Origin of the sequence: Legionella gratiana (assembly GCF_001467695.1) — a bacterium.
GTDB classification, from domain to species: domain Bacteria; phylum Pseudomonadota; class Gammaproteobacteria; order Legionellales; family Legionellaceae; genus Legionella; species Legionella gratiana.
This window is the reverse complement of the sequence record NZ_LNYE01000005.1, coordinates 1-57,671: the sequence shown is the minus strand read 5'-3', so window position 1 is coordinate 57,671 and position 57,671 is coordinate 1. Positions and strand designations below refer to the sequence as shown.

The window sequence follows — 57,671 nt, the reverse complement described above, 5'->3', positions numbered from 1 at the left end:
GCTATTGTTGGTAAAGAAATTAGAGAGATGATCATCAATGCTCCTTTTACTTCTGAGTTTGAAAATGCCGTGCGCACCGCATATGAACAATTATCTCAGTCTATAGGTCATGATAATTTTAGTGTTGCTGTTCGTTCATCAGCAACGGCTGAAGATTTACCTGATGCATCATTTGCAGGCCAACAAGAAACATTTTTGAACGTTAAAGGAATTGAATCTGTTCTGCTATCGATTAAACATGTTTTTGCGTCACTATTTAATGATAGAGCGATTGCTTATCGTACCCACCATCAGTTTGCACACCATGATGTGGCTTTATCAGCAGGGATTCAACAGATGATTCGTAGTGATTTAGCAGTAAGTGGTGTTATGTTTACTATGGATACTGAATCTGGCTTTGATCAAGTGGTATTCATTACTTCTTCTTATGGTTTGGGAGAGATGATTGTACAAGGGGCGGTCAATCCTGATGAATATTATGTGCATAAACCCGGTATTCAAGCAGGAAGACCTTCTATTATTCGCAGAAATCTAGGTAGTAAATCGTTGAAGATGGTGTATTGTGATGATCCCAGTAAGAAACAACGAGTTAAAACTGTAGAAGTAGAGCCCAAAGAACGTTTGTTATTTTCTTTAACTCCTGCTGAAGTAGAAAGTTTAGCCCGTCAAGCCATGATTATTGAGAAACATTATGGCCGACCAATGGATATCGAATGGGCAAAAGATGGTTTAAATGGTCAATTATATATACTACAAGCCCGTCCCGAAACAGTAAAAAGTCGTGATAACAAGCAAATATTAGAACGTTATACGTTACAAGGGAAAAGTGAAATATTAGCTGAGGGTCGTAGTATAGGCCAAAAAATTGGTCAAGGTAAGGCCCGAATTATTACTGATGTAAGTGAAATGGATAGGGTGCAACCGGGTGATGTCTTAGTTTCAGATATGACAGATCCCGATTGGGAGCCTGTAATGAAGCGTGCTTCAGCGATTGTGACCAATCGTGGTGGGAGGACATGTCATGCAGCGATTATCGCTCGTGAGTTAGGTATTCCTGCAGTAGTAGGGTGTGGTAATGCAACGAAAACCATAGGTGATGGTGATGAAGTGACTGTCAGTTGTGCCGAAGGGGATAATGGTTATGTTTATGCGGGTTTATTACCTTTCGAACAAGTACATCTTGATGTAGAAGCTATGCCTGAATTACCGATGAAAGTCATGCTCAATGTAGGGAACCCTGAACGAGCATTTACTTTTCAATCTATTCCTAATTCAGGGGTAGGTTTGGCTCGTCTTGAGTTTTTAATTTCTAATACGATTGGCATACATCCACGAGCATTGCTGGATTTTAATTCCTTAGAGGACAAAGAATTAAAACAATTTATTATGGAAAAAACAGCAGCTTATGATTCGCCTGTTGAATATTACATTGAGCGCTTGAAAGAAGGTATTGCAACAATTGCTGCGGCTTTTTATCCCAAACCAGTTATTGTGCGTTTGTCTGATTTTAAATCAAATGAATATGCCAATCTTGTAGGCGGTAACTTGTATGAACCTGATGAAGAAAATCCAATGCTGGGTTTTAGGGGAGCATCACGCTATGTTTCTGAATTATTTGCGGATTGCTTTGCTTTGGAATGTCAAGCAGTACGACGTGTTCGTGAAAAAATGGGATTCACCAATGTGGAAGTAATGATCCCCTTTGTAAGGACTGTGTCTGAAGCAAGCAGCGTCATTCAAGTTTTGAAACAACATGGACTTGAGCGTGGCAAACATGATTTGCGTGTCATCATGATGTGTGAATTGCCTTCTAATGCTTTGTTAGCAAAAGAGTTTTTAGAGTATTTTGATGGTTTTTCCATTGGTTCTAACGATTTAACTCAATTGACTTTAGGCTTAGATAGAGATTCGGGTCTCATTGCTTCTCAATTTGATGAGCGTAATGAAGCTGTTAAGGCATTATTGCATATGGCCATTAGCGCATGCAAAAAAGCGAATAAATACATTGGTATTTGCGGCCAAGGCCCCTCAGATCATCAAGATTTTGCACAGTGGCTAATGAAAGAAGGGATAGAAAGTGTTTCGCTTAATCCCGATTCAGTTTTGGAAACGTGTCTATTTTTGGCGAAGCAATAATTATGCCGTGATTTAGGTTGCAAAAAACGAAAACATGTATCGTTTAAATTTGCATCCGTTTATCAAAAATGTGACTTAAGTTATTAGAAAAATAGGCTTCTACGGAAATGAGAATCGTGCTAGTAAGAGAAGGATTTCCGAAGAAGTCCAATGAAGTGGGATATTGATGCGGGCTATAGAACAAATAATGCAGCGTTTAAAATGGTGGTTTTTTTTAGCGGGAATATATCCTTTATATTCATTTGCATCTGCTGAATCAGATCACGCCGATCCGATCGCGTTTGTTTTGCTTGCAGTAACTACTATTTTTTTCTTTGCAATTATTGGTCGTTATACAGCAAGACGTTTAAAACAACCAAGCGTTCTTGGTGAATTGCTCGTGGGGATGTTAATTGGTAATTTATTTTATTACTACGGGTTTCCATTAGCTGTTTTACTGCGAGAAGGATCAGCAACTTTTGATGTTGTTAGAGAAATACTTAAAGGAGTTCCTATAAACCAAGCGGTGACTGCAACGATTACAAATGCAAATTATGCACAAGAAGTTATTACTGCTTTAAGTGGACCTCATGGAGCTGATTTTCTTAAAATTGCTTATATAGTGGATATTTTTTCACGCTATGGGGTTATTTTTCTTTTATTTATGGTTGGTCTTGAAAGCTCTGTTGAAGACATGAAACACACGGGACGTGATTCAGTTTTTGTTGCATTAATAGGTGTTATTGCTCCTATGCTCTTAGGATTTGGTATTGTCTATATGCTGCTGCCAAATGATTCATATCAAGCTAATTTATTTATTGCTGCTACTCTAAGTGCAACCAGTATTGGCATTACTGCTCGGGTACTTGCTGAAATGAAGAAGTTACGAACTCGAGAAGCAAGAACAATTTTAGGTGCGGCAATGTTGGATGATGTATTGGGCTTAATTATATTGGCTGTAGTTAGCTCATTAGTGATTAGTGGTGCTGTAGATCTAACTGTTATTGTACGTATTATTGTAAGTGCACTGTTATTTTTTTCAGGTACTTTGTTCTTAGGTCCCATTGTCTTACGTAAGGCGATTCATTTTTTTCGTTTTCTTGAGCCCTGGGAAGCAAAATTATTTATTTCTTTTATGTTTATTATGACGCTTTCCTGGCTCGCCTCAGTGATTCAGCTTGCAACGATTATTGGCGCATTTACGGCGGGAATAATCCTTCATGATGATTATTTTGATGGCCTTTCCCGGGGTGGACAGGAAAATCGCAGCATTTATCATTTGTTGTCACCATTAGAATCAATTTTAGCACCCATGTTTTTTGTTGTGATTGGTATTCAGGTTAAATTGGAATGTTTTTATCACTGGAATGTAGTGGTTTTGGCAAGTGGTCTGATATTCGCAGCGGTGATTGGCAAATTACTGAGTGGCTTTGGTTCACGTGCCAAGGATGACCGCTTGCTTATTGGCATTGGCATGTTGCCTCGCGGTGAAGTAGGTTTGGTTTTTGCATCAATTGGACGTACTTTAGGTGTTATTTCAGATGATTTATTTTCTGCTATTGTTTTAATGGTTATGGTAACTACTTTTATGGCTCCTCCATTACTAAAAGCACATTATGCAAGGAAGAATAGGAAAAGTATAAATGAATAAAACCTCCATGCCAGTAGAAGCTGATGTAACACGTGCATTACAGGAGGATGTGGGTGATGGCGATATTACTGCAGCTTTGTTACCTGCTGACCTTAAGGTAGAAGCAGAAATTATTTCACGAGAGCCAATGATTGTTTGTGGTCAACCCTGGGTTAATGAGGTATTCAGGCAAATAGACGAGCAAATCCAGATTAAGTGGCGGGTTGCTGAAGCAGATTGGTTAGATGTTCCCACAACTTTATGTACTATTTATGGTTTAGCACGAACTATTCTAACTGCAGAACGTACAACACTCAATTTTTTACAAACTCTTTCAGCTACAGCAACACAAACTCATTTTTATGTGCGACAGTTGCTTGGAACGCAAACTCGATTACTGGATACACGAAAAACTCTTCCAGGATTAAGAGTCGCTCAAAAATACGCTGTAACTTGTGGCGGTGGTTTTAACCATCGTATGGGGCTTTATGATGCATTTTTGATTAAGGAAAATCATATAAAAGCTTGTGGTTCCGTAACTCAGGCTGTTACTTTAGCAAGACAAGCCCATAGAACTAGTTTAATTGAAATTGAAGTGGAGACTTTGGAGGAGTTACGTGAGGCAATTTTGGCTCATCCTGATAGAATTATGCTGGATAACTTTAGTGAGGAAATGCTTGAAAAAGCAGTTGAAATGAATCAGCCTAAGCATTGTACCTTAGAGGTTTCTGGAGGGGTGACTTTGGAAAATATCGCTAAAATAGCTCAATTAGGAGTGGATTTCATCTCTGTAGGCGCTATTACTAAATCAATTCAAGCAATTGACTTAAGTTTACTGATTAGGAATATTTCATGATGCCAATGATCGTTTTTACTGGAGGAGGCACTGCAGGACATGTAGCACCTAATATGGCGTTGATTCGAGAATTTAGCCATAAAAGTTGGGATATAGCCTACATTGGTTCGGCTGATGGTATCGAGAAACAGATGATTCAATCACTTAATATTCCATTTTATAGTGTAAGTAGTGGAAAATTACGGCGTTATATAAGTTTCAAAAATTTACTTGCTCCCTTTAAGATTATATTTGGTATCGTACAAGCATTTTTTTTGCTTTATAAATTAAAACCTGATGCCGTGTTTTCTAAAGGTGGTTTTGTTGCATTCCCAGTTGTAATAGGAGCATGGTTAAATCGAATACCTATCGTGGCTCATGAGTCTGATATGAGTCCAGGTCTTGCAAATCGTCTTTGTTTTCCTTTTGTGAATAAAATTTGTTTAACTTTTGATGCAGGGAAAAAGCATTTTAAAAAACAAAATAAAATCGAAGTAACAGGAACACCCATCCGTGAACAATTATTTGCTGGCAACAGTAATCGTGGATTGGAGTTATGTGGATTTAATGCAGAAAAACCTTGTCTTCTTGTTATTGGAGGAAGTTTAGGCGCTGGCTCAATAAATTGCTGTATTCGTGATGCACTTTTGCAATTGACTGAAAAGTATCAGGTTATTCATTTATGTGGAAAAGGAAAAGTAGATTCTACGTTGAATGGCTTAGTCGGATACAAGCAATTTGAATATGCTAATGAAGAGTTGGCAGATTTATTTGCTGCTGCCTCAGTAGTTATTTCTCGTGCAGGTGCGAACTCCCTTTATGAAATATTAGCATTGGGTAAGCCACATATTTTAATTCCGTTATCTACTGAGGTAAGCCGTGGCGATCAAATCCAAAATGCTAAATATTTTCAAGAATTAGGTATTAGTTTAGTGATCGAAAACAGATCGTTAAACGTAGGTACTTTACTGCAAACACTGTGTGATCTAGAACAGAATAAAATGGAAATTATGAGTAAAATTAATGCGTTAAATATTAAGTCTGCTACAGAGCAAGTTGTGGCGATTATTGAGGAGCAAGTTCATGTTCAATCCGCAAGCGCTGTATGAGTTTGTTTGTCAGCAATGGCAGAAAGAGATTATTCCCAGTTTATGTGACTATATAAAAATTCCTAACAAATCACCGCATTTTGATGCTAAATGGCAAGAACACGGCTTAATGGATCAAGCTGTAGATCATATCGGTAATTGGTGTAAGTTGCATGCACCTAAAGGAATGACTCTGGAAATTATAAAATTAACGGGTAGAACACCTTTAATTTTCATCGAAGTTCCAGGTGAAATTGAGGAGACTGTATTGTTATACGGCCACCTTGATAAACAACCGGAAATGTCTGGATGGGATGAAGATTTGCATCCTTGGAAGCCAGTACTAAAACATGGGCGCTTATATGGTCGTGGTGCGGCTGATGATGGCTACGCAGTATATGCATCATTAACTGCAATTCACGCATTACAAAAGCAAGACTTACCCATTCCTCGCTGTGTTTTAATTATTGAGGCATGCGAAGAGAGTGGCAGTTATGATCTACCTTATTATATTGAATTATTGCAGGAGAGAATCGGTAGTCCTAAGTTAGTGATTTGTCTTGATTCTGGCGCTGGGAATTATGAGCAATTATGGATGACTACTTCCTTACGTGGCAATGTGGTAGGAGAATTATCTGTTGAACTCATTTGTGAAGGAGTTCATTCGGGCGCCGCTAGCGGTATTGTTGCTGATACTTTTCGAGTAGTAAGACAATTAATAAGTCGTATCGAAGATGAAGTTTCTGGTGAGGTTAAACTGCCCGAGTTATACTGTGAAATCCCCGAAGAAAGAATCAAACAGGCTGCACATTGTGCTCAAGCTTTGGGGCGTTCTGTTTATACAGAATTTCCTTGTCATGAAGGAGTGGAACCTGTAACGAAAGACATACAGCAACTCATTTTAAACAGAACTTGGCGTCCTGTTTTGACGGTAACAGGAGCAGATGGATTCCCTGCCATTGCTGATGCAGGGAATGTTTTAAGACCTAAAACAGCACTTAAATTATCCATGCGCTTGCCTCCATTGGTAGACCCTAAAATTGCTACAACAGCATTGAATGATGTATTAACGAAAACACCTCCTTATCATGCCAAAGTAAGTTTTACTGGAAAAGACGGTTCACCCGGTTGGAATGCACCTAAACTGGCTTCCTGGTTAGAGAAGGCAGCCGATGAAGCGTCTATGACTTATTATGGAAAACCTGCAGCCTATATGGGAGAGGGTGGAACTATTCCGTTTATGGGAATGTTGGGCGAAAAATTTCCTGAGGCTCAATTTATGATTACTGGGGTGTTAGGGCCTCATTCTAATGCCCATGGTCCAAATGAATTTCTTCATTTAGATATGGCTAAAAAATTGACGTCATGTGTTGCGTATGTTCTCTATCATGCTGGTTTGTAATGAGTTATCAAGCCATTTAATAGATGCGATGAGAGAAATGATGATTTTTTGCTAATTCGTTTAACGTTATCCCGTAAAGTTTGTTCCCAGCAAAAGCCTGTCTCTTGATCCTATCTCATCAAGAGACAGCTGCTTGCGCAGAGAGTGACGGACTTCTCAATACTGTCGCCTTCCGCAAAAGCGGAAGGTCTAAAAGTAACCAATCTTTGCTCTAAACTTCACCTTGCAGTCATACGCTTACGAGACCCCCTGCTTACGCAGAGGGTGACGATGCTCTCAATACCGTCTCCTTCTGCAAAAGAAATAATTGGATCTTGTTTTATTTACGATAGACAAGATGTGTAGAAGATTCAGCGCAAAAGCGGGGATGCGCAGTATTTATACGGGCTTCAGTTTCTAAATAGTTCGATATAAAAAATCATTTTATTTTTTATATTGAACGGACGTTTGCCCATTGCACGGATCATTCTGTCTATTTTTCTGACTTTTCATCGGATCGTATGGGTGGTGCGCCTTCAATAAAGAATCAGAAAAATAGCCATAAAAATCAGCATATTAAACTCGATAGCTACGATTCAACTGCCGAGTTTAGGTTAAAAAAAACACAAGATATAAGATATTTAATATTTTGTTAATTAATGTGATATATAATTCGCAAAGTTCAAATTTTACTTACTTTGAGATTAATAAGAGCAAGAAAGAGAATATTATGTCAAAAGATTCACCAGAAATACTTAAAGCCAAGACTACCATTATTAAAAATAATATTAAAGAAGACCAATTAGCGGTTGCAACACAGTGGTTAAACACATTTAAACATAATGCTTCAGATGATACCGCTACTAATATCTCCAAATTATTATTGGCTTGCGTTGCTCGTGGTGATTTTAAAACACGCTCTTCATTGCTTAAAGATAAAGAGCTTACTCATCCAAGTGATGTACTCACCTCAATAGATTATTTATCACATGCAAGTAGAGTTATCATCGATTATAAGAATTTATCAACTGAAAATTTAAATGAGTTCTTGGCGTTCTTTCCTGAAGCAGGAAAGAACGGTGTTGTTTCACGATCTGCGACTCATGGAGTTATTCGTAAAGGAGATAAGGTTACTGAATTAAAAGGCTTTCTGCTTGGTGTTATGGGGCAGGTACCAACACTTATTAAAACACCCTATGATTTTGGGGTAAATATTGCCATGGGCGGAGAGGGTGAAAAGAATTTAGTCGGTAAGAATATCAGTAAAAATGGCTTTAGTGGTCATATGTATTTCCATCATTATGCTCCAGATCAATTAATGATGTTAGGTTTAGAGCAAAGTGCTCCTTCATCATCAATTTTAGAAGCCATTTGGGGACATAGTAAAGAAGAAGGGATTCAATCAGATACAGATCAATTTGGTCAAGGACATTCGTTAATGGGGGCTTCAGATACATTTACCGCAGCTGGATCATTATATTTTAGTGATCCAGTCTATCAAGCAAAATTACTGAGCGAAACCGGCACTGTAACTCCTGATAAATATGGTGCTATGCAGGTTACTTTAAATGATGACAATTGGACTCAAATTAAAGAATATTTAGAAACTTTAAAGTCAAATTTTGATAAGAGTGATGAGCTGGTGATGGAGCAATTGATGACACCACCCTCAACCGCCGTCAAAAAAGATTTGGAAATAGAAAGTTATATTGCCTTGGATTTTAAAGCGTATTTAAAAAATATTAGGCCTTTATTGGATGAAGTTGATCCTTCTGTACTTGATATTCTTGTTGAAAGTCAAATGAAATTGCAATCCAAATTACTATTGAATATTGAGGCATTGAGTAAAGGTTATACTGTTGATGCGTATCAAGAGTTTTTAGAAACATTCAAACAAATTTCTGAAGTTGCCAATACCCCTAAAGCCTATATTGAAGCAATTTCACGAGTTGGTGATTTATTTGAGTTGCAACGAAAGATTGATCCTAAATTAAAACAAACACACGAAGATTTAATTATTCAGCAACGTTGTAATGAACTTGTTCTTTCAATAAATAACTTAGAAACAAAAGCTAAACTTATCCGCAGACTTCTTTCTTCTGAATCTCTCCTTAAGGAAAATAATGTTTCAGAATATTTGGAGCTTTTATCGATTCATATGAAAAAACTAGAAGAAATTCTTAAAGTTGTAACGGCAGGAGTTTTATCAGAAGAAGTAAAAGTAAAAAAAGAAGTATCACTTGAAGATAGTTTGATTTTACAAGAGAACTTGGAAAACAGCTGGATTGCGCTTAGCTCTTTAAAATCGACTGATCTTGACGAATATGAAGTAATGACTCAAAAAATGGAATTATTTTTAAGCCAATGTCCGATTGATCTGGAAAAAATGCTCAAAGTAGAGATTATTGAAGATTATTCACTTACTAAAATTGATGAGAAACCACTAGAGATAGAACCTATTAAGGACAGTATTACTGAATTTATAGAAGCAGTACAAAAATATTATCAGGCAAGAAATGAGCAACCTGAAATTGCGATGTATAATTTTTGGAGTTGGAGTAAAAGGGCTAAAAAAATTGCCTCTGACGTTTTAATTGATATTTTACAAAGTATTAAAGAAGAGAAAACAATTACTGAGGAACAGTGCAATAATTTAGCAATCCATAAACGCTGCATCGAAAATGGAAATTTTGGCGTAGCGGTACAAACCCACCTTAAAAAATTAGGATTTGAACGTCTTGAGCAATTAGTAGAACTTAAAACGGAAGATGATCTATTTGAAGTGCCTGAAATTACTGAACAAGGACTTGCTGTAGGTAAGGACATACAGCCGCTTGTTGATACAATGCAACAATTTAAGTTGGAACTAAGTGACCTGAAAGAAGAGGTCGATGAAACGGAACTTCCTCTTAACGATCAAACGATCAAAGTCACTGTTAAATAGAGTATACAAATTCTGAACTTACCTTTATCTCGCAACTGAGATAAGGTAACTAAGGAGCAATGTAATTGGGGAAGATATTTGTATGAAAATATGAATATCTTGCTCTTATAGTCTTAAAAACAAAAATCCTCACTTAATAGTATTTATTTAGTGAAGATTGATATTGTGTCACGACAAAATCCCTTGGCAATTAATCCTATAATAAAGTTTTGTTGATTAGTTTGCTCAGCACTCCTATTTTGCTCTTGGCTAGGGGTAGGGGCTTGTACGTTGTTTGAATTTGAATAATAGGTAATAACTCTAAAGTTTTACTACCTTAATCCTCCTGAATTTAACACTGAAGCTTTCTTTGCGGTAAGCTACTGTCACATAAATCCTCAACCTAGAAAAAGCAGTAGAACCCAACTGCTTTTCTAAGTTTATAAACTCTATCCTATTCGATATGAGCCTTATAAGTTTAGATGCATGTTTTTTTGCTTTAATCATTAATTATTTTTTTTAACTTATTGAAATTAAAAGAATATTAAATAAATATATATCACATATAAAGATAATCAATTGGATTTATATTAATCAATTGGATTAAATAATGACATGTTGTTTTGAATATGCTTAGTCAAATAGCTTCAAATTTTGTTCTGACTAAGAATTAACAAAAATCACTAGAGTAGTGAGGACTTATAATGTTTGAAGAAATAATAAAAATCTTAAGAGATAAAGTAACCGTAAAAAAGAGTATCAAGGACGCAGTAGAGCTAAGTAAACAAATTGGTGTTCAAAAAAACTTGCCGTCTATATTGAATATTTTAAAGAATGCACCTGAAAACAGTATTGATGTGGTTATTTGTAATCAATTAATGAATAAGTTTAATAGAAATTGGGATTTTACTTGCGCTGTCCATAACTTATTAATCATGAAAGAACTAATTAATGAGGCTAGTTTTAATAGTTTTATCGCGATGGCAGGAAAAAATAGGCAGTTTGAAGCGGCACAAAATGCTTTTGAGCAAGCTAAAAAAAGGAAATTAGCTAATGAGATTACTTTCAATAGTTTCATTGTTGCAGCAGGAAAAAATGGACAGTTCGAGGCTGCACAAAATGCTTTTAAGTTATCCAAAGAATTAAAATTAGCCAGTGCAGTTACTTTTGCGAGTTTTATTGATGTAGCAGGAAAAAATGGACAGTTTGAGAAGGCGCAATATGCATTTGAGTTAGCCAAGGATTTGAAATTGATCAATGAAGTTACTTTTGCGAGTTTTATTGATGCAGCAGGAAAAAACGGGCAGTTTGAAAAGGCGCAATATGCGTTTGAGTTAGCCAAAGATTTGAAATTGATTAATGAAGTTACCTTCGCCAGTTTCATTGATGCAGCAGGAAAAAACGAGCAATTTGAAGTAGCGCAAAAAGCCTTTACATTAGCTCAAGATTCTAAATTAGCGAATCAGATTACGTTTAATAGCTTTATTAACGCAGCCGGAAAAAATGGTCATTTTGAAGCAGCGCTAAATGCATTTGAACTGGCTAAAGAAAAAAGATTAGCTGATAAGATCACGTTCGCCAGTTTTATTGATTTAGCAGGAAAGAATGGACAATTTAAAGCAGCGCAGGGTGCCTTTGAGTTAGCTAAAAAGTGGAAATTGACTAACGACGTTACTTTTAATAGTTTCATAAGTATAGCAGGAAAGAATAGACAGTTTAAAATGGCGCAAGACGCTTTTGAATTAGCTAAAAAATGGCGCTTGGCTAATAAAGTTACTTTTGCTAGTTTCATTGATGCGGCAGGAAAAAATGGTCATTTTGAAGCAGCGCAAAACGCTTTTGAGTTGGCCAAACGATGGAGCTTGTGTGATTGCTACACGTTTAATACCTTTATTGATGCCGCAGGAAAAAATAGTCAATTTGAAGCAGCACAAAATGCCTTTAAACAGGCCATAATATTGCATTTGGCTGATGAGTTAACCTTTGCCTGCTTCATTGACTCAGCGGAGAAAAATGGACAGTTCGAGGCGGCACAAAATGCCTTTGAGTTAGCTAAACGATGGAAATTAGCGGATAAGCCTACTATCCCAGGTTTTGTTGATACAGTACTATCATAATAAATAAAAGTATTAATAGATGAAATCATCTCTTTTTAGCCCCAATCATAAATATTCTTTGGAAAGGTAGCAAAACTTTATTATTTTTTTGTAAATAATATTCTTTTGAAATTTCCTGAATATATTCTTTGCTAAATAATCTAGCATCGTTTTCACTCATACGTGTAAATAGTGGCCTTAATCCAGTTCCTTTAATCCAATCAAATATCGCTTGAAAGTTTTCCATTTCTTGGTAGTAAATCGTTTCCCATAAGTGAAGTGGATCAGATGATGATGTGCTTAGCAAATCGTAATATGATGGCAAATGATAAAGAGGCTTGCTTAACTCATTATGTATTAATTGCTTTAAAAAAGGCCTCCACTCATGATGCATTTGTAATAATTTAATAATGATTTGATGAGTAGGTAAATGAAAGTTATTTGGCATTTGCACGGCTAATATACCACCTGAATTCAATAATTCTAATAGTTTTGGGAATAAAAAATTATGATCAGGTAACCATTGCAATGAGGCATTTGCAAAAATACAATCGATTTTCTCTGAGGGCGAAAAGTGTGCAATATCATCTTGTATGAATGTAATATCAGTGTAAGTCGATCGTGCTTGATTCAACATATCAGCAGAGGAATCTAATCCTACTATCTTGGCAGAAGGCCAACGCTGTTTTAATAGAATACTACTATTTCCTGGACCACAACCCAAATCATAGACTATTTTAGGTTGAAATGAAGTGGGAATAGCGTTGAGTAAATCACAAGCTGGACGTGTTCTTAATTCCAAAAATTGACTGTAGATTTTAGCATTCCAAATATCGTTCATTTTTCGTGCTCCTGAATTTGTCGCGATAAATAAAGAAAAAGCTTCGTTTTAAAATTGTGAAAGATAAGAGCAAACTTTCGCGATTATGATGAAATATTCTTTTGCGCCTTTTCTACAGCCAAATAGACACAAATAATAGTTATTATAGCCATCAGGATGAGATAAACGGAAACTGGCCAAGTTTTTCCATTTGTCCAATGGACTATTTCAGTAGCAATCAATGGAGTTAGACCTCCGGATAGAGCTGCAGATAAATGATAAGCAATTGCCATGCCGCTGTAGCGAATGCGTGTTTTAAATAGTTCAGAATAAAATGCGCCTTGAGCTCCATGCATTGCTGCATGAGCAAAACACATACCAAATATCACAGCAAAAAAAATTAAAAAAGGATTTTTAGTTTGTAACAACCAGAAAAATGGAAAAGCAAACAATCCCATCAATAAAGCACCTAAGATATACACTGGTCGACGTCCAATCCGATCCGATAGTTGCCCAAAAAAAGGAATGCATAGTGTTTCCAAAATAGCGCCTGTCATTACTGCATAGAGTAAAAGTGTTTTTGACAATTGCAGCTGAATTGTGCCATAACTTAATATAAAAACCGTTAATACATAAAAAGAAGCACTCTCTATAAAACGTGCGCCTATTGCTAAGAGAAAGTTTTTAAAATGAGAATGAAGCATTTCTAGGGCTGGAACTTTAGGTGGGCGTTTGTGTTTCAGAGCTTTCACAAAAACGTTGCTTTCCATAACTTTCAATCGAAGATAAAGACCTACGAACACTACAACAAAACTCAATAAAAAAGGGATACGCCAACCCCAAGAGAGGAACTGCTCTTGAGGAAGAGAAGAAAAAATAAGAAATACTACAATAGAAAGTACTAAGCCAAATGGCGCCCCAGAATTAGGCCAACTTGAATAAAAGCCTCTTTCTTTTTCCCGACTTACTTCCGCAGCCATAACAACTGCACCAGCCCACTCACCTCCGACAGCAATTCCTTGGATACATCGTAAAAGCACGAGACAAAGTGGAGCAAATATGCCAATTGTATTATAAGTAGGTAATAAGCCAATCAAAAATGTAGATCCCCCCATTAATGACAGTGTAGTAATCAGCATTTTTTTGCGACTAAATCTATCTCCATAATGACCAAAAATAATACCACCTAGAGGCCTTGTAAAAAAACCAACGGCATAAGCGGCGTATGCCGCCATAATTCCTGCTATGGGACTAAATTTAGGGAAAAAAAGCACATTGAAAAATAAGGCGGAAGCAGTCCCAAATAGATAAAAATCATACCATTCAATTGTTGTGCCAATAAAACTTGCAATTGATACTTTTCTAGATGCCTTAGATTTAGGATCTTGTCGTATGATGGACATAAGATAACTTGTATATTAGAGTTCATTGATCCTATATGAATTTTTTTTAAAATGCGAACTATTACTATAAGCATATGATGTTCAATATAATTTATGACAAATTGTGTTTAATTTTCGATATTTTTCTGGATAAGATTTTGGATATATTCTTAAAGAATAACTAAAATTTTTATAATCACCCATGATTGTGAGCAGTAAGAGATAGGGAAATCATATGGACTATGTAAACATTATTTTAAAAACATTAAATAAATTTGCGCAAAATTTCATCGGTCTGATTCCCAATATCATTATTGGTCTTCTTTTTGCGATCATCACCTATTTTATCGCGAAATTAATGGGGCATATCGTAAGCTCATTCTTACCTAGAATGGCGGTGCGTGCAAATTTAGTGATCATTACCCATAAATTGACCGTTATACTGGTTTGGTTTATTGGAATATTAATTATTTCTGCCATCATTATCCCTTCGGTTACAACTGCAAATGTATTAACTACTTTAGGATTAACTTCTGTTGCTATTGGTGTTGCATTTAAGAATGTTTTTGAAAATTTTTTTACTGGTATTTTGCTTTTGTTTCGAGAACCTTTCAGTATTGGTGATTTTATTGAAGTAGATTTTCAACGAGGTTATGTTCATCGTATTTCTGTCCAAAATACTCATCTACGTAAAACGGACGGAACACGCGTTTTTATTCCCAATTCGAAAATGTTTACTAGTACCGTGCAAATTCTGACTGATACAAAACTTAGACGGAAAAAAATAAATTGTAGTGTCGATTCTTGTGTCGATGTGGAAAAAGCACGCGCAACCATTAAACAAGCCGTAGAACAATGTGAGAGTGTATCCAAAGAAAAGTACATCCAAATTTATATTGTGTCCTTTTCATCGAATGGTATTGATTTTGCAATCTATTGGTGGACAAAACCTGAACCCAGCCACATTCGTTATTCTCTTGATGAGGTTCTTACGAGCATCAAAAAAGCTCTTGATAAAGAAAAAATTCCTATGACCTATTCGATGCCAGTGAGTTTTCTTGATTCGTTAACTGTGCTGCAAAAAAATCAAAATTCTCGTCAAAATGAAAATGAAGAGGAAAATTCCACAAGAAAAAATGAAGAGTGAAGGTTCTTAGAAATTATTCGTATATCTTAATTCAGCAAGCACGACGGAGTTAGTTCTTCAAACAATTAACAATTTTATCATCTTTGCTCCAGGCGCCTCCCTTACATTGCATTCCGGAATCAATATTCACATTTTTAAAAATTACAGGACTGCACTGATTGTACTTGCCGCAGAATAAGCGTGCTTCTTTTCCGGAGTTGATACTGTAAATGTTCTGATAGATTATATTTTTGAGAACCACATAGGATTTACTCCCTGTTTCGCTGTATTCCATGTCATACAAAATCGGGTATTTGACGTTTTCCATGGTGATATCACTGTAGGTAATGTTCGTTACTGTTCCTTTTTTAGTATCGGAGCAGTCTTTCTTATCGCATCGTGTTTTTATGCGCAGTCCATTGGATGCATTATGAAAACTGATATCCTGAACCAGGATGTCTGATACGGTGTTTTTGATGCCGCTGCCAATGGAAATTCCGTGTCCATAAAATAAATCGACATGGCGGATTTTTATGTCTTTGGCTGGTTCATTAATGGCATTAATCGCAATACCATCATCGCCGTTTCTGATGATGACGTTGTTTATCCTCATTTTGGTGATTGAGCCCACATTAATGCCATCTGTATTCGGCGAGTCTTCTGGGGTGTCGATACGTAAATCATGAACAGCAATGTTTTTACCGCCTCGAATCATGATGTGAAAACGCGGTGAGTTTTTTAATTGCAAATGGTTGATGGTTAGATTTTCAGCATGATTAACGTGAAGCAAGAAAGGCCTTTCTTTAGATGATTTGTAGTGCCACCAATGTTCCCCATTACCGTCAATTACGCTGCCATCAGGATTATCACCACTTAATGTAAAGTTATTCACCCAGATGAGGTTGATTAAACCGCGCTCATTTTTCCAGCTTTTATCCTTTCGGTCTACAGCAACAAGAGTAACGCCAGGATCAAGATGCAGAGTGATGTTGTGATGTTTCTTAATCGTAATTGGTTTTAAAATGTATTGTCCCGGCTGGACAGTCAAGGACAAATTATTTTGATATTTCTCAAGAGTTTTTTCAAGTTGCTCGCTCAAGTTATTACCTGAACCGAAAAAAACACATTCGGTTTTGTCCGTTTCATGAGCCGGCTTCTTACAACTGACTTCTACAGAATTGGCTGGAGTGGAACAGACTAGAGCGGTCATCAGATTGACCACCAATATTGTGTTTTGCTTCTTCATAGGTACCCCAACCTTGAGTGATTTATACCAGAGTGTACCATTCAGGTTCGGATTTATAGGGGATGACGAGAGTTTTTTCACTTCCTTAACTTAATGATAATGAAGCTTGAATTTCTTTGCTCTTTAATAATGAATGTATTGAACCTCAGAATAGGGTAGTAAAGTTATTCTATTAACCACTGCTTCTGATGGTCCATTCACGAAACCTAATGAGATTTTTGAATGATAAAATGGCTTGTTACATTTTTCATATTATCAATAAATGGACCTAACAGTAGATCATCTGGCTTTTTAAAACCGCTAAATAAAAATTGCTTATCCTGGGTCGTGAAACGAGTAATTTTTTCTATTAGTTGAGATTCATGAGACTGCACATATAAAATTGGTGGTGGTAGGTTTTTTTGAGTGAATAATACATGAACTTTATCTGCTTTATCAGGAAATTTTTTCAAAATACGATTCCAAACCATCGCTCCATCCACGTTCCCTAAAGTGGTTTGCTCTAATAAATCGTAAAAACCATTGGTCTCTTTGAATTCCAAGATAGTTCCTTTGGGAAAATGTGGCATCAGAGCAATAAGAAGCCCCCAAAAACTGGTAGTGCAATAAGGGTTAATGCGACCAAGTACTTGTGTATTTAAGTCTAAAATACTTAGGTTTTTTGGCGTTACAAAATCTGCTTGTATGGCTGGCTGCAAACATGCTTGAGCAAGAATTACTCCTTGTTTAAGGTAGGGTAATGTTCCTGCTGGAGTAAAAATGCCCCACAATTTCTCTTTGTCAAAGGCTGTAATCATTTTTGATAACTGGTGATATGCAATCAGCTCACATGGTACAGCCTTGGTGAAATCACGAGGGAACCCCAAATTATCGTCATAACCTATTCTTAGAGACATTCATTGTCCTTAGATTGAGTGTGTAAACTAATTATAGTACTAGGTTATTGTTCAAGCCATTAGTAGTAAAAAAATGGCTCAGATATAGGCAGTTTCTATTATTTTGCGTTGAAAAAGGAAAAAAAGCGAACAAAAAGACTGTCTTAATAATTTCATAGCAAATAGATTAGCAGCGAATCCACATTGAACATCAGAACAAAAAGCAAATCTCATCAAAATCTATCGCTTAGCCAAGAAACACTTAGGGTCTGCATTGTCAACTAAAGTGATAAGGTCAAGAAGTAATTGATTGGCCTCTTGTTTGCGTTGGAGCAAAGCCCATTTTTTCTCAGCCAGGTGGGGTTCAGTGCGATAATAAACTGAGAAAAACCCATTGCCTACGTTTTCTTGTTTGATACGTAAAAGAGCGTATTTCTGAATAAGTGGATGATCAATGTTTGCTTTATGTTGACAGAAATCGCGAAACGAAAGGGATGTTTTATCTTGATAATGTTCTAGGTACTCGTTTTGTATTGTTTCAAAAAGAGAAGAATATCCTCTATCAAGTTTTGAATCTTCACGCAACATTTGTACTATTCTTGGAAGCATTTCGTTATATTGTGTAGGGCTTGCTTTTTTTAGGGAAACTTTTCCTTCCCGTAAGTCGGGTTCCTCTAGATCCAGAGAGTCCATTAAGAGTTGAATGCATTGCATTGCTGCTTCATAATGAATGGTTGTACCAAAGCTTGCACAGGCCAGTCGGAATGCAAATGGAGTCGGTTTTGCTCCCAAATTATAGAGGCGTAAAGCTAAATCTTCATGGCCTAAACGTATCAAAAATTCAGCCGGTAACATCGATTCGTACTCAAAATTATCTTCATTATTAATAATGAATAATTGTTCCTCATGAGTGATACTGTTCTCAATATAACCAATAAAATCATATAATAATTCAATAAGATTTGGGTCGTCTAAACTCGACACAATTAAACTTTTGAGTGGATTATTGCCACTTTTAGGATGGATTAAATTCAAGTAAGGGGTTTGATCGAGGGTGACAAAATTGACTCTTTTTGCCATCAATTCTCGAAACAAAGTGGCCATTTGAGTGGAGGTGAAATTTAATTCATTAGTAGCAATAATATTAGCTAAAGTTGTTATCGATGGGGTCTCTTGGATTTTTGGGTCAGGATAGCCATAAATTCTCTTTGTTGCTAGAGTAGTCCAATGGGGGGGAGTATGCCCCACTTTTTCAATAGTAGTATGACTATGAATCGTAATTTGTTGACTTAAATATTCAGCATCGTGACTTTGAATGAACAACATTAGAAGAGCATATTTATTTTCTCTATCGAGCTGAGCGTTTAATAGATCCTGTAATTTGCTATCCGTAATGATCAATGGTTTCTTGCTTAATTTTTGAGAATAACCAGGATCGACATTGTGATAAAAAAAATGTGGAATTTTTTCTGCCATTTTATCGCGCATCGTTACGACCCTATTTCAAGAAGTTTTAAAATCGATAGCCTATAGAATAAAAGCTTCGAACCTAATGTTTTATATTGTTTTATTTTATCCATGATGACTTCATATTGATTACATTGTTTCTACAAGTCAAGAATAAAATGAACTTCCTTGTGAAAAAAAGATCGTCTTTCTTAAGAGAATAAAAACGTGAGTACGAGATCGAAAGGCTAGTGCAGCCTCTTGATTCAACCGTGGTAGCCCAGTACTGTGGAAATGGAATGTATTTGAGCGTAGTGATCATAATGACCATTCATTTCTGTTATCGGCTTATAGGCCTCGTCAGGTTGATATTTCGCTAATACAGAACGTAAAATTTGATTAAAGTCATCATTTGCAGCTCGGTTTGTTTCTTCTTTTAAATCGCTTAAAAAATCGCCTAAACAGTCTTTTCCAAATATCTGTTCTATTTTGGATAGTGCCTCAAGCACATCATTTTTTGTCAGTTCGAAATTTGAATCGATTTGAGGACTAAAAATTTCAGAAACTTGTGTCGGTATATCCTTTATAGATAAAGACTGCGCTTGGGCATAATATAGAGATGCTCCTATGTTGTAGCTTACGATATCAAAAGCTGCTTGCTGCAATGCGCCCATCAGTTGGGTTACTTGCCAATTCTCTTCTATTTCTTTACTTAATTCACCAGCTCTTTTGAGTTGCATATAACCAGCGCCTAGTTTTATTAAAGGCTGATAATGAGACAAATTTGTAGCCGCATCGATAATTGCTTGTGTATAATGATTTTCTTTATTAGATCCATAGGATTTAGCTAAAGGGCCTATCATATTTAAATAATACTCACCATCGATATTATTGACTCGAGCATAATAATCTAAACTATTCGCTAAATTGGATGAGCAGCGCAGTTCATTTTGTATAATAAGTTCGGCTTTATTTACGTATAACTTTAATTTAGAAGGACTTTCTTTTTTAAAAAACCTGGTTTTTAAGCTCCTAGAAGTTGGTGTTTCGACTTTGCTACTCATTGTTGTTGTTTTAGCACCGATAATATCAAAATCGTGTGTTCCTCCTGCATATTTAGTGATGCCCCATACATAGATCCTGAGCGCGAACATCGAAAAATAATCACCATGAAGTTTATCATTTTTTAATTCTTTGGCAGAAGAGTAATGATATTTTAAAAATTCATCTTTTTCTTGTTCCGTCATGAGCTTACATCCTTTGGGGCTATCAATTTCTTCAGTCCTAGCAAATAAGGTGATATCTGTGGGTAATGGCATTTATAATTTCCTTCAATAATTATCGTTCTAAGAATAGCTTGATGCTCAATTACACATAATACCTTATATACTTATGGCATAAAAACCCAATCTATCTGGATATTATTAGCAATAGAATTTGAAATATGATTATAATGATCGAACGGATGCTATTTTTTTTATCACAAGGAAGGGCTTCAAATGAAAAAGATATTTCAATGGTTGGCTGGAGTGCTCGATGACATTGTTGGCGTTGGGGAAGAGAAACCTAACAAATGTTATATGAGTGTTTATGAGGCTCAGAAAAAATATGATGCTGGTTTGATCAGCATCCGTGAATACAATGAAGTGTTGAAACGTAAGGATGTGATTTAGAATGTTGAATAAGCACAGCCCTTATTACTGGCTAATAAGGGCTGGTCAAGTAATTATTAATTAACTTTTTAAACCAACCGGAAAAATGATACTGATCGAATTACTTGATTGTCCTTGGACAGCCCCACCTTTTCCATTTGTCAAAGTATAAGCTACAGCAAATCTAGGTTCTATTGGGTTATTGCTTACATAGTTGCATGTGACTTCGCCTGTTGTGCTGTTGTAGTTGGTGGTTTCATTGTAGTAATTTCCAAGTTGGGCAGGAACATTGTGTGCCAGTGAAATGGATTTAAAATAAATTGGATTATTTTGTGACAAAATATTTTCTGTACCGAAACCAGCAATGTAATCTCCAAAATTAGTGATGCTATTTGAAGCACCTTGGGTAACGGGGCAAAAGATGTCCGCAATGAGACTTAGAGGGTTGGCCTTTATCACAGGAGAAAAAATAATAGTAGAAAACATTAACAATGCACATACAGGATTAGATTTTTTCATTGAAACTCCCTTTTTCAGTTATTTGGTGGCTTATTAATTTGACCTAAAGATCCGTTGGTTATTCTTTCAGATTGAAATCATTTGTAAGTAAAGAACGAACAGATAAAGGTACAATATGAATCATGTTTCAGGACATTTCGATTGTCAATATTAGAGCTCTTTCATAACCTGATGAATCAATGGATAAAATCTTGCTTTTCACTTATTTGATTTTCTAGGCAAGGTATTTTGTATCGCCGCCGTACTATTCCCAACCGATTTCATTAGGGCATTAAATTTCTTAAATGAACAGTATTATTTAATTTTTTATAAACTCATTCCATTTTGGAATATCTAATTAGAATTACTCATCCCATCTTAAGGTTATGTTAATTTTTAAAAATTATTATCGCCGTGCACACAGTAACTGTAATTTTCTTATATAAACAATGAATTACATTTAATAAAAGGAAGTTAACATGAAAAATCATTTTAAAAATGGGATGAAAAAATACGGTCGCAGGATGGCTAGTTCTTTTAGCAGTAATAGAAAAGATATTCTTGAAGAAAATAAACTTAATCATGCTGAGCGATTAGCGATTACACCAGTTGCGCTAGTAGTTGATCCTTTAGTCCTAATACCGCTAGGCGTGGGCGCAGCAGCAGTGGGTTTACTTGCTATTACTACAGGTCTTGCAGGTAGAATTCTGATTGGAAAGGGAATAACCTTAATGGCGACCGGAGGCGGATTGTTAATCGGTGGAGTAGCAATAGCTGGAATGGGGGTTATTAGCCCAGTGCTTAGTATTGGGAGTATTCCATACAATAGCTATGAGGCATTTAAAAATCGTGAAAGAGCTCTTCCTGCTATGCATACGGACATAGATGACAATAAATCCTCTTCTGCGACGGTAACAGCGGTTTTAATTCAAAAAGGCACGGATGTCCCTAATATAGCCTCTAATCAGCAAGAACTCTCGCCTCCATTACACACAGGTCCGTTGTTTTCTGAGAATAATAATAGTTCATCTCAGGAGGAAATCCAACCATCAGTGAACAATGTAATTAATTTATAAGCAGATCAATTGTGGTAGAGCGTCGTTTAGTCACAAAATTATTTGAGATCTCGATATTGTCGCCTTTCTTCTCGCTACCACAGTATCCGTTTAACCGTAGTCAGATGTTTCCGGAATAGACCCTTTTCAATTGGCGTCCCGGAGAGGATTTGAACCTCCGACCTGCCCCTTAGGAGGCGCGTGCATAGTTGTCCTAATGAATCCATTTTCATCCATAAAATTACTTAATTCAATAGGTTATTATTATTGATTTGTCCATTTTAATCCAATAGAATTCACCTGAAACCAACATATTGGTTATCCCCATGGTTAACCCGATAATATAGAGCTTATTTTGAAGAACAAATTAACAAAACTCCAAGTTGACAATGCTCCGGCCAAGAACAAAGAATACAATCTTTCTGATGGTGATGGTCTTTTTCTGCGAGTTAGGCCAACAGGTGCTAAGAGCTGGGTATATTTTTTTCGTTTAGGCGATGATCGACGTTTGCACCGTATGACGCTTGGTTCGTTGAATGATTTTTCCTTAAAGGAGGCACGCAAAGAGTTGGCGAATGTCCGTACACTGGTGCGGAAGGGTATTGATCCGCGAACTGCACGTGCAGCTGAAAAAGCAGAAAATACACAAGCTATAACCATGCAAACATTATTTGATGTCTGGATTGCATATGTTAAGGCAACTGAGCAAATGAGCGAGCTTTGGGCAAAGCGCCATGAAGAACGTTGGTCTCTTCATCTTAAAAAAAATCTTGGTAATTTATTAGTAAAAGATGTTAACAGATTTCATCTAACGGTTGTCCTAGAAAAAATGTCCCTTAGCGGTATTAAAGAGGAAACTCGTAAGGCACTTACAACACTGAATTTAATGCTTGATTACGGTTTGAAACACCGGCATGTAATAGAAAATTCGGCCCGCTTACTAAAACCAAAAGATTTTAATGTCTCAGCTAATGCTCCTCGCGATAGAGCTCTTTCATTGGATGAGCTCAATAAGCTATGGAGTGTCCTGGATACTGCAACCTCGCTGCAAAATGAAAGAGTTTCTATCAAAACAACAATAATCACAGCCAGTGCTATTAAATTATTAATTTTAACTGGAGCACGCAGAGCAGAAGTGGCAAAAATGTCTTGGAAAGAGCTAAATTTGAACAATGGTATTTGGTCACTACCCAAAGAGCGCACAAAAAATGGCCGGGCTCATGTGATTTATCTTTCTGAGCTGGCAGTGAAAATCATTAAAAATCTCCAACCTCTTACTGGGCAATCACCTTACGTCTTTAATACTGGCCGCAATGCAGAAGAAAGCCATATTAGAGAGGATACTTTGACACGGTATATAGCTCGATTAAGGCAATCTTCCAAGAATAAGAGCGAAGCTCAACCTAATGAGGATTCTTTTTTGAGTGATATGGAAGCATTTACTGTGCATGACATAAGACGCTCAGCGGCGACAGCCTGGGCTGAGCATTTAAAAACTCCACCACACGTAGTTGAAAAAATGTTGAACCATCAACCGATAAATAAGCTGATAGCTACATATCAACGAGCGCTTTATAGCGATGAACAAAAGAGCGCGTGGTTGGCATGGGGTGTAATGGTAGAGCAGAAAATTGCAACTAATGATAAAAATAATCTTAGTTTAAATAATAATTAGAAAACGAGCTTAGATATGAATATTCCTCCTGAACTACGGCAAGAAAAAATTGAATTAATACAAGAGGTTTTAAAAAAACTCTCTTTTGAACAATTGATGAAAATGCATGGAAATAATTGGATACTTAATAAAGATGAGCTTTCAAAAAAATTAAAAACTCAAACTGATTATGAGTTAGACTGCATTCTCGCTAGAACAGATGAATATAGGCCATATTACAAACAAAAAGCCGAGAAAGAACGATTTTTTAATCAACCTGACTGTAATGCTGATTTTGCTTATTGGAGTAAACAAATTGTTTGGAGTATCGATGAGGGAATCGCTTTAATATTGGGCAAAGATCCAAGAAAAGTTTATTGGGAAAATATTAAAGAATTTGTAGAGCGTTCTTCTCTAGCAAAAAAATTTGAAGAGATAAGAACAACTGCAAAAGGATATATAAAGTTTCAACAATTATCCGACCCTGTAGTTCCTTCTGTATTCCTTACATGGATTCAACGAATGAATTTTACTGATGTTAATGTTCCTTGCGTACTTATCGAATCGGTCGAGTCTTTGGGCATACAGCTTACTGATTGGCAAGATCTTTATAAAAAAATGGAAAGTAGTCGCGATAAATTAAAGGAGCAATACAGCGAGGCTGTAACTCTTATTGAGAGTCAAAGCAAATTCATCCAAAGCTTAAAACATGAAATAGATGAGTTGGGTATCTCACCTAATTCTGAAAAAACCTTATTAAAAATAATTGGTGCTCTAGTAGAGACAATGTTTATGAATAGTACAGGAGGAAAGCAAATTTCACCTTTTAATAGCCAAGCTGCTTTGATTGAATTCTTAGAAGATAATTTTCCTAAAGTAAAAGGCATATCAAAATCAACGCTTGAAGATAAATTTGCAAAAGGTAAAAAGCTATTGGAAAAAAATAAATAACCCCAGCTGGGGTTTTGAAAAATTAGCTGCTACCCCAGTCGGGGTAAGGGCACATTGAGGGCGGATAATCGCCTATTCTATCATGGCTCCTGAATTCATTTGGACAGGAGCAAATTCTAATGTACGAACTACCTCAAACTGGTTTTCTAAGAATCGATCAAATTCTTGGTAGCCCCAAGCACTGTCTTTCTCCATTAATTCCAGTAGGAAAATCTACGTGGTGGGAAGGAGTTAAAACAGGACGGTTCCCAACGCCCGTAAAGCTTGGCCCAAAGATCACTGCCTGGCGAGTTGAAGATATTAAACAACTTATAGAACAGGATTTTCCAGAATATAAACCTAGACGGGGACGATTATGCAAGAAAAAAGAATTGAAATAATCTTTTCCTTGTTTTTGATACGGATTTCAGAAACTAGTCAAAAGTATGGGATGGGGCAGGCTTATATCCAGGGTCAACTAGAAGAGGCATGCCACCAATTAACGCTATTTTGCAAAAGGAACTATAAGGATTTGCGTCATGGATTTTAATCAAATTATTAATCAATTCCAAGCAGAGTTCTCAGCAAAGGGGATTACTCCTCCAGACGAGATCATTGCTGATGGGAAGCTACATCGTTTCCACATTGAAGGAGATAAATTTAGATCTAAAAATGGATGGTATGTACTTTATCTTGATGGTGTGCCATGTGGGGTATTTGGGAGTTGGAAACAAGGAGTGAATTTTAAATGGAGTGCTAAAAATCAAAGCTGCATGACAAAAGTTGAACTCCGTAATCAAATGGAGCGCATAAAAGAAGCTAGTAAAATGCGTAATGCCATGAAAGACAAGGAACAACAGGAAGCGGCTTGTCTAGCTGAGAACCTCTGGGAAGGTTATCCAAAAGCAAGTCCGCATCATCCATACCTGAAAAAGAAACACATATCGCCATACTATGCTCGTCAATTTTACCAAGAAATAGTTTTACCTGTGATTGATTTTGATGGAAAAGTATGGAGTCTGCAGTATATCAACGAACTTGGTGAAAAAAGATTTTTGTTAAACGGGGCAATTAAAGAACATTTTATGCCTGTTCAACACCAACCATATCATAATCAAAAGATACTAATTTGTGAGGGATTTGCTACAGGCGCAACTTTGGCTGAAAAGTATCCTACATATTGTGTGATTGCAGCTTGCAATGCTGGAAATTTAAAACCAGTTGCTCTCCATATTCGTAAAAATATACCTTGTGCAGAAATTACTATCTGCGCAGATGATGACAGGATGAGATCCGATAATCCTGGGGTAATAAAAGCACGTGAGGCAGCAATCGCATCGGGGGCATTATTTTGTAAACCCAAATGGCCCGAAGGTTCACCAGATTCATTGAAAGACTTTAATGACCTGTATTGTTGGCTAGCTGACGCAGAGGTGCAGCATGCCTAACATTGATTTAGAAATTTATGAGGGAACAAAGGGAACTGAGAGAACCATTAGTGATGACGTTCTATTCGAGGGTTCCCCTAAAGATATAGTTGAGGGAACCATAGATACTGATAATTTAGAAAATTTCATAGATATAAAGTTAGAGGTAATTTCACCTAATCATGTTCCGCCAGAAAATCTCAATGAACCTGAAATCAAACGCCCTGGATACATGGTTTATGACGATTGGTTTTCAATTGGCGGCCAATCCAAGCCGCCAGGTTTGTATTGGCATGGATTTACAAATGGTCAAGATCCTAAACCAATCGATACATGGGTGTCTTCACCTATTCATGCAAATGCAATTACGGCGGATGAGCGTAATGAGTCGTTTGGTCTATTATTACGATTTATTCAACCCTTTGGGGGATGGCGTGAATGGTCAATGCCTATGCATCTTCTAAAAGGGAATGGCGATGAAATGCGTGGTGAATTACTAAATTTAGGGGTCAGAATAAATCTTGATGCCAAAAAACATTTAAATACTTGGTTAATGCTTCAAAAACCTCAATGCAGAACAATAGCCGCAACACGTACTGGATGGCACTCCAATGGAAACGCTTTTGTAATGCCTAATAAAACTATTGGTGATGATAATGTGCGCTTTCAATCAGAATATGCAGCACATGATGATTTTATTCAGCAAGGCGATATTCAAAAATGGCGTGAACAAATTGCTACACGTTGCAGCGGGAACCCAATTTTATTGTTATCAGTGTCTACAGCCTTTGCCGCACCGCTGTTATTAAAAGCCAAACAACAATCTGCAGGTGGTGGAGGTATTCATTTAATCGGCAAGTCTAGTAATGGCAAAACTACTGCATTACAAGTAGCTGCGAGTGTATGGGGTGGTCCAGGTTATGTGCGTGCTTGGCGTGCTACTGCTAATGGTTTAGAGGCTACAGCAGCGGCATTAAATGATAGTTTATTAGTTTTAGATGAAATCAGTGAGTGTGATCCTCGTGAAATTGGTTCCATAATTTATGCATTAGCAAATGGACAAGGAAAACAGCGGGCAAAGCGTAATGGTGGATCACGTGATTCATTTAGATGGCGGACAATCGTCTTATCTAGTGGAGAGCGTACTTTATCGGCTCATATGCAAGAAGCTGGGCAGAACATTAAGGCCGGTCAAGAAGCAAGACTGCTGAATATCCCTGCGACTGATCGAGCTTATGGTACGTTTGATACTCTTCATGGATTAAACGATGGACGCGCTTTTGCTGATTCTATGAAGCAATCTACAAGCTTAAATTTTGGGGTTGCTGGTCCAGAATTTATAAAAAAACTTTTGGAAGATAAGGACAATCTATCAGCACTATATGCCAGGTTTTGTAAATTAAGCGGTTTTTGTTCTTCAGATGGTATAGAAAGCCGCGCGGCTTGTTTATTTGCATTAATTGCCCTCGCAGGTGAAAAAGCAACTGAATATGGTTTAACTGGATGGCAAGAGGGTGAAGCATTAGAAGCCGCTATTGAATTATTTAATAAATGGCGTGATTTTCGAGGTCAGGGGCAAACAGAAATGCGCCAGATACTTCAAGGGATACGCCATTTCATTGATAGACATGGAGATAGTCGCTTTTCCGGAATTGATCAAAAAGCGATCGCATACGAAGGAGATAACATTGATCAAAGACCCGTAGTTCGAGACCGTGCTGGTTATTGGAAAGATACTAATGGAGGACGTATTTTCTTGTTTAATTCGTCAGCATTGCAAGAAGCAGCAATAGGATTTGATTTGAAAATTATTTTACAGACATTGAATGATGCTCAGTGGATTATCGAAAAAGATCACGGAAAAAATTCTAAAAAAGTAAAAGTTGAAGGGCGGACCCTTTCATTGTACTGGATTTTAATCAAAGAGGAAGCTTAGCTATGAGCGTTCTTAACTTATTAGCCAGTATGGAGTTTATATCAAGCTCTCCGGTTCCCCCTAAAGCAACACCAGAGGTAACTCTGGAAATGCAGGTGGAACAAGCAAGTTCCCCGGGTTCCCTCGATAATAATCAAGAAGAATATAGTTTTGTTACTGGGGATATTCAATCAACTATGGTTTGCAAATGCGGTTATCGGCGACCATTTTGTTCATGTGGTTTTTATAAATTTTCAGGTTAACTCAAGGAGAAGGATAATGGCTAGAAAGACCAAAGCTCAAGTAATGTTAGAGCAAGATGAAAAGAAAAGAGCCGAAGAAAAAAAGAACGCAGCAACTACAGAGTTGTACTTACATTGCCGTGGCCATGCAACTATGGCACTTAGTAAATTACATGGCAGTGGATTTGATGGGGTAGCTGCACTTGAGCGATTGTCCAGGAGTGTGGATCGTATCCATAACAATGATACTAATGAAATTGAAGCCATGCTTATGACACAAGCTAAAAGTCTTGAATATCTATTCTATGATGCACTAGGTAAGTTACCTAGTTCAAATATGGAACACGCGGAGGTTTTTGCGAGTATTGCCCTAAAGGCTCAATCCGGCTGCAGAAAAACGCTAATGGCATTGGCAGAGCTAAAACATCCCCGTCGGACAACGACTATAATAAAACAACAAAATAATGCTATTACTCAGCAAGTAAACAATAATGTAAAATCTGAAGCATATGAAATTGAAAATAATAAAAAAATTGCAAACGAACTGAATGCTAAGGTCGCTTATGAAGCAAAGAATATGGACATCGGAACAACGATTACAACAGGCACAGCGAATACGCCAGCAGAAGCCGTGGGAGTATTCAACGGGTCCTAGGACCATAGAAGGGAAAGTCATCTCTCAAAAAAATAGCTTTAAGCATGGTGCAAGATCTAAAGAGATCAGAGATATGCAGCATGAATTTGCTGAATGGAAACGAGAGCTAAAAGCTCTAATCAGCTATGTTTAAATGCTTTAATTATTTCTGCCAATTCATCTTCTTCAGCGTAAAAAAAAGCTGTTGGTAATAGTAATACTTCAGCAAGTTTTTTTAAGGTTAGAAAGTCAGGAGTATGTTTTCCAGTTTCATATTGGTTTATTCGTGGGCTGGCGGAAAAGCGATCAATTCCTGCCGCAATACCCAATTCTTTTTGGGAAAGTTGTGATGCAAGTCGGGCTTCTTTTAATCGTTTGGGTAATGGGGAACTAACCATGTCAACTCAGTTTGCTCAAATGTTTAATCGTCAAACTAAGAGAATCTTAATTTTTTGCTTGACAGGATACTAAGGATTTCTTAGTATACGCCTTAAGTGATTGATATATGATCATCCCGTTAATTTGTTATCACCCGACAAGTGAATTTATTTTGCTTGAAAATAATAATAAATTCGGCTCTGTAACTCATCGTTCTTAAATGAGGCTGTAATGAAAGCAAAATTTTTATTGTTAGGGTTATGTTGTTTTTCTTTGTTACCAATATCGGTAAGCTACGCGAAACGTGGCTATTCCTACTCGTATAAAACCCCCAAGTTTGGGTCTTCTTATGGAAGAACCCATACAGTTAGACCTTACATAAAAAGAAATGGAACTTTTGTTCAAAGACACCGCGCAGCAAATCCGCGATCTGGTGTTCATTGTCACAATAATGTTTGCTACTAAACATACAGAATTGAGGCACTCCATGAAGAAGTTTCTATTTTTTGCCATATTCTTAATGTGCAATTTTATTACACCAATTTATGCTGATAGATTGACACTTTTTTCAGAAGAAATCTCTGCACAAAGTCATTGCCCTAAGGATGAGGTAGTTTGGTTAAATTTGCCAACGGGTATATGGCATAAGAAGGGCGCGCGTTGGTATGGATCTACAAAACGAGGTGCCTATGTTTGTAAGCAAGAAGCAGCCTCAGCCGGAGACAGGCAAAGCTTAAATGGTAGCTAGATTAATTTTATTAGCGGATTAGTTATTTAATAACAATTGAGGAATAAATGAAAAAACTGTTAATCATTTTTTCTATGTACACATTTTCAACGTCAATATTGGCTTGTGAATCTGGACACTGGATTAAATCTAAATCTTCTGATGGTAGTGTAATTGTTCTTGAAGATAACTCTGTTTGGGAAGTCGATTCTATCGATACAATTGATTCGGCTTTATGGCTACCTATAGAAAATATTGTTGTCTGTGATGATGAACTTATTAATTCAGATAATGGGGATAAGGTCAGTGCAACACAACTTAGATAATTTTCCTTGGAATTTTTTGGATAACTTATGAACAAAAATTTTTAGTGGGTATTATCTGCATTTTTTATTCCGCATTTGCTATTGCTGAAACGAACTATATTTGTTTACCACTTAAAGCTACTGGTTTTAAATTTAATAAATATTTAAAGTCATGGGAAGCAAGTATTTTCAATATTCGCGACCAGAAAATGTTACTAAAGAAAACAATTAAAGGATGGCAGTGGCTAAGAATTGGAGATAAATCTGGGAAAAATTGTGGCGAGATAAATCAATACGGATATTTGTTTTGTAGCGACACTTTCGGTCAATTGGAATTTAATATGAAATCATTACGATATGTAGAAACGTATATTCGCGATTATGTTAATGGTGATGAGGACGTAGATACTCCTTATATAGAGATAGGCTCCTGCTCTCCAATTTAAATATTATAAAGAGTTTCTGGTTAATGAGTTGTTATAAAAAAAGGCAAATAATGAGAATTAAATCACCGAGCATATATGCAGTACTATTTTTTTTCTATGGATCTGTTCTTTACCCGTAAATGCATCCATATCATGCACAGAGGTGAAGCAAGACCAAAAAACTTTAAAAGAGAACCCTGGGTATTATTATTATCGTCTTGGTCTATGCGAATTTCGATTTATTCATAATCAATCTCAATTTAATGAGGTGGTTGATACCCTAACTAAATCATTAAAATATGGTTATACCCCGTCCTATTTTGCTTTAGGGCTGTTATATGATAATAAATTCAAAAGTGGTTCTTTATGGCTTCATTCAAAAGGAAAAATTAGTGATTTACTAAAATCTATTGAGAATTATAAAAAAGCTGCTGAAAATCAATCTGTCTTAGCTGAAAATAATCTTGGTGAAGTTTATTTACATTCTGCGAATTTAACAGAGAAATATAGATCAAATAATGATTCAAATGATATTCCTGGTGTTTCTAAACTATTACCTAATCTTGACTCTGCTCTATATTGGTTAGACAGAGCTGCAAAACATGGAAACCCTGCGGCCCAAGGAACATTAGCAGATTTATATTATCGCGGTATAGGGATACCTCAAGACTTCGTTATGGCTTATGTTTGGCAAAATTTATCAGTTACCTCTCAATTTCGATACAATAAAAATATGCAGGATAATGCTACAGGCAGGAAACTTGTTAATAGCCAACGATTACTGGCAAAAAAACAATACAATAATCTTACTGAAATGCAAAAAGACTCATCTCAAGCCCTCCTAAAAGAGTATTCAAAGCTTTATTTTAAAGCGTCTTCAGAATTGGATGAGGAGTGTCAGAGCGCCCAAACCTATATTGCTGGGACTTTGGCTTTAAGGTACATCAAGGTAATAAATAAGCTCTTGGAAAAATAAAATAGGAAGGCATGAATGGCTATTTATGCTTTTTGCCCTGTTCTTTTTCCTTGGGGGCATTAGATTTTTTGGCTGTTGAGGGTATAAAAAAATCCTCTAAGCCAGCTCTCGTATTTGAAGATTGTTTATAAAGTGAAGATGAACCACGGCTATTATCATTTAGAATCTGGTATATACCTTTCATTTTATCTTCATTAAACATGATATTAACCCTCGCTTTTTGGCTCAGAAGATATGAAATCAAAATATCTTCCCCTGTTCTTATAAACTATAGTATATACCTGTCTAAAATAATTAGATATTTCTCTTAATTCTCCTGTTAATTCTGTAACTTTATGAAACAATTCTTTAGTTTCCTCTCGGTCAATTACAAAGCTATGAGAAGGGTAGCCAGAAATAAGTAAATCAAGCCTACCTTCTTTTAAATTAAAATTATTTAGTCTTTCACCATATTCCTTTGCAATTCGAAGGGATCTATCTACCTCTGCCAATCTAATCGGATCAATTTGATTAAAAATAGGAGATAATAAACCGGTAGTAAGATCTGTTGCAATTTGAGCCGCCATTTTTGTTGAAAAATTTACATCCTCTGCAAATCTCAATGAATAAAAATTCCGTTTAAACATCATTTCGGTTTCAGATTCTAAAAACTTTACTGCTTGAATTGGTGTTAATCCAGATGTGCGCTCACCAACTTCATCCTGCTTTAATAATTGAACATCTATTGGCCCAAGCTCTGCGTTCCCAGACATAATCAATTCGTCTGCTCCCAAGCATAATAAAGTGCCTGCGCTTTTACACATTCCATCGATTACAATTTTAAAGTTACTTTCATTAGTGTCATACAAGCTCTTTTTTCGGGTCTTGTAAGCTTTTTGAAAACATTTAGCAATCCTATAGGCTGCATTAGGATCTCCCCCAATTGTAGAAAGGAATAACGTAATGTTTTTTCTTAATTTTCTTTCGCGACACTTATCAATGATATCGTCATCTGGGCCTCTAGAGATTTCACCAAGATAAACAACAATATCTGTGTCATGCTCATCAGCGTATGCATTAACTTGCTTTTGTATTTCTTCGTCCATCATTATTTATTCGCATTGAGTGGTTAGTCATCTTTAGACATATTATAGTTGATCATTCAAAAATATAGCGTATTACTTAGGGCTTAATTAATTGGGTTATCCCTGTGGTTGTCCCCGTTGAAAATTTCCTCTTGAATGATTGAGGTTGAAATTCGTAACCCATTGATTCTATTGGCGTCCCGGAGAGGATTTGAACCTCCGACCTGCCCCTTAGGAGGGGGCTGCGCTATCCAGCTGTGCCACCGGGACTTAAAGAAATTGTAAGTCTACCGTTGTCATTGATAAATGACAACTTCCATTTTTATATTTAGAAAATTGATTAAACGATTTAGGATTTAATATGTTCATATTGATTAAAAAATGAATATTTATGGGTGTGTGATAATCTTGCTGTGGTATACTGTGTTGATTTTTCATGTCGAGCATTGAGCACCGTAAATGAACACTTCAGATTTAAAATACCCATTCCATTCAGTCTGGAATTTTTTATGGCAGGTAATTAAGCCTTATCGATGGTGGTATGTACTTATGCTGCAGGCACCAGTGCTCACTGCTTTATATATTTTTGCGAATAATTATTCTTTTAAACTAATTGTTGATGCTTTTTCCAATGAAACAATTAATTCGTATCATCAACTACTATTTCCTATTTTGTTATTTATCATAGCGCAAATTACTTTGGATGTAGTCTGGAGAATTAGCGATTTTGCAGAGTGGAAAGCAGAGCCTTATGCGCGACAAAGATTGTTATCTTCTGCCTATAATTATGTGCAATATCATTCATATAGTTATTTTCAAAATACGCCAAGTGGAACTGTAATCAGCAAATTAAAGGGGCTTTTGGATGGCTACGACAGTGTTTTTGCGAATATTCATCATATTGTAGGGAAGCATTTTTGTGTCGTTGTTGTCTCGGTTTTTGTGCTTTTAGTGGTTAATCTAAGTGTATTTTGCTTTATGCTTGCTTGGTGTGTGTTAGTTATGGCAGTCATGCTACCTATGGCGCTTAAATTAAATCAGCTATCTAATAAAACAGCGGAGAGTAAACACCAAGTGATGGGCGTTCTTTCGGATAATATTACCAATATATTTTCCTTATTTTATTTTGCCAAACGCCGGTTTGAACATCAGCGTGTTACGCAATTGATGGCTGATGATTTTGTACCGCGACAAATAGCGCTTTATCAGTATGATTTTAAATTTAATATGATTGGCTCAGTGCTTTATTGGTTCATGTTAATTACTGTTTTTTTATTTATGATTTACCTTCGTACTCATGGAGAAATTTCAACGGGTGATTTTCTGTTTGTTATGCTTACAGCAATTACTATTTCTTTTGATTTATGGACACTTATGAGTAGTCTTTGTACTTTTTTAAAAGAAATTGGTGATTTCAAATCTTCTTTTAACATTTTATCCATGCCTCATGAATCACTTGATGAATCTCATGCACAAGCTTTTCAAATAAATGAAGGCAAAATTGAATTTCGTCAATTGTCTTTTGCTTATAATGAAGGCAAGTCAGTATTTGCAAATCTTAATTTACACATCAAACCTGGCGAGAAGATTGGTCTAGTAGGTCATTCTGGAGCAGGAAAATCCACCTTGATTTCATTGTTATTGAAAAATTTTAAACCTACTTCAGGCCAAATTTTGATTGACGATAAGCCTATTTCGAGTATTACATCTGACTCATTGCGGCACCAAATTGCGCTTATTCCTCAAGATATTATGCTTTTTCATCGTACTATTGGTGAAAATATAGGATATGCAAAGGATGATGCAACACTTCAGGAAATAAAGGGAGCGGCAGCTATGGCTAATATCGATGATTTTATTGAGTCATTGCCGGAAAAATATGACACTCTTGTTGGTGAACGTGGGGTGAAGCTTTCAGGGGGGCAACGACAACGTATTGCAATTGCGAGAGCATTTTTAAAAAATGCATCAATTGTTATCCTGGATGAGGCAACCTCAAGCCTTGACAGCATTTCGGAACAAGAAATTCAACAGTCAATTAATGAAATGCTGGAGCAAAACAAGGCAACGGTTATTGCTATTGCTCATCGTTTGTCTACTATTCGTCATATGGATAGAATTGTCGTAATGGAAAATGGCCTGATCATCGAAGAGGGTGCTTTTGATGCATTGATCAATAACCAAGAGAGTTATTTTAAAAAACTTTGGGACAGTCAGGTAAATGGGATGGTTTTATAAGATAAAAGGATAAATTAAGCTCGAACATAAAAGGTATTTCTATGCCATTGTATGTCGTTAAACGAACGTTATCCATAAAGCTTGTCCCTAGCGAAAACTCGAACTTTCTACATATCTCTAAAAAACCGTTAGATCTAATTCTCCACGTCCCGTGGCTTTCAGGGATAAGCCACGAGGCGTGGAGATGAGGAGAATAGCAAAAAACGTTTAACTTAGATCCATTACTGTATGCTACACTTGTGCCGTATAGTCTCATCAGCTAACATGAGTTAGTAATCACTAAGGGATTGCTTTTAATGATTAATTTTCGATATTTTTTGTTTTTTGTTTTTTTATTTTGTTCTTTGCAAAGCTATTCGGATATGGCTGAAAAGAAAAATAAAGCTTTTCGTAGTTTTTGGAATCCTACTTTTTTGGGAGAGCGTCTAGATTATTGTACTGCCGATGGTAAAGAATGCGGCAAAGTGGTAGCTGATCGTTATTGCCAAATCCTAGGTTATGATTATGCAAGTCAAAATGAAATCGCTTATAACATTGGTTTAACACACTACATATCAACTAGTAAATTTTGTAAAGGATGGCGCTGTAATGGTTTTATGACGATTGCTTGTGTTATCAACTTATCACATACTCCGCCTAAATCTTATCATTATCGAAAGAAACGTTTTACTGCTCCTCGTTATAATGATTATCGCGTAGATTGGTGCTATGAACAAAAAAAAGGTTGCGGTGCACGTGCAGCAAACTCCTTTTGTAGTCGAATGGGTTTCATACAAGCTAAATCTTTTGTTAAAGAAACTCAGGTTGGTGCTACTAAAACAATCGGGAGTCAAGAGTTATGTTTTGGTAATTTGTGCAACTCATTTAAAACGATAGTGTGTTATCGATAATTTAATTATTAATGATTTCTTACTATATTAATTATAAGAGTGAGGGTATAAAAAGATAAGACTTAGGATAAGTTTATGAGTATTAATGACAAGGTTTATATCATTGATAATAATAAAAGTCGTGGTGAAAAGTTGCGAACTATACTTGAGTTTATCGGTGAATCAACTGAAGTCAGTATGTATGGTCAATGGCAAATTTTTGCTGATTCGAATCCTGATGTGATTCTTCTTGGTGCAAGCAAATTAGTTGAAGAAACGCTACATGAGCTTGATGCATTAGTAAGTAAATTTCTCAAGGTACCAATTATAGTTATTGGTCAAAAGTTAAACAATTCTCAATGTATCTTACGTAATGTTGTTTCTTGTCAACCTTTTCCATTTAGTTATGTGCAAATAATGGAAGCACTACATCAATGTAAAATTTCTCAAGAAGTAGCAAAGTCTATCACTATCGGTAATTATAGAAATCCTTTATTCCGAAGTTTAGTAGGAAATAGTTTGAGTATCCGCACTGTACGTAGATTAATTGAGCAAGTAGCTGATACTGAGGCGAGTGTTTTAGTTTTAGGAGAGTCGGGAACAGGAAAAGAGGTAGTTGCTCGTAACATACATGCATTTTCATCAAGAGCAAACAAGCCTTTTATACCAATTAATTGTGGCGCTATTCCTGGAGAACTCCTTGAAAGTGAATTATTCGGTCATGAAAAAGGTGCTTTTACGGGGGCGATTACTTCTCGGCAGGGCAGATTTGAGTTAGCAAATGGCGGTACTTTATTTCTTGATGAAATAGGGGATATGCCTTTACCTATGCAAGTCAAATTGTTACGTGTATTGCAAGAACATTGTTTTGAACGAGTAGGCTCCAATAAAAGTATTGATGTGAATGTTAGAATTATAGCCGCGACTCATCGGAATTTAGAAAAAGCAATCAAAGAAGGAAAATTTAGAGAGGATTTATTTTATAGGCTGAATGTGTTTCCCATTGAAATGCCACCATTAAGAGAAAGGGCAGAGGATATTCCACTTTTATTTAACGAATTGATCGCACGTATCGAAAGTGAAAAGAGGCCAATTGTTCATCTAATGCCGGATGCAATGGCTGCTTTATCAGAATACAGTTGGCCGGGTAATATTAGAGAGCTGGCTAATTTAGTGGAACGATTAACGATTTTGTATCCCAAGGGTATTTTGAGTAAAGAAGATCTACCGCAAAAGATACGTGGTGAATATAAGCCTGCATATTTTGAGTCTGAACGAGAAGCTTTATTGCAAGTAATAAGTCAGGGAACGGCTACAAGTACAGAAGGCATAGATTTAAAAGAACATTTAGTGAAAACTGAGTTAGCTCTTATTAGTCAAGCATTAAATGAATCGGATTGGGTTGTCGCTCATGCAGCGAATTACTTGAACATGCGACGCACTACTTTAGTAGAGAAAATGAGAAAATATGGCCTTACTCGTCCTGACGGAGTATAACGTTCAAGAGTATAGTATCGTCCAGGGGGTATGCGTTCCTCTTGGTGAAAGGCTGTATTTGGCGTGAACGCTTATGGAGTATATCCAGAGTCAGATATAGTCGTCATCGCGAACCAAGAGAAGTAATCCAGTTCAAAACTTCAATGCAGTATTGTGCTGGATTCCTTCTCAATAGCTTGCAAACGAAATATACAGACCCCAGTTAATGCTTTCTCTTAGATGTCAGGAGTCGCTCTATTAATTTATACGATAAGATAACAAAAAAATAGAATTATTATTTTTTGCTATCATCAGTTGTTGGCGCATCAGAAGTTTGTTCATGTGAATCAGGTATTTCTTCTTGAACTGGGCTATTTTCAGTTTCCACTTCTTCTTTTATTGGTTGAGCTTCTTGAGTAGGTTTACTTTCAGTCTTCACTTCTTCTTGTACAGGTTGAGCCTCTTGAACAGGTTTACTTTCGGCTTTTACTTCCTCTTTAGCAGGCGGTGTTTCTGGAGCAGCTTGTGCCTGTTCACTCTCTTGCTGTGCTCTATTTTCTTTATAGGATTGGACTATCTCTCCTACACTTTTTTTGATGTCCGTATATAGTTTGCTTGTCATTGAAGCTAATTCCTTGAGATCAGGTAATTTTGATTTAAAGTCACTCATAACTCACTCCACTCTGTAATATAAGTTAATTATATACCATTATCCCAATTTCAACAGTTTACCTATTAAGAATGTTAATTTCCTGAATTTTAAAAGTTTTCTAATGGCTCATTAACCCCAAGGATGCATCAGTCGCAATATGGGTTTAAGTAGTTTATTTGCCAGAAGGGTCTTAGGAGGAACAGTAAGTTTAAATGCTTTATAATTCGAGATTTTCTCGAGGAGATAATCATCACTTGTGCATAATTTATCGATGAGTTTTAGATCAAAAGCATCTTTTGCTAACCAATGTTCCCCAGTAGATACTTTATCAATATCTAGTTGATCGCGATTAGCAGCGACGTAATTTCTAAATGCGGCATGTATCTTTTCCAAGTCATCCTGAGCTTTTTCCCTACCTTTTTCGGTGTTTTCCCCGAAAAGGGTTAATGTTCGTTTGTATTCTCCAGCAGTTAATAATTCTACATCGATATCATGTTTTTTAAGCCAGCGATGAAAATTAGGTATTTGTGCTACAACACCTATAGAGCCAATGATTGCAAAAGGGGCAGCAATAACTTGATTAGCGACACAGGCCATGAGGTAACCACCGCTTGCTGCCATTTTATCAATACTTACAGTTAGGGGAATATTTTTATCGCGAATACGTTGTAATTGTGAGGCAGCTAATCCATAACTATTGACTATTCCACCTGGACTATCTAAGCGAACTAGAACTTCGTCTCGGGAGGTTGCAGTACAAAGTATTGCAGTAATTTCTTCTCGAAGTTGTTCTACTTGCGAGGCTTTTATATCTCCATGAAAATCAATGACATACAAAGTTGGTTGTTCTTCATTTTTATATTTTTTCTTTTTTGGTATTTTTTTACCAAGAACTTCTTTATTCATCATGGAACTGATGTGATCAAGATGCTCATTTAATGAGGTAATTTCTAATTTATGTTTGGGTTTGCGGCTTATAGAAAAAAAACCAGCGAACACTGCCAAAATTGCAATAACAATGGTTATAGATTTTAAAAGGAACATACCATATTGACTTAGAAATTCCATTATTAACCCTTCAAATGAATAAAGTCGAATTATGTCGATCAATGAGGTAGTCTGCAAGATCATAATTGAATTTTTCTAGGTTTATGGATTAAAAACTATTAAATGTCTGATAATGAATACAATGAACTCCTATGATTAAAAATAAATGTTGATTTTATGCTAATATCATTATTGTTTCTAAATTTTTAGGGAGAATGAAAATGAGTAAAAAAGGATCTATTTTATATGCAGTGCTTCTTTTAAGTAGTGCTATGGCTTTTGCTGTTGAAAACGATGATATGAGCCAATCTAATAATGCAAATTCAAGCACTAATTCTTCAACATCTACGACGCCTTCTACGAATGGAAGTACGATGCCCTCTACGGATGGAAGTACGATGCCCTCTACGAATGGAAGCACGACGCCCTCTACGGATGGAAACACGACACCTTCTACGAATGGAAGCACGACGCCCTCTACGAATGGAAGCACGATGCCCTCTACGGATGGAAGCACGATGCCCTCTACGGATGGAAACACGACACCTTCTACGAATGGAAGCACTCCTGCGACTACGCCTTCAAATAATGGTCAAGGAACTCAATCCAATGGAAACGACTCCTCCACCAATGTGAACACTACAAACGTTGATGTAAATGCAAATGTGACAGAAGTTAATAACAAAGTTAACATTCAAGGTGTAACAGCTGCACCTACTTTTGTTGATGTAGAATCTCGTAATAATGTGTACTATTTATCAGACACCGTAACTCCTGTAGGAGGTTTTTATTTCTTAAAGATTGATTCGAGTGAGCGTGTTTGTAGCCTCCAAAAAGTTACAAAAGTAAAAGTTCTCTCAACCCCAATCATCACTACAGTCATGATAGGACAAAAGAAAGAGATTTTATACTGTTATGATAGAAGCTACTTTAATTTCTGATATTCGAACGAGTTCTAATCAAGTAAGTTTGTTGAGTTACCAAAGCAAAGCTCTCCTTAGAATCGGATGTGCAGATTTCCAGCATCCGGTTTTCGAGAGCGCGGAACAATTCAATCCTGTTGTAATAGCTTTGTCCTGTGCAAAGCTTGGTAGGAGTATCTAAGATTATCTGAGTTAATGAAACCTTAATGTTATTTGTTTAAAATACGACCTAATTGTTTTAATTTAATGTTATGGTTGTCATTAAGGATGCAACGTGAATAAAACTCTAACTTTATCTCTTTTTATTATTTTTGAATTATTCTGTTTCCAAGCAAGCGCGCAAAAAATAATTAAGCTTAGTCCCAATGAAACTAAGTTACTTGCCAATAACACTCTTTGGACACTAAATGCTACGTGTGTTGTACAAAGCACACACCAAAATAACAGTAAAATTAAAATTAATGTAATAAAAAATAGTGGGGTTATCAATGGAAAAAAACTATCTACTGGTCAAGGAACTTTAATTCAGGTTAAACCCAACAGCTCAGTATCTGTGAGAGCGGAATCAGGTACACAAATCAACCTTATCAATTTAGGAACAGTTGAGTTACAAGCTGTTTGTTCGAGTTAAACAGATAAATCATTGTAGATGAACTGGTTTTAATCACCATCGTTTTTATCTAATTTTTTAAAATAATCTTAAATAAGAGGAAATAGGGTGATTTAAAGTGTGATTAAATCATATCTAGAGGAAATTGATTTTTAGCACCTTGATTCATTGTGTTTTTTATGTTACGGTCGTTGAATGCACAAATACCGCTCGCTTATCATGTTGTTACTTATGAGTGCTGTTCTTATTGCACCACTCAAATTGCCAACATGTCCAAAACAAAGTATAGGTTCACCTGCACTTCTTTCTTTTGCCGTAACACCTTGTTCCACACAACAAGTTGTGAGCAGTAGCTGTTTTTCTGCTTCTTATTGGGTTCAAGACGAATTTTATTTGACATCACAATTGATATTACAATGTCTTATCGGTTTGTTAAGTTTTTTACTTATTTTTTCAAAATACAGTTCTCCATTAGATGAAATTTATCGTCCTCCCATTTGATTCTATTTTATTTTTAAATTCAAAAAAATAATTTTTAAGGAATCAAAATGAAAAAACTAATTTTGTCTCTATTGATGACATTTATGTCCTATTCTGTTTTTGCATCGGGTATTGGTACTAATCCTGCGGATACGATGCTGTTTATTCAAAATCATAGTCCGATTTTTTATTTGGCTATTTTCTTTGGCCTGGGTGTTTTATTAGCATTTACGCCTTGTGTTTTACCTATGGTACCAATTTTATCCAGTATCATCACGGGTCAAGGTGCTAATAGTGGATCTCAAGCATTTAAATTATCTTTAGGTTATGTTCTTGGTATGGCTGTTACTTATGCGATTGCGGGGATGTTGGCAGCATGGTTGGGTTCAACGGTACAAACGCTCATGCAACAACCAATGATTATCGGGAGTTTCAGCTTTTTATTTATATTGATGGCTTTATGGTTGTTAGGTGTGTTTGAGTTTCGATTTCCAACGTTTATGCAGTTTACTTCTAACCGCTCACGGCAACGGGGTATTTTTTCAGCAACTTTAATGGGTGTTTTATCTACCTTAGTCGTATCACCCTGTGTCACAGCACCTTTAATTGGCATTCTAACCTATATTGCCCAGAGCAATCATGTTCTCCAAGGTGGTTTATTGTTATTTGTTTTGGCGTTGGGAATGGGATTACCTTTGTTGATTGTAGGGGCTGGATACGGTCGTTTTTTACCTGGATCAGGACCTTGGATGGTGCGTATCAAACAAGTCTTTGCCATCATGATGTTTGCTATGGCAGTTTGGTTATTAAGCCGTGTTGTACCGAAATTTTGGATTGATTTGCTGTGGATTGTTGTCTTGCTTATGAATGCTTGGGTTTTTGGGGCTTTTCGTCAGGAGCAGAGCTTAGCTGGACGATTGATGCAAGGGATAGCTTTATTATCTATAATGGGGGCAGGGGCTTTAACTTATCAAACGGTTACATCTATCTCTGCTTCTGAAATTCAATCTGTTTCACATCCTCCATTTATTAAAGTGCATACTCTTCAAGAAGTTAACGCAAAATTAGCTGAAGCCAAGGCAAATAATGAGCGTGTTTTTATTGAGTTTTTTGCTGGATGGTGCAGTGACTGCCAGGCTATGGATAAGCATGTTTTTAATCAAGCTACAGTCATTAGTGCGATGCAAGGTTCTGTAAATCTTCGTGTGGATATAAGTGAAAAGACAGAAGAAGTAGCTAAGATTCGTCAAGCGTTCCATATTTATGGTATCCCAACTATGCTTTTTTATGATAAGCAAGGTCAACAGCTTACTGATTTAAGTTCCGTTGGACAGATATCCAAAGAAAAAACCTTACAATTATTAGCACAATTTCGGAAATAAATAAGTGGCCCCCAGGTTTTTGTTGCAGATAAATGGGGGCATAATTTTCTTTGTATTAGTTAGATAAGCCAGAGGTATGATCCATTCTCAATAGTACACTTATTTTGTACGATAATTTGAAGAGTAGCCTGTATTGCTTTATTAATACGGGCTACGCAAGGGCAATCAGTGTCGGCGAACGAGTGGAATACGCGACTAAAAGAAATTACTGTTGCTGAGTAAGCGTGTATTTTGTTCAAAGGGATCAGGATCTTCACCATTTATTTTGACTGCATACATACCTACTGCTAGAAGTGGCAATGACTCAGAATAGGGAGTCAATAATGAATGGGCCTTTTTGATGGAGTAAGAGTAGTGTGCCTCATTAGAAGTCTCAACCTCTAGTGTAATGTCATTTCCATTATTTTTCATTAGAACGGTTCTAATTCCAGAAGATATCAGTTTATTTTTGAAGTTATCATTTTTCAATATAACGGTTGCAAAGCAATGATAAACATTATTTAAATTGGATGAACGAGGTTTATTTAGAGTATTTTTAATGTATTTTTCTTCGAACTTTCCTGTGCAATACTCATCGTTATTGGCTTTTTGTTCGTATTCTATGATGATATTTTGAACATCTCTTTTTAGCATATCTTTGCAATAAGAAAGGTGTCTTGCGCAGTAATCGGCAAAATAAGGATCGATTTTTACTGTATCAGCATCTATTCTTTTTATCGCTCCTAATTTTTTAGTGGGAGTAATGATTATTTCACTAATATCAAATGTATTATCCATGTGAACGATTTTTTTTAGATTAGCTTTGGTGACTAAGCTTTGTATTTCTTCGACGTCATTATTATTTTCTATTTCCTTGCCAATGGTTCTGCAAGAAAAATTCAGCGTTAGATTTTCTTTAGTGATAGAGTGTTCTAGCTCTTGAATTTGATACTGATTCGGAAACTCTTTATCAATATAGTTCTTTATTCTATCTAGGGAATTAGCTATTAAATCATTAGGATTCGATTTTTTGTTGTTTGTAACTACAATAGATATTTTCATGAATGATGTCCTTATTTCATCTGTTTTTGAAAAGCACTAAAGTGGGCGTTTATTTAAGTTCATTGCATTAGAACTTACACCACGATGGAAAAATTTTAATTATACTCATTAAACTTTAAATTACGAGTTATATGGGGGATGCTACTTGAATGCGTGGTTGATCTGATGGCAAAACTGGCATTATCAAACATACATACATACTATCGCAATTTAATCATGTATGTCATGACAGTATTATAGTGGTTATTATAGAGTGATTTCCCCTGAATTTGAAAAAACAAAGGTTCGCATTTAATCTTTTTGCCATTTTATTTTCCATTTCTTCAAAGTAGAAGATCATTATCCTCTTTGTACCATATTTTAAAGTAAATAATAGATTGACTTGGGTTCATTTGTAGTACATCTTATTCTTATGTTTTTCTATCGAGTCAAAATATGGACATCAGAGAACTGTTTAACTGGCTTCAAGGTGATGAAAAGCCACTTCATCTTTCCGATAAGGTTTTGAACGAAGGGCTTCTTGCTCTAGAGCAAAATCAAGCGGAAAGAACTCATCAAATACTTCTTAGAGAGGTACGTGTCGCCAAGTACAGCGGTGGGGTGGTAACTGAGAAAATTAATGAATTAGAAAAACATACTTTATTCATGGAATATCTTAAGTTCTGCAATCAAAAATTTTCAGAAAATTCTTTATTGCTTATTACATTAAACTATTTATTGAATAAAGTTCAAAAAGAACAAACCCAGTTAATTGCTAAAGTAAATCAATTATTTTTGATTTTACTTCAAGAGAATAAAGAAAGTACTCTTGCTTTTTATAAAAAAAACAAAGAGTTATTTAAAGATTATCATGAAATTCAAGAAAAAGTAGAGCGTACATTATTCGAGATGCAAATTGATGAAGATGTTGAAACCGTTAAAAGATATTTATTGGATTTCAACAAACTATTATCACATCAAAAAAATCCTTTAGGAATTGTGGGATTATTCCGGGAATATATTGGTGATACAGAACGGTTTGCTTCATTAATACTTTGGTTATTGCATCGTGGAGTCAGTGCTAAAAAAACGTTAGAAACATACTTGCTTCATGATTTTCTTAAGTATCATTTCTTTACCTTACATGATAAAGATAATGAAATTGTTCGATTATATGCATTGCTTGATCGTTTTCCACAAGCGAAAACTCTTTTGGAAGCCGTCAAAAAAACAGCTAGTGATGAACGAGGGCTACAGCAATATTCACTTAATGGTTTGGTTCATGAACAGAAACTTCAAAATATTTCTCCTCAACATCATCCATTCGAATTCTCGCAAAAACCAGAGAATTTTTTAAGCCTACACAAGCTTTTTGGGCTACCTTTTTTAATTGAAGCAGTAATTAACTCTAGTGAACACACAGATCCGAAATGGCAAGAACTGTTAAAACAGGCGCTGAATAAGCCACAAATCATCATTGAAGAACTTTCAGGGATTATTCATTTAATTGTTTCTAAATGTTCTCCACTAGTCTTAAAAGATTTGGCTGATTTAATTGATGACATTACTACCCAAGAGCTATTATCCAATAATGAAGGAGCTGTATTATATTTAATCCCTCATAAGCCTCAGCTATTTGCTGCAATTAACAAAAAAAATAGTACAGAGCTTATTCAGCAAATTTCAATAAAACATCCGAATGATCCTGAAATTGTTTATCAATTAACGGCTTTATTCACGACATTTTCGAGAAATAAACATCCTGCAACCTCTTTAGTGTTTCAAGCACTTGTTGACAATCTGATACTCTATCCACACCTTCTTGAAGATGAGGAATTGTTAAAGCAGTTAAAAAAATACCCTGAAAGTGGACGTTTACTTTCCCAACGTTATGAAGTAATTGCACAGCAATTTAATGAGTGCATTCTGGAGCAAACTGCAGAATCTGCATTTAGCAGTCGTAATTATCAAATTATTGAAGACAATTGGGTTGATGCGACTCGAAAAATTGCTGCACTTTCTCTTATTAAACCACAAACAAAATTTAATTTTGGCCATAAATATGCTTTTCAAGCAAAAATTGCTGAAATTGCTTTTCTTCATCATGGAGAGTACTTTGATTTAAATGCCTTTATCGAGGCATTATCATTGCCTCCTATCACTTCATCAGGTGCAGTCAGCGAATGCGAACGAGTACTTATTGAAATTCTTGCAGTCATAGATAATGAAGTACTTAGAAAACAGATTATTGAAAAGTTAGAAACTCATCCAATAGCACGGTTAGATTGGAGACACAAGGAATATGAAGGTAAAACCGTTTTTCTTAAAGCAGCAAAATATGGGAATCTTGGTTTAATCACTCTTCTTCAAGATGAAATTGCTTCGAAATCTTTTAATCAAGCAATCCTTACTGCAGCAAAAGAAAATCAATGGAAAACAGTAGATTATCTTGCGCGGCTCGATAAAACGCTTTTAAGCCAAGATGAAATAGAGGTAATTGTGCGTTTAGCCGCTCAGCAAGGGCAAGTCAACATCATAGACTATCTTTATGATGCTTATGATTATGAACCATCTACTGATGAAATTGCCACGATTCTTAAACAGGCTATAACCAATAATCACTTGAATGTTGTTAAATACTTCTACCAGTCTTCTTTTGCATTTCCTAAGCAAGCAGTGATCAATAGTCTATTTCATTTAGCAATAGAAGTCGAAGCTACGGATGTTATTCCATTTATTGCTGAAACTAAGCAAAATAATCCCACATTATCTACTATTGAAAAGGCATTTGAACAAGTAACCCTCAATCAACAATTGGAACTAATACAAATACTTTGCAATTTATCCCGCAATACCCCACGCCCAGTAGTGATAGAACGAACTTTCATAAAGGCTTGTCAGCTAGGCCTTTTTTTTGCAGCCCAATATTTTTATGAGTCGCCCGAAAAATTAGTATCCCAGTCCACATTTAAAAATGCCTTTGAGCAAGCCATTGCCAACGGACATATGGAAATAATTACTTCTTTTTGTAATTCATCAACTAACCCACCGGATCAATCTGTGATTGATCAAGGGGTTATAAGTGCAGCAAAAACAGGAAAACTTTCTTTAGTTGAGTATTTTTGCTCTATGACATCCCCTAATAAACCACGCCAACGTGCTCTTGTTCAAGCTTTATCTCAGGCAATCAATCATGATCATACTGAGGTGTTTACAACTTTATGCCGTAGCTCAACAAATTTATCAAGAAAAACATCTATGAAGGACTCTTTGCTTCTTGCTGCTAAAAAGGGAAGAAAAGAGATTGTTGAATATCTATGTGTGAATGAGATAGACGCACTTAATCAAGATGCTATTGAAAATGCCCTCATACTAGCGACTAAATTTAGGCAACCGGAAATTGTTCGGTATTTATGCGAAATTCCTGAAAATAAGCCGGGGAAAAAAGCAATACGGAATGCGTTGAATAAAGCAATTGGAAGTAAACAAACTGAAATTAGTAATTATTTACGTGAACGATTACAAGAAAGCTCAACTCATCAGGTTAAAATGGAATCTGAAGTTGGCGATATTCAGGAGCGTAGTGAACCGTTAAGTACTCATGGCTTTTTTAAAGCAAACAAAATAAGTCAGATAGGAGAGCCATACCAATCAAATGACTATAAAATGACTCTAGATTAATGATGGTTCCTCTTTGTATAACCCATATATCTTTGGGGAGCTATCCCTATGCGATACTTGCTGTTTTGCACAGTTCTACACGTTCATCTAAAGCGTCAGGATTTTTAATCATGTTCGCTGAACTTTGGGTTTTTTTCATGAAACCATTACTACTTAATTGTTTTATTTCTATAGAACAAATCTCCCCTGGTTTATGTCCATGATTATATTTATCAAGTCCAGATTCAGATGTTTTTTCCACCTGGAGAGGCGGTGTTTCAATCTTCAGTTCTTTAGTTTTTTCGGATGAGCCATAAAGCAGATCATCAATGCGGTTAAGAACTTTATCAGCACCATGAATAAGATCTTGTTGTTCTTTATAAAGAGTATACTGAAGCTTGTAGATAGAAGCTCGTTGCTCCCCAAAAACCATATAGCTTTGCTTTCTGTTTTCATAATGATAAAAGGCAAGGGCTCCAGCTAATATTAATCCAACTCCCAAAGCTACACTTATTCCTATGGGTCCTGTAGCAACGATAAGTGCAGATAAACTGGTACCCATAATTCCAGCAGCCACAGTCAAGCCTAATCCCGTGATACCCAATAAACCTGAATAAGTGCATAAAAAACTGCCAATCGAACTTAATGCAGCAAGAATTTTGTCTTTTCGGGTTACATAATCAGCAGCATTTTTTTCATCGCCTTTTACCAAAGTTGGCTTTTGAATCGATTTTGTTAATTCTTCTTTCATCAGCGCCAGTTCCTTTTGGTTCTCGGCAGTTAGTGATGGTTGTGAAGAAAGATACGCTATCCTCTTTCTGATACTTTGTAAAAAAGCTTGTTCCGCTTGTAGTTCTTCCAATGCTCCAGCAGCATTTTTTTCAGATTGAATTTTTTTATAATTCGCATACATAATGGCGCTAAATCCTAAAATGGAAATAACAGCAAATGCGATATTCAAACCTAAGGCCACTGCTGCGCTCGCTCCTGCTAACAATCCAGTATATGCAAACGATTCAGTTAACTCTGCTATAGATGCAGAAGGACAAAATGTTTCCAAAATTGCGGACCAAAAACTGTTATTGTTCACGTTTCCTATATGTTTTTGCCGCAGACTCAAAGCTTTATCAATATGACTTTTTGTATAGCCAGGCGCTGATTCAAGCAGTAAGAGCTTTTTGTAGATGAGATCATCTTTTAGTTTGGCTGCAATAATAAGCGGTATTTCACCTTTGTTATTAGGTACATTGAGTAAAGCTAATGCTTTACTTTCGGAGTTTTTAAGTGTGGCTAACTTATCACTGCGATCTTTATCAGTCCATTTGGCTTTTCTTTTTCTGTCCTTTGCTGCTGGTGACATTCCAAGCATTTCATGGACAATATTAAAATAACCTTGTTGCACTGCGAGATGTAAGGCGCTGTCGCCTTCCTTATTTTGCAAAGAAATATCTGCTCCTTTAGTAAGCAGATATTTTACGAAACCTAAAGAGCCTCTCTGCACAGCAAGATGCAGAAGAGAGTTGCCTTGTGCATCAACTTCATTGAGCTGCTCTTTGCTGTATAACCCAATTTCTTGTTTAAAATTTTCTTTGTTGTTCTCTAAAAGAGCTTTTTTAGCTGTTTCAATCATATTGTTTTTCCATATTTGATCAAGATAGGTGTTCCCACATTATAACAAGTGAAAATTAAGTAAAAATTAGAAATTCCAACATTTGATCATTAAATTACAGAGGTCATCAGGCTATACTTAAAACAACTAATCGAATGAATTGATGATGGCACGAATTCTAGTTTTACAACATTCTCCTTATGAGCCTTTGGGTATTATTATTCATACCTTAAAGAAGATGAAGCTGCGCATACGCTATGTCAATTTTGCCAGAGATCCTAAGCAACGAGTGGATGTGAGTCGTTATCATGGCATTGTTGTATTAGGTGGCGCTATGCATCCTAATGAGCTTGATTTGTACCCACATCTAATTCATGAAATAGAATTGTTGCAAGTAGCACTTGCTAAAGAAGTACCGATATTAGGTATTTGTTTAGGGTCTCAATTATTAAATATTGCTTTGGGGGGTGACTGTTATGCTTTAGATAAACCTGAGTTTGGCTGGAAAAGAATAAGTAAATGTGGTGAGCATGACTTATTTGGGCTCTTTGATCAGCCAATATATGTTTTTCAATGGCATCAATTTGCAAACCAGACGGCCCCATGTGTTGATGTTCTTTTAAAAAACAAGCAATGTGTGCAAGCGTTTTGTTATCATAACAGTATAGGGCTCCAATTTCATTTGGAAGTCGATACTCATTTGATGCGGCGGTGGTTAGAGCATCCAGACTACTTAGAGCAGTTGCGTCGTCATTTACAACCAGAAGATATTAATAAGATTCAGTTAGATAGCAAATGCTATTTACCTAAGTCAATGATACTAGCGAAACTTTTTTTTACCAATTTCTGCCTTTTATTTAATAAGAAATCATATGCCCTATCGTCACATACAGCAGGAAGGGACTTGTTCTAAGTTTTTCTCTTAATCATCACTTGCAGCCGTAAGGAGATGTTGTTTTTGAATCATATTTTATTTCTATTGAAAAAATTCATAGTTATTATTTAAAGGGAATTCGTTTTTCGTAGGTAATCAACGTTTATGTAATTAAACAATTAATTTTTTAATAAGCTCTTCCTGATAACTTAATAATGATCTTTATAAGTCGCTTATCATTGATAATTCTCCTAACATTTTAAAAATCTTTTTCTGAATCTAGCTATTTTTATATGGACAAAAATCATAGGGTATAAGTGCTTGAGCTCATTAATACCCAAATTTATGAATAGTATCAAAACAAATTCTGAGTTTTTATTTCATAAAGAAACTCTTAGTTGGCACGACTATATTGGTGTTCTTCCACATAAGCTTCTCGTTTTGGATAAGGACGAATTATAAAATTAAATAAATTAACGCATTATTATGCTAAGAATAATAACGTTCATACATTGAATTCCATTATAGAATAAAGCTAGGCAATTGATTTAATATGAGTTATCTCAAATTGCTGAATCATTGATTAAGTAAAAGGATTGCTTTCATGAATAAAACAGTCATTCGTCGATGGTTACCCTTAATCATTTTAGTAGGACTTTTGATACTATTTTTTAGCTTTCGCCTCAATAAGTATTTAAGTTTTGACCTGTTTCGAGAAAACCGCTCCTTGATTGTTTCTTGGACTAATAAACATTCCCTTATCGCATCTTTGCTTTTTATGGGGTGTTATATATTCTTTGTTGCCATTTCTTTCCCCGGCGCAGTTTATCTTACTTTGATTGGCGGTTTTCTATTTGGTATCGTTTGGGGTACTGTCTTTGTGGTTATCAGTGCCACAATAGGAGCCACTCTAGTCTTTTTCGCTGTTCGTACCGCTTTAGGCGAGTGGCTGGCTCAGAAAGCATCAGGCTGGATAGGGCGAATGCGCCAAGGGTTTCAACATAATGCTTTTTCTTACTTGCTTACTTTACGATTAATTCCTCTATTTCCTTTTTGGGTAGTTAATATTGTTCCTGGACTTTTAGGTGTAAGTGCTAAAACATTTATCTTAGCAACACTGATTGGCATCATCCCAGGTTCCGCAGTTTATGTAATAGCAGGCAATGGCCTGAGCCATGTATTTGCTGCTAATCAAAGTCCCGATCTTCACATTATTTTTGAACCTCAAATAATAGGTGCTTTATTGGCATTAGGGGCACTTTCTCTAATTTCACCGATTTATCATTTTTTTACTCGTAGCCATCATAAACAACAAAGTACTACTAACAAAAGTAAGATTATGAAGTTCGATTTAACTATTATTGGTGGTGGACCTGGTGGTTTAAGTCTTGCATCAGGTTGCGCTCAATTGGGTTTAAAGGTCGCGTTGCTTGAAGCAGATAAAATGGGAGGGGATTGTTTAAATTATGGATGTGTGCCATCCAAATCACTATTGGCTGCAGCAAAAGCGTTTTATCATGCAAAACATGGAGAACGTTTAGGAATACACAGTAATGAATTGACCATTGATTTCCAACGAGTGATGAATCATGTGCATCAAGTTATTACTAATATCGCCCAGCATGATTCAGTGCAGCGATTTGAATCTTTGGGAGTAAAGGTCATTCAAACAGAAGGGCGATTCTTAAGTCCTAATACCCTACAAGCAGGGGATAGTGTTATTCAAAGTAACTATTTTGTTATTGCAACAGGCACCTCTCCTTTCATCCCGTCTATTCCAGGATTAGATAAAATATCTTATCTGACCAATGAAACTATATTTTCTCTAAAAGAAAAACCAAACCATTTAATTGTCATTGGTGGGGGACCAATTGGTTGTGAACTAGCTCAAGCTTTTGCCATGCTCGGTTCTGATGTTACTCTTTTGGAGGTCTTAAATATTCTTCCTAAAGATGATACTGATTGTGTTGCTATTGTTCGTGATCAATTAAAAAAGATGAATATTGCTATTTATGAGCATATCAAAGAATTACAGATTAAATCCCAAGAAAATTGTAACATCACCGTATCCTTTAATTACCAAAATGATCAATTAACTATTACGGGAAGTCATGTACTTGTTGCTACAGGTCGTCAAGCAAATATTAATAATCTTGATTTGGACAAAGCGAAAATTAAATACACGCCAAAAGCGATCGAAGTGAATGCGCATTTACGAACAAGTAATAAAAGCATTTATGCTCTTGGTGATGTGACTGGGGCATATCAATTTACTCATATGGCAGAATATCAAGCAGGGATTGTATTGCGTAATCTTGTATTTAAATTACCATCAAAAGTTAATTATCGAGCGGTACCTTGGGTTACTTATACAGAACCAGAATTAGCACATGTTGGTTTGCTCCTAAATGATGCATTAAAATATCCAGGTACGAAAATTACTGAATGGTCTTTTGCCGATAATGATCGTGCTCAAACAGAGTGTGCACTAAAAGGTAAAATTAAAGTCATTACCAACAAAAAAGGCAAAATTTTAGGAGTCACTATTGTTGGCCCACACGCTGGTGAACTTATTTTACCTTGGGTTATCGCGGTACAGGAGCAAAAAACATTACGTACGTTTACAGATGTGATCGTTCCTTATCCCACGTTAAGTGAAATAAGTAAACGTGTAGCAGGGGCGTTCTATGCACCTAAATTATTTTCTAACAAAACACGAACATTGGTTCGATGGTTGCAAAAAATTAGGATAATTACATGATTGAACAACATTTAAGGGACTATTATCAACAAATATTTGTTAATCCAGTAGCAAATCGCTTGGGGCATTTCGTAACACCTAACCAGATTACCTTATTATCAGGCATATTAGGCATTCTTGTTTTTCCAGCGTTGGTGATGCATCAGGAGCTTTTGGCGATTTGTTTACTGCTCTTATCCGGTTATTGCGATACATTAGATGGTACTTTAGCCCGTTTTAGCCAGCAAACATCTAATTGGGGATCGATATTAGATATTATGATTGATCGATTAGTTGAGTTTGTTGTCGTTTTGACTTTGTGGTCTGTTGCTCCTTTAGAACGAGGACTATGGTGTATGTTAATGTTAGGAAGCATGCTTTTATGTATTACTAGTTTTTTAGTGGTGGGTATTTTTTCAGAAAATCAGTCTCAAAAAAGCTTTCACTACAGTCCAGGCCTTATGGAGCGTGCTGAAGCCTTTTCTTTTTTTATCGCGATGATGTTATGGCCTCATGCTTTTATTGTCTTAGCTTTTTTATTTACAATTCTCGTGACATTCACTGCTCTTATTCGTCTCAAAGATTTTTATAACCAACAAAAAATGTAGAAATGAATAATACAAAAATGAAGCAAATCAATTTATTATTGTTGTTGCTTTTCCTGAGACGCTTTTTTGTTAAAGAAGCGTTAATTGTAATTTTATGAATTTATTAAAGAACTGATTGTGTTATTTTTAATACGTGCCCAAATAAAAGGAATCTTGCTATGTCGAAAAAGATGATTACTCTTACTGGATTTTTTGTCGTGTCATTGTTGACTAAGATTTCTGTAGCAGAGAGCATTGAATGTAAAGATTATAATGACAATCCAGTAACGATCAAACCAAAGACAGTAACTATTTATAACGATTCTGAAACAACGATTTATCCCATCTTAGCAACCAGTAAAAATGCTGTCAATGAGTGGCTTCAAGGATGCTTTCGTACTGCGGAACCTTACCCAACAAACTATGTTTATAAGTTATATGTGAATGAAGGTACAGGAATTGCCCCAGGGACAGCAGTTACGATTACACTCCCATTATATAGCGAATTATCGCAGGGGCGTTATATTACTTGGTGGAATGGTGGACGTGTGGTGTTGGCTGATAAAAACGATAGGCTTCGTAATGAAAAAGATGAAGAATTGACGACACCCTCTAATGTCAGTTGCCAGGGAGAAAATACTGAATGTAAAATGAGCACTTATTCCAGCGATGTTCAGTTTCCAGAAGATATATACGCACAGTTATCAGAGTACACTTTTGGCGATTCTATTGTGCCCCCGAAACAGTCCTTGCGTTTATTAAAGCCAGAAAATGTTGGGTACAATATTTCATATGTGGATCATGTTTATATGCCTATCGCGATAGGACCTAAAAATAATCCCTATATTGGGTACAGCGGATCAGGACAGTCTTTAAGTGCTTTTCGAGAGCATCTTAACTCGTTTCTGAAAACACCTATTGGACAAGGCTGGCCAGTTTATAATTTGAGTGCATTGAAATTACCGGGTGGATATAATATTTTTGCACAACGTTCGGGCACCTTACCTCCCGAAGATAATGTACCAGTCAAACCGCAAAATGGTTTTCCACCTGTATTAACTGTATTGGCTTGTATTCAAGGCGAATGTACTGAAGAGCAAAAAAAAGCACTTCACTTTGGTGAAGCTGTTCAACGGATGCAAAATCTTTGGGGCTCTTGTGTCACCTGGGATGAGGATATAAGTAAATACGTCACGCAAAAAATTGATTGCCCCCAAGATTTGAAAACAAATCTTCAAGTGTTACAGCAGTTTTTCAAACAAAATCATCAACAATATTTACAAATGTATGCTGATGGAAAATGTACTATCAATCCTGGTTCTAAGCCGGTACCGTTTAATTACTGGGGGGCGATTAATCATATCTATGGTTGGGTACCTTTTAACGAAGGATGTGGTGCTGCGGCTAATCCATTGGCAGACACTAAAATTCCTGGATGGGACCATGCTAAGATTCAATCGATGTATATTCATGATTTACAATATAACTATAAAGACTCCAATATTACTCCTGAGTTATTGTTTAACCCTTATGTGCAATTGATTCATGATAAAAATTATCTTTCTATGGATGCTTATGGATTTTCTGTCGATGATGCAGTGGGGTTTATGAGTGAGTTAGGGGATGGGCTGATTTTTACGGTGGGTGGAACTCAAGGTCTTGAAAATCAACAGCAATTTAACTATGCCGATGGTTTCTCTGTGGCGATAGGCGTACCGCAATCTATGGTTGATAAAGTAAGCACCCCTTTGCTGAAGAAATATGGGGTATGTGTATTGAATCAAGATGCTGGTGACCCCAATTGTCAGCAAGACAAACAGGACGTTATTATGCCTACTAACAGTCAGATAGCAGGATTTAGGGTTGGTACTGTAGCCGCATATCCAATTAAGGTACGTTTTACAGATTTAAATGATAATGAGTATGCATTTATCGTTAATGAAAAATTTGCTCCATGTAAGGGAGATCCTTCACAATGTCCAACCAATAAGGCTGAAATTGTCAATAAGCAATCGTGTATTGTAAGGAATAGTAAAGGAGAAAAACATCCCAAATCGGATGATTGGTGTCAAAATGCCAATCCAAATCAACAAAATGAAAAGCAATTAACAAAAAATTATATCAGTTTTCCATCACCTGTTGATTATATGAATTAGTAGAGGGTCGACTTTGGTCGACCAATTTTTTTCTTGGTAGAAATCCCTTATTAATTTAGTGAGCGGGTCAGTTTGTTTAAAAACGCAAAGAAAGAACATGAAAAAATCTCTTATGAAATTGTTAGTATTTTGATTGAGTTATTTGTATTTAAGATATAATATACCCCCCTTATATTATGTCTTAATGACATGTTAAGTTGATACCCACTGAAGTGAAAGGAGTGGTAGTGTAATGGAGTTATCTTTTGTGTGTCTTAATGTTAAGTTTTATACCTCATCATATGGTACGGAAACAACGAGCGCTACTGTTCTTAAGAAAATTACTAGTTCCAATTTGAAACCGCCCCCCAAAACTACATTTATCTGTATCTTAGATGATTGGTAATAGAAGTAAGCCATGAATTTACTGATTGAAGTAAAAAACAATTTAGATAGTGTCTCAAAATAAACACTCAATTCTGACTTAAAACCCAAGCACCTTATATCACAATAGATTGAGGTTTACTGCATTTGTTGCGTAAGGATACAAATATGAAGCGAATTAATTTGCTTATCCAACTACTCATTGGAGTATTTGCTTTTTCATTCATGACACTAGCACAAGCCGGTGGACCTTTATGGACATTCACTCAAGTTGCAGGGTACCCTCCATCCGTGACAGTGAGCAAAACAGGCAGCGCAACAGTTAAATACACAGTAACAAACCAATCAAAAAAAGCACATACATTAGTAATGAAACCTCTGGCAGGAGTAAGTCAAACTGAGCCGTGTAAACTTGCTCCTAAGGGTTCAGCGCTTTCTAGCTGTACGCTCACATTGAGTATCACCGGAAGCGCATTGCCTCCTTTAGGTATTTCTGAGGGACCCTTTCTTTGTCAAGCTAATCGAAATGGGACGCCTAATCCCAATCTGTGTTATCAACCAAGCAGCACTAACGTTTTAAATATTAGCGTAGTTGCTCAACCAAGTTTGGTTTCTATTGCAATTACTCCAACCAATCCATCAATTGCAAAAGGTACAACCCAGAAGTTTACGGCTATAGGAACGTATTCGGATTCCAGCACAAAAGACCTCACCAGCTCTGTGACTTGGTCATCCTCAAACACTGAAATCGCGACGATTTCTAATCAGTCAGGAAGTCAGGGCCTTGCTATTGGTAAAGCCGTTGGCGCCACAACGATTAAGGCTGAATTAGACTCAGTATCTGGTTCAACAAGTTTAACAGTGACGAATGCGACTTTGGTCTCGATAGCGATTACACCACCAAACCCACAAATTGCAAAAGGTACAACTCAACAATTTATAGCGATTGGAACTTATTCAGATTTTAGTACACAGAATTTAACTGATACAGTGACTTGGTCATCGTCAAACAATGCAATCGCAACGATTTCTAATACACTAGGAAGCAAAGGTCTTGCCACTGGTGAGGCCCCCGGTACTACCACGATTACCGCAGCATTAAGTGGTGTAACAGGTACTACAAGTTTAACAGTGACGAATGCGACTTTGGTTTCGATCGCGATTGTTCCTCAGAACCGACAAATTGCAAATGGAACATCCCAACGGTTTATAGCTATTGGAACTTTTTCAGATTCTACTACACATAACATAACAAGTTTGGTGACTTGGTCTTCGTCAGATTCTTCAGTTGCAACGATTTCTAATACTTTAGGAACTAAGGGACGTGCTACTGGAAAGTCTGCAGGCACTACGACAATTTCAGCAACATTAAGTGGTGTAACAGGTACAGCAAGTTTAACGGTGACGAATGCGACTTTGGTTTCAATTGCGGTGACTCCAGTTAACTCTCAAATTGCAAAAGGTTTGACCCAACAATTTACGGCGATTGGTACTTATTCGGATGACAGTACCCAAGATATCACCAACGCAGTGACTTGGACTTCATCGAATACTGCCATCGCAACGATTTCTAATGCACCAGAAAGCAATGGTCTTGCTACTGGGGAGGCTTCCGGTACCACCACGATCACAGCAACATTAGGTTCTGTAGCAAACTCAACAAGTTTGGCAGTGACGAATGCGACTTTAGTTTCGATTGCAGTTACTCCAGATAATTCACAAATTGCAAAAGGTACCACTCAGCAGTTTACGGCTATTGGCACTTATTCAGACTCCAGCACATACAACATCACCAGCGCAGTGACCTGGGTTTCATCAAATACTGCAACGGCAACGATTTCTAATGCTCCAGGAAGCAATGGTCTTGCTACCGGAGGAGCTTCTGGCACCACCACGATTACTGCAATATTAGGTTTCGTTGCGGGAACTGCAAGTTTGGAGGTGACAGATGCGACTTTGGTTTCCATTGCGGTGACTCCAGTTAACTCCCAAATCGCAAAAGGTTTGACCCAGCAATTTACGGCGATTGGTACTTATTCGGATGCCAGCACCCAAGATCTCACCAGCTCTGTGAGTTGGTCATCATCAAGTATTGCAACGGCAACCATTTCTAATGTATCGGGCAGTAATGGTCTTGCCA

The 57,671-nt window shown here is 36.4% G+C and carries 48 protein-coding genes and 1 tRNA gene (1 of these 49 running past the window's edge); 34 read left to right on the top strand and 15 right to left on the bottom strand.

Annotated elements, in window-relative coordinates:
• The 7 genes from ppsA to Lgra_RS02465 form a co-directional block, all read left to right on the top strand.
• Nucleotides 1-2,136 carry the 3' portion of a phosphoenolpyruvate synthase gene (gene ppsA, locus Lgra_RS02495; protein ID WP_058497709.1) on the top strand. The gene continues 243 nt to the left of window position 1, outside the view, so only the last 2,136 of its 2,379 coding nucleotides appear in the window; the start codon falls outside the window, past its left edge; it ends in the stop codon at nt 2,134-2,136.
• 187 nt (nt 2,137-2,323) lie between these two features.
• Nucleotides 2,324-3,766: a cation:proton antiporter gene (locus tag Lgra_RS02490; protein WP_058497721.1), complete on the top strand. Its 1,443-nt coding sequence runs from the start codon at nt 2,324-2,326 to the stop codon at nt 3,764-3,766.
• Complete coding sequence (nadC, locus tag Lgra_RS02485; RefSeq protein ID WP_058497708.1) at nt 3,759-4,601, top strand: carboxylating nicotinate-nucleotide diphosphorylase; 843 nt, start codon at nt 3,759-3,761, stop codon at nt 4,599-4,601. Before Lgra_RS02490 ends, nadC begins: the two co-directional genes overlap by 8 nt.
• On the top strand, nt 4,598-5,689 hold the full coding sequence (locus Lgra_RS02480; RefSeq protein WP_058497707.1) for an undecaprenyldiphospho-muramoylpentapeptide beta-N-acetylglucosaminyltransferase: 1,092 nt from the start codon (nt 4,598-4,600) through the stop codon (nt 5,687-5,689). The genes nadC and Lgra_RS02480 overlap by 4 nt, the downstream gene beginning before the upstream one ends.
• Entirely contained in the window at nt 5,664-7,070 is a 1,407-nt protein-coding gene (locus Lgra_RS02475) for a M20 family metallopeptidase (RefSeq protein WP_058497706.1), read from the top strand. Before Lgra_RS02480 ends, Lgra_RS02475 begins: the two co-directional genes overlap by 26 nt.
• A 709-nt stretch (nt 7,071-7,779) precedes the next feature.
• The gene (locus tag Lgra_RS02470) at nt 7,780-9,993 is read left to right on the top strand and encodes a hypothetical protein (RefSeq protein ID WP_058497705.1); all 2,214 of its coding nucleotides are present in this window, start codon (nt 7,780-7,782) and stop codon (nt 9,991-9,993) included.
• Between the two features lie 683 nt (nt 9,994-10,676).
• A complete protein-coding gene (locus Lgra_RS02465) occupies nt 10,677-12,089 on the top strand; it encodes a pentatricopeptide repeat-containing protein (protein ID WP_058497704.1) in 1,413 nt (470 codons plus the stop codon).
• Nucleotides 12,090-12,114: 25 nt separating this feature from the next.
• On the opposite strand, the gene Lgra_RS02460 is transcribed toward Lgra_RS02465, so the two are convergent.
• The gene (locus Lgra_RS02460) at nt 12,115-12,909 is read right to left on the bottom strand and encodes a methyltransferase domain-containing protein (protein WP_058497703.1); all 795 of its coding nucleotides are present in this window, start codon (nt 12,907-12,909) and stop codon (nt 12,115-12,117) included.
• An 83-nt stretch (nt 12,910-12,992) separates the two neighbouring features.
• Nucleotides 12,993-14,291, bottom strand: coding sequence for an MFS transporter (locus tag Lgra_RS02455; RefSeq protein ID WP_058497702.1), 1,299 nt, complete (start codon nt 14,289-14,291; stop codon nt 12,993-12,995).
• A gap of 214 nt (nt 14,292-14,505) precedes the next feature.
• Between Lgra_RS02455 and Lgra_RS02450 the strand changes: the two genes are divergently transcribed.
• Nucleotides 14,506-15,417, top strand: a complete 912-nt coding sequence (locus tag Lgra_RS02450; RefSeq protein WP_058497701.1) for a mechanosensitive ion channel family protein — start codon at nt 14,506-14,508, stop codon at nt 15,415-15,417.
• 49 nt (nt 15,418-15,466) lie between these two features.
• Here the strand turns inward: Lgra_RS02450 and Lgra_RS02445 are convergent, their stop codons facing one another.
• From Lgra_RS02445 to Lgra_RS02430, 4 genes are all read right to left on the bottom strand, one after another.
• Entirely contained in the window at nt 15,467-16,642 is a 1,176-nt protein-coding gene (locus Lgra_RS02445; RefSeq protein ID WP_058497700.1) for a glycoside hydrolase family 28 protein, read from the bottom strand.
• A 206-nt stretch (nt 16,643-16,848) separates the two neighbouring features.
• The gene (locus Lgra_RS02440; protein ID WP_058497699.1) at nt 16,849-17,538 is read right to left on the bottom strand and encodes a type 2 periplasmic-binding domain-containing protein; all 690 of its coding nucleotides are present in this window, start codon (nt 17,536-17,538) and stop codon (nt 16,849-16,851) included.
• 219 nt (nt 17,539-17,757) lie between these two features.
• Nucleotides 17,758-19,005: a hypothetical protein gene (locus Lgra_RS02435; protein WP_058497698.1), complete on the bottom strand. Its 1,248-nt coding sequence runs from the start codon at nt 19,003-19,005 to the stop codon at nt 17,758-17,760.
• Nucleotides 19,006-19,229: 224 nt separating this feature from the next.
• Nucleotides 19,230-20,282 carry a hypothetical protein gene (locus Lgra_RS02430; protein WP_058497697.1) on the bottom strand — a complete coding sequence of 351 codons (1,053 nt, stop codon included), beginning with the start codon at nt 20,280-20,282 and terminating at the stop codon, nt 19,230-19,232.
• Between the two features lie 180 nt (nt 20,283-20,462).
• On the opposite strand from Lgra_RS02430, the gene Lgra_RS17965 reads away from it, so the two are divergent.
• On the top strand, nt 20,463-20,636 hold the full coding sequence (locus Lgra_RS17965; protein WP_165482857.1) for a hypothetical protein: 174 nt from the start codon (nt 20,463-20,465) through the stop codon (nt 20,634-20,636).
• A 60-nt stretch (nt 20,637-20,696) separates the two neighbouring features.
• Here Lgra_RS17965 and Lgra_RS02425 read toward each other — a convergent pair whose 3' ends face one another.
• Complete coding sequence (locus tag Lgra_RS02425) at nt 20,697-21,134, bottom strand: hypothetical protein (protein ID WP_058497696.1); 438 nt, start codon at nt 21,132-21,134, stop codon at nt 20,697-20,699.
• Between the two features lie 458 nt (nt 21,135-21,592).
• On the opposite strand from Lgra_RS02425, the gene Lgra_RS02420 reads away from it, so the two are divergent.
• From Lgra_RS02420 to Lgra_RS02385, 8 genes are all read left to right on the top strand, one after another.
• Complete coding sequence (locus Lgra_RS02420) at nt 21,593-22,189, top strand: hypothetical protein (RefSeq protein WP_058497695.1); 597 nt, start codon at nt 21,593-21,595, stop codon at nt 22,187-22,189.
• Nucleotides 22,190-22,523: 334 nt separating this feature from the next.
• Nucleotides 22,524-23,843 carry a tyrosine-type recombinase/integrase gene (locus Lgra_RS02415; RefSeq protein ID WP_058497694.1) on the top strand — a complete coding sequence of 440 codons (1,320 nt, stop codon included), beginning with the start codon at nt 22,524-22,526 and terminating at the stop codon, nt 23,841-23,843.
• Between the two features lie 15 nt (nt 23,844-23,858).
• Nucleotides 23,859-24,773: a hypothetical protein gene (locus Lgra_RS02410; RefSeq protein ID WP_058497693.1), complete on the top strand. Its 915-nt coding sequence runs from the start codon at nt 23,859-23,861 to the stop codon at nt 24,771-24,773.
• A 119-nt stretch (nt 24,774-24,892) separates the two neighbouring features.
• A complete protein-coding gene (locus Lgra_RS02405) occupies nt 24,893-25,153 on the top strand; it encodes a helix-turn-helix transcriptional regulator (RefSeq protein ID WP_058497692.1) in 261 nt (86 codons plus the stop codon).
• Nucleotides 25,154-25,291: 138 nt separating this feature from the next.
• The gene (locus tag Lgra_RS02400) at nt 25,292-26,200 is read left to right on the top strand and encodes a toprim domain-containing protein (RefSeq protein ID WP_058497691.1); all 909 of its coding nucleotides are present in this window, start codon (nt 25,292-25,294) and stop codon (nt 26,198-26,200) included.
• Nucleotides 26,193-28,115 (top strand): DUF927 domain-containing protein, encoded by a 1,923-nt coding sequence (locus tag Lgra_RS02395; protein WP_058497690.1) that lies wholly within the window; start codon nt 26,193-26,195, stop codon nt 28,113-28,115. The genes Lgra_RS02400 and Lgra_RS02395 overlap by 8 nt, the downstream gene beginning before the upstream one ends.
• 2 nt (nt 28,116-28,117) lie before the next feature.
• Nucleotides 28,118-28,357 (top strand): hypothetical protein, encoded by a 240-nt coding sequence (locus Lgra_RS02390; RefSeq protein ID WP_058497689.1) that lies wholly within the window; start codon nt 28,118-28,120, stop codon nt 28,355-28,357.
• A 16-nt stretch (nt 28,358-28,373) separates the two neighbouring features.
• Complete coding sequence (locus Lgra_RS02385; protein ID WP_058497688.1) at nt 28,374-28,991, top strand: hypothetical protein; 618 nt, start codon at nt 28,374-28,376, stop codon at nt 28,989-28,991.
• Nucleotides 28,992-29,110: 119 nt separating this feature from the next.
• On the opposite strand, the gene Lgra_RS02380 is transcribed toward Lgra_RS02385, so the two are convergent.
• Entirely contained in the window at nt 29,111-29,368 is a 258-nt protein-coding gene (locus tag Lgra_RS02380; protein ID WP_058497687.1) for a helix-turn-helix domain-containing protein, read from the bottom strand.
• A gap of 467 nt (nt 29,369-29,835) precedes the next feature.
• Between Lgra_RS02380 and Lgra_RS02375 the strand changes: the two genes are divergently transcribed.
• From Lgra_RS02375 to Lgra_RS02360, 4 genes are all read left to right on the top strand, one after another.
• Nucleotides 29,836-30,096 carry a hypothetical protein gene (locus Lgra_RS02375; protein ID WP_131743506.1) on the top strand — a complete coding sequence of 87 codons (261 nt, stop codon included), beginning with the start codon at nt 29,836-29,838 and terminating at the stop codon, nt 30,094-30,096.
• Between the two features lie 74 nt (nt 30,097-30,170).
• Nucleotides 30,171-30,401: a hypothetical protein gene (locus Lgra_RS02370; RefSeq protein ID WP_131743507.1), complete on the top strand. Its 231-nt coding sequence runs from the start codon at nt 30,171-30,173 to the stop codon at nt 30,399-30,401.
• Nucleotides 30,402-30,445: 44 nt separating this feature from the next.
• Nucleotides 30,446-30,826 carry a hypothetical protein gene (locus Lgra_RS02365; protein ID WP_058497684.1) on the top strand — a complete coding sequence of 127 codons (381 nt, stop codon included), beginning with the start codon at nt 30,446-30,448 and terminating at the stop codon, nt 30,824-30,826.
• A 142-nt stretch (nt 30,827-30,968) separates the two neighbouring features.
• Nucleotides 30,969-31,781: a tetratricopeptide repeat protein gene (locus Lgra_RS02360; protein WP_058497683.1), complete on the top strand. Its 813-nt coding sequence runs from the start codon at nt 30,969-30,971 to the stop codon at nt 31,779-31,781.
• A gap of 19 nt (nt 31,782-31,800) precedes the next feature.
• Here Lgra_RS02360 and Lgra_RS02355 read toward each other — a convergent pair whose 3' ends face one another.
• From Lgra_RS02355 to Lgra_RS02345, 3 genes are all read right to left on the bottom strand, one after another.
• Entirely contained in the window at nt 31,801-31,983 is a 183-nt protein-coding gene (locus Lgra_RS02355) for a hypothetical protein (protein WP_058497682.1), read from the bottom strand.
• Nucleotides 31,984-31,987: 4 nt separating this feature from the next.
• On the bottom strand, nt 31,988-32,869 hold the full coding sequence (locus Lgra_RS02350; protein ID WP_058497681.1) for a Clp protease/crotonase-like domain-containing protein: 882 nt from the start codon (nt 32,867-32,869) through the stop codon (nt 31,988-31,990).
• Nucleotides 32,870-33,038: 169 nt separating this feature from the next.
• A tRNA-Arg gene (locus tag Lgra_RS02345) sits at nt 33,039-33,115 on the bottom strand.
• 189 nt (nt 33,116-33,304) lie between these two features.
• On the opposite strand from Lgra_RS02345, the gene Lgra_RS02340 reads away from it, so the two are divergent.
• From Lgra_RS02340 to Lgra_RS02330, 3 genes are all read left to right on the top strand, one after another.
• Nucleotides 33,305-35,083: an ABC transporter ATP-binding protein gene (locus Lgra_RS02340; protein ID WP_058497680.1), complete on the top strand. Its 1,779-nt coding sequence runs from the start codon at nt 33,305-33,307 to the stop codon at nt 35,081-35,083.
• A gap of 296 nt (nt 35,084-35,379) precedes the next feature.
• On the top strand, nt 35,380-35,973 hold the full coding sequence (locus Lgra_RS02335; RefSeq protein WP_058497679.1) for a hypothetical protein: 594 nt from the start codon (nt 35,380-35,382) through the stop codon (nt 35,971-35,973).
• Between the two features lie 75 nt (nt 35,974-36,048).
• Nucleotides 36,049-37,449, top strand: coding sequence for a sigma-54 dependent transcriptional regulator (locus tag Lgra_RS02330; RefSeq protein ID WP_058497678.1), 1,401 nt, complete (start codon nt 36,049-36,051; stop codon nt 37,447-37,449).
• Between the two features lie 274 nt (nt 37,450-37,723).
• Here the strand turns inward: Lgra_RS02330 and Lgra_RS18185 are convergent, their stop codons facing one another.
• Nucleotides 37,724-38,098 carry a hypothetical protein gene (locus Lgra_RS18185; RefSeq protein WP_065231745.1) on the bottom strand — a complete coding sequence of 125 codons (375 nt, stop codon included), beginning with the start codon at nt 38,096-38,098 and terminating at the stop codon, nt 37,724-37,726.
• Between the two features lie 111 nt (nt 38,099-38,209).
• A complete protein-coding gene (gene sohB / locus Lgra_RS02320; protein WP_058497677.1) occupies nt 38,210-39,148 on the bottom strand; it encodes a protease SohB in 939 nt (312 codons plus the stop codon).
• Nucleotides 39,149-39,348: 200 nt separating this feature from the next.
• Here sohB and Lgra_RS02315 point away from each other — a divergent pair, with 200 nt between their 5' ends.
• From Lgra_RS02315 to dsbD, 4 genes are all read left to right on the top strand, one after another.
• Nucleotides 39,349-40,068 carry a hypothetical protein gene (locus Lgra_RS02315; protein WP_058497676.1) on the top strand — a complete coding sequence of 240 codons (720 nt, stop codon included), beginning with the start codon at nt 39,349-39,351 and terminating at the stop codon, nt 40,066-40,068.
• A 256-nt stretch (nt 40,069-40,324) separates the two neighbouring features.
• Entirely contained in the window at nt 40,325-40,681 is a 357-nt protein-coding gene (locus tag Lgra_RS02310; RefSeq protein ID WP_058497675.1) for a hypothetical protein, read from the top strand.
• Between the two features lie 174 nt (nt 40,682-40,855).
• A complete protein-coding gene (locus Lgra_RS02305; protein ID WP_058497674.1) occupies nt 40,856-41,161 on the top strand; it encodes a lpg1681 family protein in 306 nt (101 codons plus the stop codon).
• Between the two features lie 47 nt (nt 41,162-41,208).
• Nucleotides 41,209-42,522, top strand: a complete 1,314-nt coding sequence (gene dsbD, locus Lgra_RS02300; protein ID WP_058497673.1) for a protein-disulfide reductase DsbD — start codon at nt 41,209-41,211, stop codon at nt 42,520-42,522.
• Nucleotides 42,523-42,717: 195 nt separating this feature from the next.
• Here dsbD and Lgra_RS02295 read toward each other — a convergent pair whose 3' ends face one another.
• Nucleotides 42,718-43,563, bottom strand: a complete 846-nt coding sequence (locus tag Lgra_RS02295; protein ID WP_058497672.1) for a hypothetical protein — start codon at nt 43,561-43,563, stop codon at nt 42,718-42,720.
• Between the two features lie 435 nt (nt 43,564-43,998).
• Here Lgra_RS02295 and Lgra_RS02290 point away from each other — a divergent pair, with 435 nt between their 5' ends.
• Nucleotides 43,999-47,223, top strand: a complete 3,225-nt coding sequence (locus Lgra_RS02290) for an ankyrin repeat domain-containing protein (RefSeq protein ID WP_058497671.1) — start codon at nt 43,999-44,001, stop codon at nt 47,221-47,223.
• A gap of 46 nt (nt 47,224-47,269) precedes the next feature.
• Here the strand turns inward: Lgra_RS02290 and Lgra_RS02285 are convergent, their stop codons facing one another.
• A complete protein-coding gene (locus Lgra_RS02285) occupies nt 47,270-48,832 on the bottom strand; it encodes an ankyrin repeat domain-containing protein (RefSeq protein WP_058497670.1) in 1,563 nt (520 codons plus the stop codon).
• A 145-nt stretch (nt 48,833-48,977) separates the two neighbouring features.
• On the opposite strand from Lgra_RS02285, the gene Lgra_RS02280 reads away from it, so the two are divergent.
• The 5 genes from Lgra_RS02280 to Lgra_RS02260 form a co-directional block, all read left to right on the top strand.
• Nucleotides 48,978-49,724 carry a type 1 glutamine amidotransferase gene (locus tag Lgra_RS02280; RefSeq protein ID WP_238584331.1) on the top strand — a complete coding sequence of 249 codons (747 nt, stop codon included), beginning with the start codon at nt 48,978-48,980 and terminating at the stop codon, nt 49,722-49,724.
• Nucleotides 49,725-50,289: 565 nt separating this feature from the next.
• Complete coding sequence (locus Lgra_RS02275; RefSeq protein WP_058497668.1) at nt 50,290-52,446, top strand: FAD-dependent oxidoreductase; 2,157 nt, start codon at nt 50,290-50,292, stop codon at nt 52,444-52,446.
• A complete protein-coding gene (locus Lgra_RS02270; RefSeq protein ID WP_058497667.1) occupies nt 52,443-53,033 on the top strand; it encodes a CDP-alcohol phosphatidyltransferase family protein in 591 nt (196 codons plus the stop codon). The genes Lgra_RS02275 and Lgra_RS02270 overlap by 4 nt, the downstream gene beginning before the upstream one ends.
• Before the next feature lie 158 nt (nt 53,034-53,191).
• Nucleotides 53,192-55,168 (top strand): hypothetical protein, encoded by a 1,977-nt coding sequence (locus Lgra_RS02265; protein WP_058497666.1) that lies wholly within the window; start codon nt 53,192-53,194, stop codon nt 55,166-55,168.
• Between the two features lie 531 nt (nt 55,169-55,699).
• Nucleotides 55,700-57,671: beta strand repeat-containing protein (locus tag Lgra_RS02260; RefSeq protein WP_157068245.1), on the top strand; the 1,972-nt coding region annotated here is incomplete at its 3' end.

What these genes read in the sequence shown, in the direction of transcription:
- Lgra_RS02490 (WP_058497721.1), top strand. Translation starts at nt 2,324, where the DNA reads ATGCAGCGTTTAAAATGGTGGTTTTTTTTAGCGGGAATATATCCTTTA.
- nadC (WP_058497708.1), top strand. Translation starts at nt 3,759, where the DNA reads ATGAATAAAACCTCCATGCCAGTAGAAGCTGATGTAACACGTGCATTA.
- Lgra_RS02480 (WP_058497707.1), top strand. Translation starts at nt 4,598, where the DNA reads ATGATGCCAATGATCGTTTTTACTGGAGGAGGCACTGCAGGACATGTA.
- Lgra_RS02475 (WP_058497706.1), top strand. Translation starts at nt 5,664, where the DNA reads ATGTTCAATCCGCAAGCGCTGTATGAGTTTGTTTGTCAGCAATGGCAG.
- Lgra_RS02470 (WP_058497705.1), top strand. Translation starts at nt 7,780, where the DNA reads ATGTCAAAAGATTCACCAGAAATACTTAAAGCCAAGACTACCATTATT.
- Lgra_RS02465 (WP_058497704.1), top strand. Translation starts at nt 10,677, where the DNA reads ATGTTTGAAGAAATAATAAAAATCTTAAGAGATAAAGTAACCGTAAAA.
- Lgra_RS02460 (WP_058497703.1), bottom strand. Translation starts at nt 12,909, where the DNA reads ATGAACGATATTTGGAATGCTAAAATCTACAGTCAATTTTTGGAATTA.
- Lgra_RS02455 (WP_058497702.1), bottom strand. Translation starts at nt 14,291, where the DNA reads ATGTCCATCATACGACAAGATCCTAAATCTAAGGCATCTAGAAAAGTA.
- Lgra_RS02450 (WP_058497701.1), top strand. Translation starts at nt 14,506, where the DNA reads ATGGACTATGTAAACATTATTTTAAAAACATTAAATAAATTTGCGCAA.
- Lgra_RS02445 (WP_058497700.1), bottom strand. Translation starts at nt 16,642, where the DNA reads ATGAAGAAGCAAAACACAATATTGGTGGTCAATCTGATGACCGCTCTA.
- Lgra_RS02440 (WP_058497699.1), bottom strand. Translation starts at nt 17,538, where the DNA reads ATGTCTCTAAGAATAGGTTATGACGATAATTTGGGGTTCCCTCGTGAT.
- Lgra_RS02435 (WP_058497698.1), bottom strand. Translation starts at nt 19,005, where the DNA reads ATGCGCGATAAAATGGCAGAAAAAATTCCACATTTTTTTTATCACAAT.
- Lgra_RS02430 (WP_058497697.1), bottom strand. Translation starts at nt 20,282, where the DNA reads ATGCCATTACCCACAGATATCACCTTATTTGCTAGGACTGAAGAAATT.
- Lgra_RS17965 (WP_165482857.1), top strand. Translation starts at nt 20,463, where the DNA reads ATGAAAAAGATATTTCAATGGTTGGCTGGAGTGCTCGATGACATTGTT.
- Lgra_RS02425 (WP_058497696.1), bottom strand. Translation starts at nt 21,134, where the DNA reads ATGAAAAAATCTAATCCTGTATGTGCATTGTTAATGTTTTCTACTATT.
- Lgra_RS02420 (WP_058497695.1), top strand. Translation starts at nt 21,593, where the DNA reads ATGAAAAATCATTTTAAAAATGGGATGAAAAAATACGGTCGCAGGATG.
- Lgra_RS02410 (WP_058497693.1), top strand. Translation starts at nt 23,859, where the DNA reads ATGAATATTCCTCCTGAACTACGGCAAGAAAAAATTGAATTAATACAA.
- Lgra_RS02405 (WP_058497692.1), top strand. Translation starts at nt 24,893, where the DNA reads ATGTACGAACTACCTCAAACTGGTTTTCTAAGAATCGATCAAATTCTT.
- Lgra_RS02400 (WP_058497691.1), top strand. Translation starts at nt 25,292, where the DNA reads ATGGATTTTAATCAAATTATTAATCAATTCCAAGCAGAGTTCTCAGCA.
- Lgra_RS02395 (WP_058497690.1), top strand. Translation starts at nt 26,193, where the DNA reads ATGCCTAACATTGATTTAGAAATTTATGAGGGAACAAAGGGAACTGAG.
- Lgra_RS02390 (WP_058497689.1), top strand. Translation starts at nt 28,118, where the DNA reads ATGAGCGTTCTTAACTTATTAGCCAGTATGGAGTTTATATCAAGCTCT.
- Lgra_RS02385 (WP_058497688.1), top strand. Translation starts at nt 28,374, where the DNA reads ATGGCTAGAAAGACCAAAGCTCAAGTAATGTTAGAGCAAGATGAAAAG.
- Lgra_RS02380 (WP_058497687.1), bottom strand. Translation starts at nt 29,368, where the DNA reads ATGGTTAGTTCCCCATTACCCAAACGATTAAAAGAAGCCCGACTTGCA.
- Lgra_RS02375 (WP_131743506.1), top strand. Translation starts at nt 29,836, where the DNA reads ATGAAGAAGTTTCTATTTTTTGCCATATTCTTAATGTGCAATTTTATT.
- Lgra_RS02370 (WP_131743507.1), top strand. Translation starts at nt 30,171, where the DNA reads ATGTACACATTTTCAACGTCAATATTGGCTTGTGAATCTGGACACTGG.
- Lgra_RS02355 (WP_058497682.1), bottom strand. Translation starts at nt 31,983, where the DNA reads ATGTTTAATGAAGATAAAATGAAAGGTATATACCAGATTCTAAATGAT.
- Lgra_RS02350 (WP_058497681.1), bottom strand. Translation starts at nt 32,869, where the DNA reads ATGATGGACGAAGAAATACAAAAGCAAGTTAATGCATACGCTGATGAG.
- Lgra_RS02340 (WP_058497680.1), top strand. Translation starts at nt 33,305, where the DNA reads ATGAACACTTCAGATTTAAAATACCCATTCCATTCAGTCTGGAATTTT.
- Lgra_RS02335 (WP_058497679.1), top strand. Translation starts at nt 35,380, where the DNA reads ATGATTAATTTTCGATATTTTTTGTTTTTTGTTTTTTTATTTTGTTCT.
- Lgra_RS02330 (WP_058497678.1), top strand. Translation starts at nt 36,049, where the DNA reads ATGAGTATTAATGACAAGGTTTATATCATTGATAATAATAAAAGTCGT.
- Lgra_RS18185 (WP_065231745.1), bottom strand. Translation starts at nt 38,098, where the DNA reads ATGAGTGACTTTAAATCAAAATTACCTGATCTCAAGGAATTAGCTTCA.
- sohB (WP_058497677.1), bottom strand. Translation starts at nt 39,148, where the DNA reads ATGGAATTTCTAAGTCAATATGGTATGTTCCTTTTAAAATCTATAACC.
- Lgra_RS02315 (WP_058497676.1), top strand. Translation starts at nt 39,349, where the DNA reads ATGAGTAAAAAAGGATCTATTTTATATGCAGTGCTTCTTTTAAGTAGT.
- Lgra_RS02305 (WP_058497674.1), top strand. Translation starts at nt 40,856, where the DNA reads ATGCACAAATACCGCTCGCTTATCATGTTGTTACTTATGAGTGCTGTT.
- dsbD (WP_058497673.1), top strand. Translation starts at nt 41,209, where the DNA reads ATGAAAAAACTAATTTTGTCTCTATTGATGACATTTATGTCCTATTCT.
- Lgra_RS02295 (WP_058497672.1), bottom strand. Translation starts at nt 43,563, where the DNA reads ATGAAAATATCTATTGTAGTTACAAACAACAAAAAATCGAATCCTAAT.
- Lgra_RS02290 (WP_058497671.1), top strand. Translation starts at nt 43,999, where the DNA reads ATGGACATCAGAGAACTGTTTAACTGGCTTCAAGGTGATGAAAAGCCA.
- Lgra_RS02285 (WP_058497670.1), bottom strand. Translation starts at nt 48,832, where the DNA reads ATGATTGAAACAGCTAAAAAAGCTCTTTTAGAGAACAACAAAGAAAAT.
- Lgra_RS02280 (WP_238584331.1), top strand. Translation starts at nt 48,978, where the DNA reads ATGGCACGAATTCTAGTTTTACAACATTCTCCTTATGAGCCTTTGGGT.
- Lgra_RS02275 (WP_058497668.1), top strand. Translation starts at nt 50,290, where the DNA reads ATGAATAAAACAGTCATTCGTCGATGGTTACCCTTAATCATTTTAGTA.
- Lgra_RS02270 (WP_058497667.1), top strand. Translation starts at nt 52,443, where the DNA reads ATGATTGAACAACATTTAAGGGACTATTATCAACAAATATTTGTTAAT.
- Lgra_RS02265 (WP_058497666.1), top strand. Translation starts at nt 53,192, where the DNA reads ATGTCGAAAAAGATGATTACTCTTACTGGATTTTTTGTCGTGTCATTG.